We start from the raw sequence: 57,671 nt of genomic DNA on the forward strand, positions 1-57,671 counted from the left end.
CCGCGAGGGTCTCGGCCAGCCGCACCGCCTCGATGACATGCGCGGAGGAGACGATCCGGTCCTCGGCGCGCAGCAGCCCCGCCACCTTGGTCAGCCACCGTTCGACCGGCCGGTCCGGGGCGCTGAACAAGTGGCCGTACCAGCCCGGTGAGTCGATGCCGGCCCCGTACCCGCTGGTCCGGGACAGCCGGCGGTGGGTCCAGGGCACCCAGGTCATGTCCGCCTTGACCTTGGGCAGCCCCTTCAGCAGCGCCCTGTCGGCGGCGACGGTGGTCTTCTGCCGCAGGGCGGGTACGTGCCAGGCTCCGCAGACGACGACCACGCCGTCCTCGAACTCCCGCTGGGCGGCCCGCACCTGGAGCCGCATGCACGCCTCCCGCACCAGGTCCCGGTCGTGTCCCCCGCTGGCGTAGGTCTCCCGCAGCGCGGCCATGGCCTCCTCGAGCGCGGTGAACGGCGCGAGGGCGTCACCCTCTCCCGCGCCCCGGTGCTCCACCACGTCCTCCCACCACCGCTCCGGGTCGTCGTGACCGGCGGCTTCGGCGAGCACTCCGAGCGGGTCGATCCGCAGGTCGGCCGGGCCGGGGGCGGTGTCCACATCCCCTGCCGTCCCGGCCTCCACGGGGCGTTCGTCCTCTGCCGCCGTCTCGTCCTCCTGCCTCCCCCAGGCGAGCGTGTGGGTGGCCGGCAGGTCGATGAAGCGGGCCGGGACGTCGTGCTCCAGGGCCCAGCGGAGGGCGACCCACTCCGGTGAGAAATCGGCCAGCGGCCAGAACGCCGAGCGGCCGGGCTCCTCCACGGCGTGGGCGAGGAGGGCGACCGGCGGCCGCATCTCGTCGTCGGCGGCGAGCGGGATCAGCGCGTCGGCCTCGGGCGGTCCCTCGATCAGCACGACCCGCGGCCGGACCTCCTCCAGTGCCGCCCGCACCGCCCGCGCCGACCCCGGCCCGTGATGCCGCACCCCGAGCAGCACCGGCCCGGCCCCGGCCCCCTGCCCCGCGGCCCTTTCCACACCGGTCACTTCATCCCCCTCCCGTCCCGCACGCCTGATCCGCACCCGCCGGCAACCGCCGTCCCACCGCCCGGGGCCTCCGCCCCGCCTCGCTCACACGCTCACCTCGCGGCAGGCACGGTAGAAGTCCTTCCAGCCGTCGCGTTCGCGGACGACCGTCTCCAGGTACTCCTGCCAGATGACGCGGTCCGCCGCGGGATCGCGGACCACCGCGCCGAGGATGCCCGCGGCGACATCGCCCGGCCGCAGCACGCCGTCGCCGAAATGGGCGGCCAGAGCAAGCCCGTTGGTGACGACGGAGATCGCCTCGGCCGTGGACAGCGTGCCGCTGGGCGACTTCAGCTTCGTCCGGCCGTCGGCCGTGACCCCGTCGCGCAGCTCACGGAAGACCGTGACGACCCGGCGGATCTCGTCGAGCCCGTCGGGCGCGGCCGGCAGGTCGAGGGAGCGGCCGATCTGGTCGACACGCCGCGAGACGATGTCGACCTCCGCCTCGGGGCTCTCGGGCAGCGGCAGCACCACGGTGTTGAAGCGGCGGCGCAGGGCGCTGGACAGGTCGTTGACCCCGCGGTCGCGGTCGTTGGCCGTGGCGATCAGGTTGAAGCCGCGGACCGCCTGCACCTCCTGGCCCAGTTCCGGTATCGGCAGCGTCTTCTCCGACAGGATCGTGATGAGCGTGTCCTGCACGTCGGCGGGGATCCGGGTCAATTCCTCCACGCGGGCCGTCATGCCCTCCGCCATGGCCCGCATGACCGGGCTGGGCACGAGGGCGTCGCGGCTCGGGCCGTGGGCGAGCAGCCGCGCGTAGTTCCAGCCGTAGCGGATGGCCTCCTCCGGGGTGCCGGCGGTGCCCTGCACCAGCAGCGTGGAGTCGCCGCTGACCGCCGCGGCCAGGTGCTCGGACACCCAGGTCTTCGCCGTGCCCGGCACGCCGAGCAGGAGCAGGGCGCGGTCGGTGGCGAGCGTGGTGACGGCGACCTCGACGATGCGGCGCGGTCCGACGTACTTGGGGCTGATCACCGTGCCGTCCGGAAGTGTGCCGCCGAGCAGGTATGTCGCGACGGCCCACGGCGACAGCTTCCAGCGGGCCGGGCGCGGACGGTCGTCCTGGGCGGCCAGCACGGCGAGTTCATGGGCGAAGGCGTCCTCGGCGTGCGGTCGCAACGCCTGGCCCGCGTTGGTCTCCGCCGCTTCGACGGACGTCGGCTCAACGGACACGGTCATGGCAAAGTCCCCCTCCAGCTCGGCCGGTTCGGATCTGGCACCAACGTTGCACCACACCACTGACAATGCGCCCCGACCTGCGGAAACATCCCGCCGGAGCCGCTCGCGGACCCGATTGTCAGTGGTGGGATCTACCTTCGGTGGCATGACTCAGCAGGGGGTGCGCTGGACGGCGGACCAGGTGCTGGCACTCGCACCTGACGCCGCATCACGCAAAGCGGGAAGCAAACTCGGCGCGGCGGGGCCGTGGTCCGAGGCGGGGAGTTCCGACGAGGGGGCGGTGTGGGGGCTGTGCAAGGGCAGCGGAAGCAAGCCGTATCAGACGGTCGTGGACATCGCGGACGCCGCCGGGCCCGCGTACAAGTGCAGTTGTCCGAGCCGCAAGTTCCCGTGCAAGCACGCCCTCGGTCTGCTGCTGCTCTGGGCCGGCGGCGACGCGGCGGTGCCGCCGGGGCAGGCGCCGGAGTGGGCCGGGCAGTGGATGGCGGGACGGCGCAGGCGCGCGGAGGAGAAGAAGGCCCAAGGCGGCTCCGGTGCGCCGTCCGGGTCCGCTGATCCTGAGGCGGCGCGGCGCCGGGCGGAGCGCCGGGCCGAGCGGGTCACGGCGGGCGCGGTGGAGCTGGAGCAGCGACTGACGGATCTGCTGCGCGGCGGCCTGGCGACGGCGGACCAGGCGGGGTACGGCCTCTGGGAGGAGACGGCGGCCCGCATGGTCGACGCCCAGGCCCAGGGCCTGGCAGGCAGAGTGCGGGAGTTGGGCGCGATCCCGTCCACGGGTCCTGGCTGGCCGGTGCGGCTGCTGGAGGAGTGCGCGCTGCTGCATCTCCTGGGCCAGGGCTGGCTGCGCCGCGAGCGGCTCCCGGACGGCCTCGCCGCCACGGTCCGCTCCCGCATCGGCCTCCCGGCCTCCGCGGACGGCCCGCCGCTGCGGGACCGCTGGCTGGTCCTCGCCCAGTACGACACGACGGATGCGCGCCTGACGACCCGCCGGATCTGGTTGCACGGCGCCGACTCGCACCGCACCGTGCTGCTCCTCTCCTACGGAGCCGCAGGCCGCGCCCCGGAGCCGGCGATGCCGGTGGGGCTGGCCCTGGAGGCGGAGGTGTCCGCGTACCCGGGCGCCGCGCAACTGAGGGTGGCCCTGGGCGAGCAGTTCGCCCCGCCCGCACCTACGGCGATACGTCCGCCGGGGATGACGACGTCCCGGGCGGCGGCCCGTTACGGCGACGCCCTGCGCGAGGACCCGTGGCTGGAGTCCGTCCCGGTGACGCTGGACCGGGTCGTTCCGACCCCTGACGGCGACTCCTGGCAGCTGGCGGACGCCGACGAGGACGCGGCCTTGCCGCTCACTCCCGCCGCGCGTTCCCGGCCGGGCCTGTGGCGGCTGGTCGCCCTGTCGGGCGGCGCCCCGGTCAGGGTGTTCGGCGAATGCGGCCACCAGGGCTTCACCCCGCTGACGGCCTGGCCCGAAGGCCCGGGCGAGGCAGTCGCGCTGTGCTGAGCCGACGGCACGGGCACGGGCACGGGCACAGGCACGGACACCGGCACCGACGCCCGTCCCGCCCCCGGTCGTTCGGCCCGGCTCACGTATCCCACGGATCCACGAATCTTTCAGGCATCACGGGACAACCGGTAAGGGCGAGCCTTCAACTACCGGGCGCCCCGCGGAAAGGAAGCTCATGACCAGGACCTCCGCTCCTGTGGACGCGCCCGGCGCGGACGCCTGGGAGGGGCTCGTCACCACCGCGCTGCTGGGCACCGACCGGCGCACCCCGCCGGGCACGGCGCCCGGCCCGGACGCACCGATGGCCCTGCTGGACGCGGCGGCCGTGCAGACCGTGCGGCGGCGGGCCGGTCTGCGCCCGGCGCGGGCGGCCGAGCGGCCGCAGCCGGCTCCGGCGGACACACGTCCGGCCCTGCCGCCGGCGGCCGCCCGCAGGCTCGCGATGCTGCTGGCCGACCGCCCCGGCCCGTCCGGCGGCGGTCGCCGGGGCACCGCGCCGGACCTGATGGAGCTGCTGCCCCAGTGGCTCGCGGCGGCGAACGCCCGCGGTTTCGCACCGCCTCCGCAGGTGCTTCCGGCGTTGCTGGACGCGGCCCGGGGGCGTACCGACCTGCGTCCGGCGGCGCTGGAGTTCGCGGGGCCGCGGGCCCTTTGGCTGGCGCGGCTGAACCCGGACTGGCGGTTCGCCCTGCGCGCGACCCCGGGTGGCGGAGCGGCCCTGCCGCACCTCCAGGACCACGACAGCATCCAGCAGCTGTGGCAGGAGGGCCTGTTCGCCGAACGGGTCGCCCTGCTGTCCGCGCTGCGCTCCCGTGAACCGGCCGCCGCACGGGACCTGCTCGGGGCGACGTGGGAGACGGAACGGGCCGAGGACCGGCTGATGTTCCTCGACTCCCTGCGCGCGGGCCTGGGGCCGGACGACGAGCCGTTCCTGGAGCAGGCCCTGGCCGACCGCAGCCGCAACGTCCGGGCGACGGCGGCGGAACTGCTGTCGGCCCTGCCCGGTTCGGCGCTCGCCGCGCGGATGGCGGTCAGGGCGGAGGCGTGCGTCGCCATCGACCACCTGCGGACCGCGCGGCCCCCAGGGGCCGGCATCGAGGACGAGGGAACCGGGGGAACCACGCGGATCACCCCGACGATCGCCGTCGAGGCGCCGCACGAGTGCGATCCGGGCATGGAGCGCGACGGCGTCGTGGCGAAGGCCCCCGCGGGACGGGGCGAACGGTCCTGGTGGCTCGGTCAGTTGGTGGAGGCGGCACCGCTCGGGACCTGGTCACGGCGGCTCGGCGGGCGGTCGCCCCGGGAGATCGTGGCGCTGCCGGTGGCGGACGGCTGGCAGAGCGAGCTGCACGCGGCGTGGTGCCGGGCGGCGGTGCGTCAGGAGGACGCCGAGTGGGCACGCGCGCTGCTCGGCGAGCCGTCGGCGCCGGAGGCGGGCGGTCCGGGGGCGGTGTCCCTGGCCGAACGCGCCAAGCTCCTCGGCACGCTGGGCGCCGCGGAACGGGCCGAGTGGGTGGCGGGCTTCATAGCCGCGCACGGCCTGTCCGAGGCCTTCCAGCTGCTCGGGGTGTGCGCGGTGCCCTGGGCCGCGCCGCTCGGCGGGGCCGTGGTGGACGCTCTCAACATCGCTCGGGACGCGGGGAGTTATCCATGGAGTTTCAGCGGGGTCATGGGCCTGGCCGAGCGCTGCCTCGACCCGTCCGAGGCCGCCCGGCTCGACGCCCTGCTGGCCGTGCCGGACGAACCGGAGAACGCGTCCCCGGGAGCCGGCGGCTACTGGGCGGAGGCCTTCCAGCGCCTGGTCACGACCCTGCGTCTGCGCGCGGCGATGGCCGAGGAACTGGGAGCGGCCTGAACCCCGCCCGCACATCCGGCGACGGGCGCCCTCCGGCAACCGGCCGCCGCCGAGCGTGCCGGCGACCGGGACGGCCGGGACGACCGCCGGACGCAGCCGTCCCGCCGAGCGGCCTCCACCGGACCGAGGGCGTACCGGCCCCGGCCGGAGCAGACGGCCCGGGCCGGGACGCCGGAGGCCTACGCCCCGGCGGGCTGGCGTGCGTTCGTCCGGACCCAGTCCACGATCGACGCCGTCGTCGCGCCCGGCGTGAAGATCTCCGCGACGCCCTTCTCCTTCAGCAGCGGGATGTCCGCCTCGGGGATGATCCCGCCGCCGAAGACCAGAATGTCCTCCGCCTCCCGCTCCTTGAGCAGGTCGATCACCGCCGCGAAGAGCGTGTTGTGCGCTCCGGAGAGGATGGACAGCCCGATCGCGTCGGCGTCCTCCTGGAGCGCCGTGTCGACGATCTGCTCGGGAGTCTGGTGGAGCCCGGTGTAGATGACCTCCATGCCGGCGTCGCGCAGGGCCCGCGCGATCACCTTGGCCCCGCGATCGTGGCCGTCGAGCCCCGGCTTGGCCACCACCACGCGGATCGGACCGGCTGCCACACCCATCACTGCCTCCATGAAGCGACTACATCCATCCGTATCGACAAGTACCGCACACATCGGGCAAGCCGTACACGCCGCACCGCACGGACACCCCGCCCCGAACCGTCCGGGCAAGTGAACGAACGTTATCTCCAGGATCCCGCAACCGGCAGTTTCGCGGTGGATACCGAGGGGGAAATCACACGATGGGACAAGCGCAAGGGGAGCCGCATCGAGGTTGCCGTACCGCCGCGCCGTCCACCACACACAGCGGCGGTCGGGCACGTCGGCGAAGGCACGCAGGGCAAGCACCGCACGCACAGCACGCAGGGCAGACACGGCGCACCAGCGGGGAGCCTCGTCACCCCACCGATCGGGGACCTCCGTCGTACCTTTGGCGTCACACACGCCACACGCCGTGCTCTGCCCCCGCGGCTCACGCGGCTCACGCCGCTCTTGCGGTCATCACCGGCCGCCTCCGCAGCTGCTTTCCACGAGGGCACACGGGGGGCGAAGCCGTCCTCCCGCGTGCCGACAGGAGGTCGGCCATGAAGGTCACCAGGGCTGCTCTGCCCTTTCTTCCGCTCTGCGAGCGCCTGCTGCCGGGCAGGCTTCCGGGGCTCTCCCTGGCTCTCCTGAAGGCCACCGCCCTGGAGATCGCGATCCTGGCCGGGCACCTCCTCCTCTACCCGTCCGGCATCACCCAGGAACGACGCGCCCCCGTTCCGGCACTCCCCACGGACGGCGCCGCCCAACTCCCCACGGAGGCCAAGCCGCCGGTCGTCCTGCTGCACGGCTTCATCGACAACCGCTCGGTCTTCGTCCTGCTGCGCCGCAGTCTGGCCCAGCACGGCAGGCAGCAGATCGAGTCCCTCAACTACTCGCCACTGACCTGCGACATACGCGCCGCGGCCGAGCTGTTCGGCCGGCACATCGAGGAGATCTGCGAGCGCACCGGGTCCCGTCAGGTCGACGTCGTGGGGCACAGCCTCGGCGGCCTGATAGCGCGTTACTACGTGCAGCGGCTCGGCGGCGACACGCGCGTACGGACTCTTGTCACGCTCGGCACGCCGCACTCGGGAACCCGCGTGATGCCCGTGGCGAACGCGCACCCCATCGTGCGCCAGATGCGCCCCGGCTCACCGGTGCTCGACGAGCTCGCTTTGCCCGCCCCTGGCTGCCGTACGCACTTCGTCAGCTTCTGGAGCGACTTGGACCATGTGATGGACCCGGTGGAGACGGCCTGCATCGACCATCCCGATCTGACGGCGCAGAACGTGCGCGTGACCGGCATCGGCCATCTCGCCCTGCCCGTGCACCCCGCCGTCGCCAGCGGCATACGGCAGGTGCTCGACACGGCCCACCCGGGTGAACCGTCCGCCGAACACACGGGCGGCCTGACGGTGGCCTGAGACTCGTCATACAGCGGGCACACAGCGCCGAAGTACCGATCAACATCGAACAAACATCGAACACAGGGCCAAACCCGTGCCCGCAGTCCGCCAAAACACGGCCGAATGCCCGTTTCCTGCGCACGCGAAACCTGCCGAAGATTGTCGTGCCCGCGTACCGCCGGGTACAGTCGCCGCACTGCTCTGGCAGCCCCTGTTGTCGAGGCGAAAGAGAAGTTGGTGAACGACCGTCACCCGTCGGGGACCATGACCCCGGCTCCGGCTTCCGACGCCGCCTCGGCGCACTACGCGTCGTACGGCACCCAGGAAGCCCAGTACGGCGACCTCACCACGTACGGCGACTACGCCGCCACCGGTTTTGACACCACCGGTACTCACCCCACCGGTACCCACGGCGCCGGTTTCGACGCCTCCGGGCACGCCACCACGAGCTTCGCCACGGACCCCCTCTTCGGCGACATGCCGGGCAGCGGCCACGACACGGGCACCTACGACACCGGTCACTGGCCCACCGGCACGCACGAGAACGTGCACTACGACGCGTACGCGGCCCAGCACCACGCCGCCTACGACACCGGCGTCTACGACACGACGTCCTGGACCGCCGAGCAGCAGCCGATCCCGGCCATTCCGTCACAGGCCCCGTCGCCGGAAGCCACCGGACAGTGGGAAGCCGGCGCCTGGCTCAAGCCGGACCAGTCCGGCAACCCCGCCGACCACACCCAGCAGTGGGAGTGGGGCACGCAGACCTTCGACACGGGTGCCTACGACGCCACGCAGTGGAACTCCGACGGCACCGCCGTACCGGCCCCCGACGCGTACGAACACCCTGCCGAAACCTTTGACCAGCACGAGACCGCGACGTTCGAGCAGGTCGCCTACGACGAATCCGACGGGGCCGGCTACCACGACCCCGCCGCGGACGGCGAGGAGCCGTCCGCCACCGGTGAACTGCCCGTCGTCGCCCCGCTCCTGGACGGTCAGGAGGACGCAGCCCCCGCGCCGTCCTCGCGGGCGGCCTCGCGCGCCGGGTCCCGGTCCCGCCGCCGCACGCCCCCCAGGCGCTCGGCGCTGATGACCATCGCGGTGCCCTCGGCGTGCGTGATGGGTGTCGCCGGGATCGCCGCCGCCTCCGTCGGCAGCTTCGCCGACGACAGTGCCGCGGAGGCGCAGACGACCGCGGCGGACGCACAGCCGGTCAAGCCGGCCGCCGCCAACAACAAGCTGGACACCCAGCTGCAGAGCCTCGCCGCCGGCGCCGACGACTTCGCCGACCGGGCGAGCCGTACACAGGAGCGCATCGACCTCAAGGCCCAGCAGGCGGCCGAGAAGAAGCGGGCGGCGGAGGAGGCGGCCCGCAAGGAGCGGCTGCGCCCCAAGTTCGCCCTGCCGGTCGCGCGGCACGGACTCAGCGCCTACTACGGCCAGTCCGGCATCAACTGGATGTCCCTGCACACGGGCATCGACTTCCCCGTCTCGTACGGCACGACCGTGATGGCCGCGACCGACGGCACCGTCCGCACGCAGTGGAACAGCGCGTACGGCAACATGCTGATCCTGACCGCGAAGGACGGTACGGAGACGTGGTACTGCCACCTCTCCACGTACACGGTCCCCTCGGGTACGACCGTGAAGGCCGGCGATCCGATCGCGCGCTCCGGCAACTCCGGCAACTCCACCGGCCCGCACCTGCACTTCGAGGTGCGCCCGGGCGGCGGCTCGGCGATCGACCCGCTCCCGTGGCTGCGCAGCCACGGCATCGACCCGGCGTGACTCCCGGGCAGCCCCCGCCGGCCTGACCGTCGGGGGCTCACCTCACGCGACTACAGCTTCTCCACCGGCGCGTACCGCAGCAGCAGCCGCTTCGGCTTGGTGTCGCCGAAGTCGATCGTCGCCTCGGCGTTGCCGCCCGTGCCCTTGACCGCGACGACGGTCCCGAGCCCGAACTGGTCGTGCGTGACCCGGTCCCCGACCGCCAGCGACACGACCGGCTTCTCCGATGTGCGGCGCGTGGCGAAACCGGAGGCGCCCGACGCCGACGAGCGGGAGCGGGACGAGGACAGCGAGGCCGCCACCGCCGAGACCGGCCCGGAGGACGCGGGCGCGGTAGCCCCCGTCCGCTTCCACTCCACATGGGTGGCGGGGATCTCCTCCAGGAACCGGGAGGGCGGGTTGTACGAGGGCTGGCCCCAGGCGCTGCGCAGCGTGGACCGCGTCAGATACAGCCGCTCCCGCGCGCGGGTGATGCCGACGTACGCCAGCCGCCGCTCCTCCTCCAGCTCCTTGGACTGGCCGAGGGCGCGCATGTGCGGGAAGACGCCGTCCTCCATGCCGGTCAGGAAGACGACCGGGAACTCCAGGCCCTTGGCGGTGTGCAGGGTCATCAGGGTGATGACGCCGTCGCCGTCCTCCTCATCGGGGATCTGGTCGGAGTCGGCGACCAGCGCGACCTGTTCGAGGAAGTCGGACAGAGTGCCCTGCTCCCCTTCGCCGCGCTCCTGCTCGAACTCCATGGCCACGGCGGCGAGTTCCTGGAGGTTCTCGATCCGGGTCTCGTCCTGCGGGTCGGTGGAGGCCTGGAGCTCGGCGAGGTATCCGGTGCGTTCCAGGACGGCCTCCAGCACCGTGGCCGGTCCGGCGCCGGACTCGACGATGGTGCGGAGGTCCTCCATCAGCGTGTTGAACCGCTTGACGGCGTTGGTGGAACGCGCGGCCATGCCGTACGCCTCGTCGACGCGCTTGAGCGCCTGCGGGAAGCTGATCTTCTCCCGCTGGGACAGGGCGTCGATCATCGCCTCGGCGCGGTCGCCGATGCCCCGCTTGGGGACGTTGAGGATCCGGCGCAGCGGCACCGAGTCCTCGGGGTTGGCCAGCACGCGCAGGTAGGCCAGGACGTCCCGGACCTCCTTGCGCTCGTAGAAGCGGACGCCGCCGACGACCTTGTAGGGCAGGCCGACGCGGATGAAGACCTCTTCGAAGACACGGGACTGGGCGTTGGTGCGGTAGAAGACGGCGACGTCGCCGGCCTTGGCCTCGCCCGCGTCCGTGAGGCGGTCTATCTCGTCGGCGACGAACTGCGCCTCGTCGTGCTCGGTGTCGGCGACGTACCCGGTGATCCGGGCACCGGTGCCCGCGTTGGTCCACAGGTTCTTGGGGCGGCGGGACTCGTTGCGCTCGATGACGGCGTTGGCCGCGCTGAGGATGGTCTGAGTGGAGCGGTAGTTCTGCTCGAGCAGGATCGTCGTCGCGTCCGGGTAGTCCTCCTCGAACTGGAGGATGTTGCGGATCGTCGCGCCGCGGAAGGCGTAGATCGACTGGTCGGCGTCACCCACCACGCACAGTTCGGCGGGCGGGATGTCGTCCGGGCCGGGTGGTACGTCGACGGGGTGCTCGGAGGTGCCGACGAGTTCCCGGACGAGGGCGTACTGGGCGTGGTTGGTGTCCTGGTACTCGTCGACCAGAACGTGCCGGAAGCGGCGGCGGTAGTGCTCGGCGACGTCCGGGAAGGCCCGCAGCAGATTGACCGTCGTCATGATCAGGTCGTCGAAGTCGAGGGCGTTCGCCTCGCGCAGCCGTGACTGGTACATGGCGTAGGCCTGGGCGAGGGTCTTCTCGAAACCGTCGGTGGCCTGGGCGGCGAAGTCCTCCTCGTCGATCAGCTCGTTCTTCAGGTTGCTGATCTTGGCGCTGAAGGACTTCGGCGGGAAGCGCTTGGGGTCGAGGTCCAGGTCGCGGCAGACCAGGGCCATCAGGCGCTTGGAGTCGGCGGCGTCGTAGATCGAGAAGGAGGAGGTGAAGCCGAGCTTCTTGCTCTCCCGCCTCAGGATGCGCACGCACGCGCTGTGGAACGTCATGACCCACATGGCGTTCGCGCGCGGGCCGACGAGCTGCTCGACGCGCTCCTTCATCTCGCCGGCGGCCTTGTTGGTGAAGGTGATCGCGAGGATCTGGCCCGGGTGCACGTCCCGCTCGGCGAGCAGGTGGGCGATGCGGTGCGTGAGCACACGCGTCTTGCCGGAGCCGGCGCCGGCCACGATGAGCAGCGGGGAGCCGGAGTGGACGACGGCGGCGCGCTGGTTGTCGTTCAGCCCTTTCAGGAGCGTGGCGGTGTCCACCACCGGGCGCGGGGCGCCGTCCCGGTAGTAGGCGTCCCGGTCCGGGGGCACGTCGAACTTCCCGCCGAACAGATCGTCCGGAATCGGCTCCGGTACGTGATCGTCCTCGGGCGGCGGCGGGGGCTCGTCCGCGGGGCCCCGCTGGGCCTGGAGGTTCGCCAGGAAGTTGTCGTCAAAGAGGCTGCTCATCGCTCTCCGAGTCTAGGGCGCCCCACTGACAGCCCGCCGCCGCCCTGAGAACATCGCCGCGCGACCGGGCCCCGTCGGCCGACCGGCGGCGCATTGTCGCCCTCCATGACCGCACAGTCACGGGGTGCTACGCCCCCATCAAAAGGGGACGACTCATGACCAAGCCCCCTCGATCATTCACCCTCCGCAACGCTCATGAGTAAGGTCACGAAAATGTATCGGGCATATCACCCATCAACCTTCACAGGGACCACACGAGTTGGCTACGGTGCGACCAGGCCGCATGACCCCCACCGGCGAACGTCGCCGGGCCGCGCGGCCTCCGCCGAGTCCGGTATGCCGCAGCGGCAGCCGGAGCCGGGGACCCAACCGTGAACCTGGGGTGAATCGGCCCGGCTCCCCGTGCGGAGACGGCCGTAGGGCAACCCTTCCGAACCACCCGCCCGAACCCGACAGCTAACCCGGTAGGCGGAACGTGGAAGGAGTCGCCTCCCTTGGCGTCGCACCGCAAGTCGCGTCCTACGGGTACGCGCGTGGCAGGCATACGGACCCCCGCCCTCGCAACGGCGGCCCTCACGTCCGTGGCCCTGCTGTCCCAGTCGGCCAACGCCGCCCCCGAGGCCGACGGCAAGCCCAGCCTGGAGGAAGTCGAGAAGAAGGTCGACGACCTGTACCGCCGGGCCGAGTCGGCCACCGACAAGTACAACGCGGCCAAGGAGAAGACCGCGAAGCAGCGCAAGCGCGTCGACACCCTCCTCGACGACGTGGCCCAGCGCACCCAGAAGCTCAACGAGGCGCGGGAGGAACTGGGTTCTTTCGCCTCCGCCCAGTACCGCACCGGTGCCGCCGCCCCGGACACGGCGACGTTCCTGCTCGCCGACACCCCGCAGGACTACTTCGACCAGACCCAGCTGATGGATCGGATGACGGGCCGTCAGAAGATCGCGGTCGACGACTACGTCACGCAGCAGTCCGAGACGATGAAGAAGCGTCAGGAGGCCACCGAGAGCCTCGAGACGCTCACCGAGTCGCAGGGCGACCTGAAGACGGCCAAGGCCACCGTCCAGCGGAAGCTCGCCGACGCGCGCGAACTGATGTCGAAGCTCACCGCCGAGGAGAAGGCGCGGCTCGCGGCGATCGAGCAGGAGAAACGGGAGGAGGCCGCCCGCAAGGCCGACGAGCTGGCCCGGCAGCAGGCCGCGCGGCAGCAGGCGCAGGACGAGGCCGCCCAGCGGCAGGAGAGCGGCTCGTCCTCGGGGTCGTCGGGTTCCGGCCCGTCCTCCTCGACGGCCCCGGCCGACTCCTCGTACGCCACCAAGGCCGACAAGGCGCTCGCCTTCGCCCGCGCCCAGATCGGCAAGCCGTACGTGTGGGGCGCCGTCGGACCCGGCTCCTACGACTGCTCCGGCCTCACCCAGGCCGCCTGGAAGGCCGCAGGCGTCACCCTGCCGCGCACGACCTACGCCCAGGTGAACGCCGGCACCACGGTCCCGCTCTCCCAGGCCCAACCCGGTGACCTGGTGTTCTTCTACGACGACGTCACGCACGTCGGGATCTACATCGGCAACGGCATGATGATCCACGCCCCGAAGCCCGGCACGTACGTGCGCGAGGAGTCGGTCTACTACGACGGCGAGTCGGCGATCCACAGCGTGGTGCGGCCGGCCTGAGAGGTCCCGTCACGTTTTTGAGGGGCACGCGCGCGTGCCCCTCTCGCAACGCGCGCGGCGCTCTCTAGCATCGGCGCTATGTCCGGTCCCTCCCCGCTTGTCACCTTGGGTGCGATGTACGCGTTGACGACCGGCACCCTGTCGGTCGGTCTCGACTCGGCGGGGTACGGGGTCCTCTCCCGCATCGTCCTCGTCCCGGCCTGCGCAGCCTGGGCCGGGTCGGTCGCGTACGCCGTGCTGCGACTGCCGCGGTCGCGGTGGCGGGAGCAGACGCCGGCCGCACTCACCTTCACGGCGGCGACCGCCCTCATCGGCACCGGCTTCTCCGCGGCCGGATGGCAACGGTCGGCCGCGGCGCTGCTGGCGCTCGCGACGCTGCTGTGGGCGGTGCTGCTCGTCGTGGCGAACCCGGAGCGGCGCGGAACCGTGTTCCTGCGCTGTGCGGCCACCCAGGGGCTCGCCGTACTCGGCGCCACGCTCGCCGCGGCCGAGTCGGCGGCCTGGCTCGCCCACGCGGCCATGGTGCTGTTCTGGCCGGGCCTGGTGCTGTACTGCTTCGCGCTGCTGCGCTTCCAGCCGCGGCAGGTGACCGAGGGGCGGGGGGACCACTGGCTCGCGGCCGGGGCGCTCGCCCTCTCGGCACTGGCCGGGGCGCGGCTGATCACCGCCGACAGCGACCGCCTGTACCTGTGGAACGACGACGACCACGCCGTCCTCAGCAGGGTGACGGTCGCGCTGCTCGTGCTCACCCTGGTCTGCTGCGTGGGCCTGCTCACCGCCGAGCTCGCCTGGCCGCGGCACGGCTACGACGTGACTCGATGGGCGACCGTGTTCACCGCGGTCGTGACGGCGGTGGCCGCCCTGGCCGTCGCCGCCGCCTTCGACGCCCCCTGGCTCGACGCCCTCGGCGAGGTCCTGCTGTGGATGACGGTGGCCGCCTGGCTCGGGTGCACCGCCTGGGCGGTCGCCTCGGCCCGGGCCGGCGCCCGGCGCTCCCGGGTCAGGTCCAGAGCACGGCGATGAAGATGTTCGCCGTGGTCAGCAGTCCGACCAGGCCGAAGAGGCCCTTGTCCACCTTCTCGTCGTCCCGTTTCACGTAGACCAGGCCGAGGATCACGATCAGCAGGGCCAGCTTCACGCCGATCTTGATGTTGTTCACGGACTGGTCGTCGGCCTGGTTGAGGCCGACCAGGATCACACCGGTGACCAGCATCGTCAGCGCGCCGTGCAGCATCGCCGGGGTGAAGCGGGCGGTGCCCTCGCCCATCGCCTTCATCTGGGTGAGGAAGCCGCCCAGGAGCGAGGCGATGCCAATGATGTGGAGGCCGACGAAGAGGTGGATGAGTACGTCCATGAGGCCGGAGCCTAATCAGGGGCTGTGGAGGCACCGACACCGCCCCAGTGATGCATATATCCGCCCTCTAGCACCCGATCAGGGTCACTCGCCCATGATTCGACGCATCGGTCATCACGCTGAGTGAAGTAGACGGGTCCGCGGCGGCGTCACGGTCGCATATGGTCACCGACGGTCCTCTCACGTCACTTCCGCACACCCGCCACCGGCCCGCCACGGTGACGTTTAGCGTCCTCCATCAGGTGCCCGGCTCCCCACCGCCGCCCGGGCCAGGGGCGGCAGTCGGACACCACCGCCGAGAAGTCCGGCGGCGGTCCGCTTCCCCTGTGCGGGCCGTCGCCGGACGCGCAGGCCGCCCGTCCGCTCCCCCGGCGGCCGCACGCACCCACCGGCGGTCGAGGAAAGGACGTGGCCTCCAGGTGGCAGCGCACCGCAAGTCCCGACAGCGCTCGACGGGTGGCAACAAGGCCCGTAAGGCCGCCACGATCGCCCTCGCGGGCGCGGCGACGGCGACGGGCTTCGACGGGACCGGACATGCCGAACCACAGCTCACCCCCGGCCAGGTCAAGGCCAAGGTGGACAAGCTGTACGAGGAGGCGGAGGTCGCCACCGAGAAGTACAACGGCGCGAAGGAGAAGGCCGACGCGGCCGGGCAGCGGCTGAAGGACCTCCAGGACCGGGCGGCGCGCAAGGAGGAGCGGCTCAACTCGGCCCGGGACGCCCTGGGGTCGGTCGCCGCCGCGCAGTACCGCGCCGGCGGCCTCGACCCCGCGGTGCAGCTCGCCCTGTCCGACGATCCCGACCGGTACCTGAGGAACGCCGAGTTCGTCGAGCGGGCCGGAAACCGGCAGAACGCCGCCGTCGCGGGCGTACGCAGGCAGCTCCGGGAGATCGAGCAGCTGCGCGGGGCCGCTCACGTCGAGCTGACCTCCCTGAAGTCGCGGCAGACGGAGCTGAAGCGGCACAAGAAGACGATCACCGGCAAGCTGGGCTCCGCCCGGCAGCTGCTGTCCCGGCTCGGCCCGCAGGAACGTTCCCGGCTGGGCGCATCGCAGGACCGCGCCTCACGCTCGACGGGCGCGCGGGACACCCTGGCGGCCCCCGGCTCCGCCGCGCCCCAGGCGCCCAACTCCCGCTCCGCCGCCGCCGTCTCCTACGCCTACCAGAAGCTCGGCAGCCCGTACGTCTGGGGCGCCACCGGCCCGAACGCCTTCGACTGCTCGGGCCTGGTCCAGGCCGCGTACCGCGCCGCGGGCGTCTCCCTGCCCCGCACCACGTACTCCCAGATCGCCGCCGGGCGGCGCGTCTCCCGCTCCGAACTCCTCCCCGGCGACCTGGTCTTCTTCTACGCCGGCATCAGCCATGTGGGCATCTACGTGGGCAACGGCCGCATGATCCACGCCCCGAACCCCTCCGCGCCGGTACGCGTTGCCCCGCTCGACGAGATGCCGTACGCGGGGGCGACGCGGGTGGTGTGAGGGCCGCGTCAGACCAGCCGGCGAGCCGTCGCCCAGCGGGTCAGCTCGTGCCGGTTGGACAGCTGGAGCTTGCGCAGGACCGCCGAGACGTGCGACTCGACCGTCTTCACGGAGATGTACAGCTGCTTGGCGATCTCCTTGTAGGCGTAGCCGCGCGCGATGAGCCGCAGCACCTCGCGCTCGCGCTGGGTCAGGCGGTCCAGGTCCTCGTCGACGGGCGGCGCGTCCGTGGAGGCGAAGGCGTCCAGGACGAACCCGGCCAGCCGCGGGGAGAAGACCGCGTCGCCCTCCTGGACACGGAAGATCGAGTCCACCAGGTCGGTGCCGGTGATCGTCTTGGTGACGTATCCGCGGGCCCCGCCGCGGATCACGCCGATCACGTCCTCCGCCGCGTCCGACACGGACAGCGCGAGGAAGCGGACCGGCTGCTCGGTGTCGCCCATCAACGGGGCGCAGCGGCGCAGCACTTCGACACCGCCCCCGCCGGGCAGGTGCACGTCGAGGAGGACCACCTCGGGCCGGGTCGCGGTGATGACCGTGACGGCCTGGTCGACGTCCGCGGCCTCGCCGACGACCTCGACACCGGTCTGCTCGGTCTGCCCGATCTCGGCCTGGACCCCCGTACGGAACATGCGGTGGTCGTCCACGAGGACCACGCGCACGTGACGCCCGGGGCCGCCGCCCGACTCCGCGGGGCCGGCTGCCTCCGCCGATCCCGCCGTACCGTTCGCCTCGGTCGGGTCGCTCATGACGTCTTCTCCGCCCTCTCCATCTCCAGCTCGACCTCCGTGCCGCCGTCCGGCACCGCGCGCAGCCGCGCCGTACCGCCGTGGCGCTCCATGCGGCCGATGATCGATTCTCTGACACCCATCCGGTCGGCGGGTATCGAGTCGAGGTCGAAGCCGGGGCCGCGGTCCCGGACGGACACGAAGACCGTCTTCCCCTCGACCTCGGCGAAGACCTGTACGGCGCCGCCCTCGCCACCGTACTTGGCGGCGTTCACCATTGCTTCCCGCGCGGCCTGCATCTGTGCGCCGATTCCTTCGTCGAGCGGGCAGTCGCCCACGACCACGACCTCGATGGGCACGCCGTGCTTGTCCTCCACCTCGGCCGCGTTGCGCCGGACGGCGTCCGCGAGGGTGGTGGGTTCGTCGGCCTCGTCCTTGCCGGTGCCCTCGGGCTTGTAGAGCCAGGTGCGCAGGTCGCGCTCCTGGGCTCGGGCCAGGCGGCGCACCTCGTTCGCGTTCTCCGCGTTGCGCTGGATCAGGGTGAGCGTGTGCAGCACCGAGTCGTGCACATGGGCGGCGACCTCCGCGCGCTCCTGGGCGCGGATGCGCATCAGGCGCTCCTCGGAGAGGTCCTGCGTCATGCGGACGAGATACGGCCCGGCGAGCAGCGTGATGCCGACGAGGACCGCGAGGGCCGCCTGGAGGACGGAGCCGAGGTGGGCCGCGGAACCCTGGAGGACGAAGATGCCGGAGACGCCCGCCGTCACCAGCAGCACCCCGCCCACCGAGCGCAGCAGCGTCACCGTGCGCCGGCGGCGGCCGACCTCGGCCCAGCGGGCCCGGCGCGCGTTGTCCGCCTGCCGCCAGACCAGGGCGACGCCCGCGCCGACGAGCACCATCGGCCACAGGTACGCCCTGGCTCCGCCGCTGAGATTCACATTGCCCACGAAGACCATGGCCACCACGACCATGAGGAGCAGGGCCACGATCTGGCCCTTGTCGGGCCTGCGCGCGACGCGTCTGCGGCGGCCGTCGGGCGAGGTCTCCGCGGCCAGGGGCGACGGCGGCTTCTGCGCCTCGACACCGCCGACGCCGAGCGGGACGAAGAACCAGAACGCGGCGTACAGCAGCGCACCCAGACCGTCGGCCATGAACAGGCCGACGAAGACGAGCCGTACCCAGATCACGGGCAGCCCGAGGTGCCCGGCGAGCCCTCGCGCCACGCCCCCGAGCCAGCGTCCGTCACTGCTGCGGTAGAGCTTGCGCGGCGGCCGCGGTTCTGCGAGTGGCGCTGCTGCGGCTTCCGACATGCCATTGATGGTCACATGTGCGGGAGGCCGGAGCATCAGGGTCGACCCCTAGAGCTCCCTGATCTCCGCGGGCCGCCCCCTCGAACGCTTTTCGAGCCGCCTCTCAGGGCCGATATCAGGGTCCGGCCAGGGTCGTTCCGACTCCCACCGGGGCGCCGCGCCCGTCACCATGGACCCATGACCGATCACGAGCACGCCGCGACGGGTCCGGGACCCGGCTCCGGCCCGCGCCCCGCTGCGGGCGCCGGGCCGCGGGATGCCGCGCCCGCCACGGGCTCCGCACCCGGGCGCGCGGACGCGGGAGGGCAGGGAGGAGCACCCGGCACGGCCGCCCCCGCCGAGGAACCCGTCCCGGCCGGGCCACCCCACGCCTTCCGCCGCGACCGCCGCCACAAGACCCTGGCCGGCGTCTGCGCCGGCCTCGGGCGGCAGTGCGACATGGACCCGGTGATCTTCCGCATCACCCTCGCCGTGCTCTCCGCCACCGGCGGCATCGGCCTTCTCTTCTACGGCTTCGCCTGGCTCTTCGTCCCGTACGACGATGAAGAGGAGGAGAACGAGGTCCGCAAACTGCTCACCGGCCGCGTCGACGGCCAGGCCCTGGCGGCCGTGCTGTTCGCGCTGGTCGGCTGCGGGGTGTTCCTGACCATGCTGAACAACGGCGGGGTGCTGACCTTCGCCGTCGTCCTCTCCCTCCTCCTCGCGGGCGCCGGCTACTGGTCGCGCCAGCGCGGCGCCCCCAGCCCCGACCCCATCGCCGCCCAGGCCGTCGCCGACGCCCCGCCGGAACCCCAGGCGCCGCCGGTGTTCCTCACCGCCCCCTCCTGGTGGCGCGACCCGATCGTCAAGGACGGCACCCACATCGGCGGCACGGGCTATCTGTGGGGCCCCCGCGACGCCCACGACCTGGACGTCGCCGCAGCCGTCGACATCAGCCTCGGCACCCGACCCGGTGCCCGCGAGGACATACGCACCCCGCGCCCCCGGCCGCCCCAGCCGCGCGGGCCGCGCCGGATCGGCGGTTCGGTCTTCCTGCTGGCCCTGCTCGCGGGAGCCCTGGGCACCAGCCGCACGTGGGACGGGCACCCGCTCGGCACCAGCCTGCAGACGGGGCTGTCCTGCGCGCTCGCCGTCCTCGGTCTGGGCATCGCCGTCAGCGCCTTCCTGGGCCGGACCGGCGCCGGCTCGATCTTCCTGGCGATCATCACGGCCGGCCTGCTCGCCGGCGCGGCGGCCCTGCCGAAGGACATCGACACCCACTGGACGCGCACCACCTGGCAGCCCGCCACGGCGGCGGACGTACGGCAGCGCTACGAACTGGGCACGGGCGTCGGCACCCTGGACCTGAGCAGGCTGGACGTGTCCGGCAAGCAGACGGTCACGACACGGGCGGAGGTCGGCATGGGCCGGGTCAAGGTGCTCGTGCCCGAGGGCGTGACCGTGCGGCTGAACGTCGAGGTGGGCGTCGGCGACCTCCAGCTGCCCGGCGACGACCCGAAGGACGTGGACGTGCAGCCGGGCCGTCATCAGCAGATCACCCTCTCCCCCGCCAAGGGCGTCGAGAGGTCCGGCACCATCGACCTGGACCTCCAGGTCGGCATGGGACAGGCGGAGGTGACCCGTGCTTCTTCATGAACCCCAGCCCGGAAAGCTGGTCGCCGGCGCCGTCCTGGTCCTGGCGGGCGTCCTCTACGCCGGTGACGCGGGCGGCGCCTGGCAGACCCCGTGGTTCGTGGCGATCCCCCTCGTCGCGGGCGGCCTGTTCCTCGCGGGCGCGGTGGCGTTCGTGACGGGCCGCGCGCGGCAACGCCGCCAAAGGGGCCGTGCGGGCGCGGACCTGGCGTGACGGTGAGCGGTCTGCTAGCGGTACCCGCCGCTGCGCTGCCGCCGCCGGGACCGCAGCGCGGCGTCGAGGGACAGCAGGGGCGCGCCCGCCAGGATCAGGGGGATCCAGGCCATCAGGTAGGCGAGGTCGTTGCCGTAGTAGTACGGGTCGGAGGCCCAGCTCACGGTCAGCCACAGGCTGAGGGAGATCAGTGCGCCGCCGAGTGCGGCCAGACGGGCGAGCAGTCCGAGCAGGGTGCCGATGCCGACGGCCAGTTCCCCGAAGGCGATGGCGTAGCCGAAACCGGCAGGGCTCTTGAGGGAGAGGTCGACCAGGGCGGGAATGGCGGAGGAGTCGCGTACGGCACTCATCATGTCGCCGATCGACCCGGGACCGGCGTCCTTCATGAAGGCGCTGTCGGTGAGTTTGTCCAGGCCGGCGTAGATGAAGGTGACGCCGAGGAAGATGCGCAGAGGCAGGAGCGCGTAGCGGGTGGCGGTGTCCCGCCAGCCTCCTCCGTCATCGAAACGGGAGGTGTGCGTGTCCGTTCGCATACCGTGAGTCATCGCTGCTAGCCGCCTCTCGCCCGCCGGTGCCGAGACCCCCTCAACAGACCATACGTACGGCAGACGAACCACGCTCAACCCTGCGCGGACGGCTCATGTCGTCGCGCGGCAGTACGGGGTGCCTGAGGGGTTTGTCCCTCACTCCGTCACGTCGACCGCGTACCGATTCGTCTCCACCCCCGCCGCGGTGACCACCTGCACCTCCACCCTCCCCGGTTCCACATCCGCCGGCACCGGGACCGTCAGCAGTGTGTCCGTGGGGTTGCGAAACCCCCCGGGCACCGGCACCAGCGGCACGTGGACATGCACCGCGCCCACGCGCACGACCATCCGGGCCAGCCGGTCGGCGCCCTGCGCGCCCGGCGGCACGAACCCCGCGCCCCGGATCTCGATGTCGTCCCCCGTGCGGATCGGCCCGTCCAGGTCACCCGCCTCCCGGGCCCGGACCACGGAGAGGATGACCGGCCGGCCGCCCTCCGCGTACTTGCCGGCCAGATACGTCGCCGCCGACACCAGCACCACCACCGCCAGGCCCCACGGCAGATCCGGCAGCTGATCCGGCCGCCTGGCCAGCCGTACCGCGGCGAGGACCAGGGCGACAGAGCTGATCACGACGTACTGGATGTCCGCGAAGGTGCCCCGCCCCGCGTCGTCGGTCAGCAGGTCCGCGGCCCGTGGCCGGTCTGCGCGTACCTTCTGCAGCCGTTGCCCCAGCACCCGCAGCCCGACCACCCGCCGCACGAGCACGGCGATCCCGCACACCACGGCGAGCACGGTCACGAGCCCGGCTCCCCGGGCGAGTTCCAGCCCGGAGAGCAGCGCGTCCCGCTCCCCGTTCCGGGAGGCGGCGGCGAGCCGCCCGGCGAGGACGAGGACCGTGTAGGCCACGAAGAGCACCCAGGCCGCGGCGACCGTACGGGACGTGGACAGCCGGTTGTCCTCACCGATCAAGGGCGCCAGCACCCCGCCCTTCGCCCGGTGGAACCACGACGCAGCGGTCAGCGACAGGGCCGTGACCAGCGCCGCGGCCAGTCCGGCCGTACGCGCCGCCGTCCAGCCCGCCCCGACCGCCGTGAGGGCCTGCCCGAGCAGCAACAGCACCACGGCCGCCCCCACCGCGCCCGCCGTGCGCCGCCACAGGCCCGTCAGCCAGGCCTGTCCCTCGGCCCGCCCCCGCTCGGCGACGTGCTCGGCGGTCTGCGCCAGCTCCTCGGAGATCCACTGGCGGGATGCCGACGCGGAGTGGGCCACCGCGGCCGGCAGCCCCTGCCCGGCCGCGAACTCGTCCCGACGGCGCAGGAACGCGGCGACAGCCCGCCGATGCCCCTCGCGCGCCCCGTGCGGGCAGTCCCCGCAGGCGCACCCGCCTCCGTGAACGCCACCGGATCCGCCGGGGTGCCCACCGGTGCAGCCACCGGCGTGACCACCCGAGTACCCCTCGGCATAGGCACCCGCATGCGCACCCGCGTACCCGCCCGCGTCCGCGCCGCCCTGTCCCGCCTCCCGCACCGCCACGCCCGACGCCCGCCTTCCCGCGACCCCACCACCGCCGGCCTTCCGGACCCCGGAAACACCGCTGTGCAACTCCCCTGCGACGACAGCGAATTGTGCCCTACGCCACCCGGTTCGCGTCCGCCCCGTCTGGTCAACACGGGTGAAGTTCGGCGTGCCGTGTTGACCCGGCTGGGAGAATCCCCCTACGGCCGAGATCATCCAGCGTGACGGGACCTGGGCCTTCGACGGCGACACCATCCGGATCACGCCCGGTCCGCACCGCTCCGTGCCGCTGTTGCGGCAGACGTACGGTGAGGTCACCGTGCCGCTCGCGGCGGTCTCGGGCGTCGTCCTGGAACCCGAACGCAGGCGCGGACGGCTGCGGTTGCGGCTGCGCGAGGGCGCCGACCCCCTGCTCCAGGCGACGGGCGGGCGGCTGCCGGACGCGGCGGACCCCTACCGGCTGGCGGTGGACGTCGACCGGACGGGGGTCGCCGAGTACGTCGCCGAGGAGATCCGCCGCGCGCTGGTCCTCGACCGGGTCCCGAAGGAGCCGGCGAAGGCCTACCTGCTGCCCGGCCCGCCGGTTCCGGTGTCGGTGCGCACGTCGGACGGGACGGTCTCCTTCGACGGCACCCGTCCACGCACACCGCGACCGAGACCGACGGGACCGCAGCACATGACGAAGGCAGCGGTGCTCAGGGGCTTGTGAGGGGACTGTCAGCTCAGCAGGCCCGGCTCGCTGCGGCTGACGTCCTCCCACATCGGCTGGTAATTGATCCACGCCACCAGGTCGCCGCCCAGCTGCTCCCGCGTGGCCACCGCCATCCGGTGGTCGATCCGGACCGGCCGCCCGGCCGCCTGCGCCGTGAGCTGCACCTGGCAGGAGCGCTCCATGGACACGAACCACCAGGCCGCCGCGTCCACCGAGTCGCCGACGGTCAGCAGCCCGTGGTTGCGCAGCACGAGCGCCTTGCGGGAGCCGAGCACGCCCGCGATGCGCCGCCCCTCCTCGGCGTCGACGGAGACGCCGGTGTACGTGTCGTAGAGGGCGTGGTCCTCGTAGAAGGCGCAGGACTCCTGGGTGATCGGCTCCAGCAGCTCGCCGAGGGCCGCGAGCGCCCGGCCGTGCACGGAGTGACAGTGGGCGACGGCGACCACGTCGGGCCGGGCGGCGTGGACCTGGGCGTGCACGGTGAAGGCCGCCTGGTTGACGTGGTAGGCGCCCTCGACGACCTGCCCGTCCTGGTTGGCGAGCACGAGGTCGCTCACGGTGACGTGCCGGAAGGGCATCCCGAACGGGTTGACCCAGAAGCAGTCGGTGAACTCCGGGTCGCGGGCGGTGATGTGCCCGGAGACGCCGTCCTCGAAGCCGAGCCGCCCGAAGATCCTCAGGGCGCCCGCGAGCCGTTCCTTGCGGTGCCGGCGCTCGTCCTCGACCGACTCGTGCATCGGCGGCATGGCGAACCGCAGCCGGTCGGTGGGCAGCGGCAGGGGCGGAGTGGGCCCGTGCATAGGTCCTCCAGCGCTGGTTCTTCGTACGGGCGGAAGTTACCGTCCGTGAGGCCGGGAAGAACAGAAGTGATTCGTGAAGATGACACGAGCGCCCCTGTGGGCACCCTGTGCCCATGCGTGTGCCCCCGAGCTCCCCAACCCCACGAATAGCCGACAGAAGATGTCGGATTTCGGCGCGACACTCTCCCCATGACAGCGAACTGGGCGGCTTTCGTCACCGCCGAACCGGATCTGGCCGGCACCGTCGAGAAGCGTTTCGGCTCCTACACCCACCACATCCTCGCCACCCTCCGTAAGGACGGTTCGCCCCGCACCAGCGGCCTGGAGGTGCGGTTCCTGAGCGGAGAGCTGTGGCTCGGCATGATGCCGGACTCGCTCAAGGCCCTCGACCTGCGCCGCGACCCGCGCTTCGCACTCCAGGCGAACCCCGGGGAGGGCACGGGCATGGGCGGCGGCGACGTCCGGATCAGCGGCCGAGCCATCGAGGTCGACGATGTGGAGACCAAGGCCGGATACGTCGAAGAGGTGGAACCGCCGCAGCCGTTCCACCTCTTCCGCACCGAGCTGACGGAGGTCGTGCGGACCTACGTCGAGGCCGAGACGTACCTCGTCGTCCAGATCTGGACGCCCGGCCATCCCCTGCGCACGATCAAACGCACCTAGACGTCATCCCCGGGGCGCCTGGGGTCACTCCCACTCGATCGTGCCCGGCGGCTTCGAGGTCACGTCGAGGACGACCCGGTTGACGTCCTTGACCTCGTTGGTGATCCGCGTGGAGATCCGGGCGAGGACCTCGTACGGCAGGCGCGACCAGTCGGCCGTCATGGCGTCCTCGGACGAGACGGGGCGCAGCACGATGGGGTGGCCGTAGGTCCGGCCGTCGCCCTGGACGCCGACGCTGCGGACGTCGGCGAGCAGGACCACCGGGCACTGCCAGATGTCGCGGTCGAGTCCGGCCGCCGTCAGCTCCTCGCGGGCGATGGCGTCGGCCTCGCGCAGCAGGTCCAGGCGCTCCTTGGTGACCTCGCCCACGATCCGGATGCCGAGGCCCGGGCCGGGGAACGGCTGGCGCTGGACGATCTCCTCCGGCAGGCCGAGCTCCTGGCCGACCATGCGGACCTCGTCCTTGAAAAGCTTGCGCAGCGGCTCGATCAGCTGGAACTCGAGGTCCTCGGGCAGGCCGCCCACGTTGTGGTGGGACTTGATGTTCGCGGTGCCGGTGCCGCCGCCGGACTCGACGACGTCCGGGTAGAGCGTGCCCTGGACCAGGAACTCGACCGCGGGGCCCTCGTCGGCGATGATCTCCGCCTGCGCCTGCTCGAAGACCCGGATGAACTCGCGGCCGATGATCTTCCGCTTCTCCTCGGGGTCGGAGACCCCGGCGAGCGCCTCGAGGAACCGCTCCTCGGCGTCCACGACCTTCAGCTGCACGCCGGTCGCGGCCACGAAGTCCTTCTCGACCTGCTCGGTCTCGCCCTTGCGCATCAGGCCGTGGTCGACGTAGACGCAGGTCAGCTGGGAGCCGATGGCCTTCTGGACGAGGGCGGCGGCGACGGCGGAGTCCACGCCGCCGGACAGGCCGCAGATGGCGCGCTTGTCGCCGACCTGCTCGCGGATGGCGGCGACCTGCTCCTCGATCACGTTGCCCGTGGTCCAGGACGGGGTCAGGCCCGCGCCCCGGTAGAGGAAGTGCTCCAGCACCTGCTGCCCGTGCGTGGAGTGCATCACCTCGGGGTGGTACTGGACGCCGTAGAGCTTCTTCTCGTCGTTCTCGAAGGCGGCGACCGGCACGACGTCCGTGGAGGCCGTGACGGAGAAGCCCTCGGGGGCGGCGGAGCAGGCGTCGCCGTGCGACATCCACACGGCCTGCTCGGCGGGGGTGCCCTCGAAGAGGGTGGAGGACACCTTGGAGACGTGCAGGTCGGTGCGGCCGTACTCGCGGGCGCCGGTGTTGTCGACGGTGCCGCCGAGGGCCTGCGCCATCAGCTGGAAGCCGTAGCACATGCCGAAGACGGGGACACCGGCCTCGAAGAGCTCGCGGTCCAGGCGGGGGGCGCCCTCCTCGTAGACCGACGAGGGGCCGCCCGAGAGGACGATCGCCGCGGGGTTCTTGGCGAGCATCTCCTGGACCGGCATGGTGCTCGGCACGATCTCGCTGTAGACCCGCGCCTCGCGGACGCGACGGGCGATGAGCTGGGCGTACTGCGCGCCGAAGTCGACGACCAGGACGGTGTCGGCGGCGTTGGCAGCGGGAGTCGCTGATGACACGGGGTGCCTTCCGGCGGTGGGGCGGGGGTCTTGTGCCCCCGATTCTACCGGGGGGCCGTGCGGCTGTTTCCGTGTGCCGGGCACCCGCCCCGTCTCAGGATGCGAACCGGCTTGGACGCCTCCGGGACGCGGTGCATACTTGCCCCCATGTTCAAGCACCAGACGTTCGTCTTTACCTATGGCATCCGGCCCGCCGGACGCCATGGTCGTGCTGCTTGAGCTACTGACAAGCGACTTCCCAGGCGCCCCGGGCCGACAAGGCCCGGGGCGTCTGTCGTCGTCCGGGCCCTGTCGCCCCGGGGCAGCCTCCCACCCCGAGGAGCCCCATGACCGCCATCGACGTGACCGGCGCCCGCACCCCCGAGGCCGCCGACGTGATCACCGGAGCGCGCGAGCGGATCGACGCGCTCGACGACCGGATCATCGGCCTGATCCAGGAACGGGTGGCCGTCTCCGCCGTCATCCAGGAGGCGCGGATCGCCTCCGGCGGCCGGCGTGTGAACCTCTCTCGCGAGATGGACGTGCTCGGCCACTACAGGCAGGCGCTGGGCAAGCCGGGCACCGCGCTCGCGATGACCCTGCTGGAGCTGTGCCGCGGCAAGATCTGAAACCGCCCCGCGGCCGGGATCCGTGTTCCCGGGACAGACGTACGCCTCCCTCTCACCCGTACGGCGCGTGACCGCCCCCGCGGCACCTCGTTGGTCCCGGTGTCCGTGCCAGCCAGGGGCGGGCCCGAAGGAACCACGCGTGGCTCACTGGGGCGATGAGACGCACGGATCGTGCCGTGCGTCGTGGGACCTCGCTCCAGGGAAGTGACCGGACGGCAGGGGACAGCAGCCCGGTCACCCAAGAGAACGGTCGGCCCCGGGGACGCCCGGGGCCGACCGGCGGACCTTGCATAAATGCACAAGTCTGGGTCAAACGGTTGCGGGCGCCGCGTTCATCCAGCACGATGCGTACACAGTCCAAGTCCCCCGGCTGACACCCGCATTGCCCCACTGCCAGAGGTACAGACCAGCGGCGCAACCCCCCGGCGCCGCTTCCAGGCACCGGCGCTGCCCTGACGTCGGTGCTGACGAGAAGAAGGGCCCCGCGGCTCCACCCCGCGGGGCCCTTCGCTCTGCTCAGGTGCGGGTCACCGTGCCGCAGTCGTCGCCGTCGCCGTGGTCGATGCCCTTGCTCCGGTCGTACGGGTCCGTCGCCGGGCCGCTCGGGGCAGGGCCGGCGGACGTGCTCGACGGGAACCGCGGATGCAGGTAGCCGTCGTAGACGAAGCAGGAGGAGTTGCCGATCTCCTGGTCGTAGTTCAGCAGGAGCAACCGGCCCGGCGTGACCCGGTACCGGGTGGGGTCGGCGAGTTCGACGTCGAGGACCCGGCGCACGATGGTGCGGGCGACCTCGGTGGGGCCGTCCGCCCGCACGACCGGGTAGACGAAGGTGTAGTCGGCGCGCACGGCGACACCCCCGTGCGACCCCTTCTTGAACGTCATACGTCCACGGGTCTTGATCACGGTGCCGGCCGGCCGCACCTCGTCGGGGTCGAAGCGGCTGAACAGCGTCACCGGGTCGTGCTCCTTGCTCGGGGAGCGCAGGCCGGTGTCGAGGTCGCCGAGGAGCTCGGGCTGCTTGGGGTCGAGCACGGAGAGCGCGGCTCCGGGGCGGGCCCCACGTACCGTCTTCGGGTCGAGGTTGGCCCCCACCAGCAGCCGCTTCGTCAGCTTCAGCGCCTGTTCCACCCGGTCCTCGGAGACCGGGCCGACGGCCTTGGTCTCGGGCAGGACGATGCCGGCCTCGCCGTCGGCCCAGCGCTCGGCCGGGGAACCGGCGAACGGCCGGTCCAGAGTCGGTCTTTCCGGGTCCGATGCCCCCGGCGCGGCGGTGGGTGCCGCCGTCTCGGCGGGCAGCGGCGAGGCCTCGGCGGCCTGAGACTCCCCGGCGCCGAAGGGGTCGCCGGGCAGCAGCGACGGCTTCAGTGCCACCAGCGCAACGGCCACCGCGACGGGCACACCGAGCACGGCCCACAGCTTGCGGCGCCGGGCCGCACGGCCGTTCACCTCTTGCCACGCCGGGCCGGTGCGCCACCCGGGAGGCAGCTCACCCCGGGCGTCCTGCTCACGCAGCCGCTCGCTCACCATGCGCGCCCGGGCGGAGGGCTCCTTCGGGGCGGAGGAACGGATGTCCCGCTCGGTGTCGCGGGTGAACTGCTCCCAGACGTCGTCGGGGATCTCCGATTCCGAGGGCTGGCCGTCGGACGGCTTTTCAGACACGAAGCCAAGATCTAAGCGGGCGGAAAGCGCCTCCACAAGCCTTTACAAGAAGGTCTCGGGTGTGACTCAGCCCACATAAAAATTCTGTGAATGCCAGCACAACCATTCACAGGCTTCACGGATCAAACCTGCGAACCAAGGGCCACTCCCGCGCCCCACACGCGGAGGCCTCCCCCAACGTTCGTACCGCATCCCGCGGTACGCCGGACTTTCCGAGGTCTTCATGAAGCTTCGCCGCGCCATGGCAGCAGCGGCCGCTACGGCGGTCATAGCCCCGGTCGCACTGCTCGCGGCACCGGCCGCGTACGCGACCGACGAGACGACGCCCACTCCGAGCGCGTCGGTGAGCGAGTCCGCTCCCGAGACGTCGCCCTCGCCGTCGGCGACCGAGTCCACCCCCGCCGAGACGACGCCGACTCCGAGCGCGTCCGTGAGCGAGTCCGCTCCCGAGACGTCCAGCTCGCCGAGCCCGTCCGCGAGCGAGTCCTCCCCGGCGCCCACCGCGTCCGAGCCCGAGGAGTCGGAGTCCCCGGACCCCGAGCCCTCGATCTGTGAGGACACCAAGGTCGACGTCAGCATCTCCGGCCTGCCCGGCAAGATCGCGGCGGGCAGCGGCTGGCACAAGTTCTCGCTGAACGTGCTGAACAACTCCGACTCCACCCTGAACGACCTCGACTTCTTCGCCGGGGCCTCCCCCGACAAGAACGGCGAGGAGCTGTTCTCCAGCAAGCAGGTCCAGCTCCAGGCCTGGGACCCCCAGGACAAGATCTGGGTCGACCTCAACGAGGGTGGCTACGCGGTCGGTTACGTCGGCTACACCGACGAGCTGAAGCCCGAGTACGAGGTCAACATCCCGCTGCGTCTCAACGTCAGCAAGTCCGCCCCGGTCGGCTCCGGCTTCTCGCTCGGCGCGACGATCTACGGCGACAACGACGCCGAGTGCACCGGCTTCGGCGACGTGTCGTACAAGTTCCAGATCGTCTCCTCCGGTACGGACACCGGCGGCACCAAGCCGCAGGAAGGCGGCAAGGCGCCCGTCACCGACGAGAAGCCGAGCGGCAACACGCCGGAGGTCACCGGCAGCCTCGCCGAGACCGGCTCCAGCTCCGCGCTGCCGATGATCAGCCTGGTCGGCGGTGCCGCGGTCGTCGCCGGTGCCGGCGCGATCTTCGTCGTCCGTCGCCGCAAGGCCGGCGTGCAGGCGTAAGCCAGGGCGGCCGGCAGGCCGCTGCACCAAGCAGAAGAGGGACCTGCGCTCGGAGGGGGGCGCAGGTCCCTCTTCTGTATCCCGCTGTCTCTCAGTTCTTCGACGGCTTCGGCGGTACCGCCGGCATGCCGAGGAACGGCAGCCGCAGCGCGCCGAACGCCTCCGCCGGAACCGCCGGGGACTTCGGCTCGACCGGCTGGAGACGCTCGTAGGCCGTGCCCTGTTGCGGGCGCGGGTCGGGCTCGCCCTTGTTGGGCCAGTACGACATCGCCCGCTCGGCCTGGGCGGTGATGGTGAGGGAGGGGTTGACGCCCAGGTTCGCGGAGACCGCGGCGCCGTCGACGACCGAGATGCCGGGGTGACCGTAGAGGCGGTGGTACGGGTCGATCACGCCGGACTCGCGGGAGTCGCCGATGGGGCAGCCGCCCAGGAAGTGGGCCGTGAGCGGGGTGCCCATCAGCTCACCCACGTTGGAGCCCGCGAAGCCGTTGATCTCGGCGGCCAGCGCCGACGCGCTCTCGGTCGCGGCCTTGATCTGCTTCGGGTTGGGGGCACCGTGGCCCTGCCGGGCGGTGAGCAGGCCGCGGCCCAGGCCCGACGGTTTCACGTACGTCGTCAGGGAGTTGTCCAGCGACTGCATCACCAGGCCGATGATGGTCCGCTCCGACCAGCGGCGGTTGGACAGCGAACGCAGCACCAGCAAGGGGTGCTTCGCCGCGTGGGCGAGGAAGCCCAGGACCCGTGAGGTGCCCGAGTTCCGCCCGGCGTAGGGGACCTGGAGGATGGACAGGCTGCCCATCGAGTTGGAGCCCTTGCCGTAGCGGACCGGCTCGATGTGGGTGTTCGCGTCCGGGTGGATGGAGGAGGTGATGGCCACGCCCCGCGTGAAGTCGGCCTTGGGTGCGCCGTGCGCCTTGCGGTAGCGCCGGTCGTCGGTCTGGGCGCCGACCAGGGCTTCGGAGTTGGTGCGGGTCAGCTCGCCCAGCCGGTCCGAGAGGTACGGCAGCTGGCCGCCGGCCTTCATGCGGTGCAGCAGGGTCTGCGTGCCGTAGGTGCCGGCGGCGAGGACGACCCGGCGGGCCGTGTAGGTGCGGCCCTTCTTCTTGCCGCGGTCGTCGGTGGGCAGGGTGGCGACCGCGTAGCCGCCGCGCGAGTCGTCGGTGACCGAGACGACCGTCGTCATGGGGTGGACGACCGCTCCTGCCTTCTCGGCGAGGTGCAGGTAGTTCTCGTTGAGGGTGTTCTTCGCGCCGTGGCGGCAGCCGGTCATGCACTCGCCGCACTCCGCGCAGGCCCTGCGGGCCGGGCCGGCCCCGCCGAAGTACGGGTCGGGCACCTCCTGGCCCGGCTTCGCCTTCACCGTGCCGTCGGCGTCCTCGCCGTCGCCGAAGAAGACACCGACCGGCGCCATGTGGAAGGTGTCGCCCACGCCCATCCGCTCGGCGGCAGCCTTCAGATGGACGTCGGACGGTGTCATCGTCGGGTTGAGCCGTACGCCGAGCATGCGCCGGGCCTGGTCGTAGTACGGCGCCAGCTCGTCCTGCCAGTCGGTGATGTCACGCCACTGGGGGTCCTCGAAGAACGGCTTCGGCGGGACGTAGAGGGTGTTGGCGTAGTTGAGGGAGCCGCCGCCGACGCCCGCGCCGGCCAGGACCATGACGTTGCCCAGCAGGTGGATGCGCTGGATGCCGTACATGCCGAGCTTCGGGGCCCAGAGGTAGTTCTTGAGGTCCCAGGAGTTCTTGGGCAGCGTCTCGCGGGTGAAGCGGCGGCCGGCTTCCAGGACGCCTACGCGATAGCCCTTCTCCGTGAGGCGCAGGGCGGTCACCGAACCGCCGAAGCCGGAACCCACGACGATGACGTCGTAGTCGTAAGCGTCCTGTGGCACGTGTTCTCCTCGTTGAGTGTCCGTGCGAGAAGGAGGTCGGTCAGCGGAACCGGAATGCCTTCATCAGGCGGAGACTCCTGCTCATGAACTGGGCGTACTTCTCGTCGTCCATGCCCAGGGACGGGGCCATCGGCAGGACGCGCTGGTGGGCCACCGTCTGGGCCTCGGTGTACTTGAGGATGCCCTCGGAGCCGTGGCGGCGGCCGAGGCCCGAGTCCTTCATGCCGCCCATGGGCGACTGGACGCTGCCGTAGGCGGGGGCGTAGCCCTCGTTGATGTTGACCGTGCCGGTGCGCAGACGGGCGGCGACCTCCTGGCCGCGGCGGCCGTTCTTCGTCCAGACCGAGGAGTTGAGGCCGTACGCCGTGGCGTTGGCGCGCTCGATCACCTCGTCCTCGTCCGTGAAGCGGTAGACCGAGACGACCGGGCCGAAGGTCTCCTCACCGCAGACCGACATGTCCGTGGCGACCCCGTCGAGGATCGTGGGCTCGAAGAAGTACGGGCCGATGTCGGGGCGTGCCACACCGCCCGCGACGACCCTCGCGCCCTTGGCGACGGCCTCCTCCACGTGCCGCGTGACGGTGTCGAGCTGGCGCTCGCCGACCAGGGAGCCCATGTCGGCGCCGTACGCCAGGGACGTGCCGAGGCGCATCGCCTTCGTGCGGGCGGCGAAGCGCTCCAGGAAGGCGTCCGCGATCGACTCGTGGACGTACAGCCGCTCGATGGAGATGCAGAGCTGGCCTGCCGAGGAGAAGCAGGCGCGGACGGCGCCGGCCGCGGCCTTCTCGATGTCGGCGTCCTCCAGCACCAGCATGGCGTTCTTGCCGCCGAGTTCGAGGGAGACGCCGACCAGGCGGGCGGCGGCGCCCTGGGCGACCTCGCGGCCGGTGCGGGTGGAGCCGGTGAAGGAGACGTAGTCGGCGTGCCGGACGACCTCGGGGCCGACGACCGGGCCGTCGCCGAGGACGACCTGGAAGACATCGGCGGGCAGGCCGGACTCGATGAGCAGGTCACGGGCCCACAGGGCGGTCAGGCAGGTCTCCGTGTCCGGCTTCATGACGACCGCGTTGCCCGCGACGAAGGCCGGGAGCGCGTCGCCGACCGACAGCTCCAAGGGGTAGTTCCAGGGGGCGATCTGGCCCACGACTCCGCGCGGGTGGCGCAGTTCGGTGACCTTGGTGAGGGTCGGCATGGCGCCGGCGTGCCGCTTGGGGCGGAGGTAGGCGGGGGCCTTGCGGCCGTAGTGCCGGGCGGCGACCGCGACGGCCTGGACCTCTTCGTGGGCGTGCAGCCGGGCCTTGCCGGTCTCCAGCTGGATGAGGTCGAGCACCTCGGCCTGGCGCTCCAGCACCAGGTCGTGGAAGCGGAGCAGGACGGCGGCGCGCTGCCGTACGGGAGTCCGCGCCCACACGGCCTGGGCGGCGCGGGCCCGTTCGAAGGCCTCCGCCACGTCCTCGGGCGTCGACTCGGGGAGGTCGGCCAGCTTCTCGCCGGTGAACGGCGTGTGGTTGGCGGTCCGGCCGGAGCCGATGACGCCCTTGGTGAGCTGGGCGACCAGCTCGGGCGTGACCACGTCCGCAGCGGTGCGGGCGCCCTCCGGGGCGGGGGCGAGGGGATTCGTGCCGGTCTGTGCCGTGCCGGTCTCTGCCGTCTTCTCGGCGGCCTGCGCGTCCGTCATGACGCGCAGGGTATGCCGCGAGCGAGGCTTTGGGTACCCGTCGGTAATACGGCTTCACCGAGTGCACACACGACGCCAGTGACTGCTGGCAACAAACACGCTGATCAGGACGTTGTGCGGTGACCGGTCGGTGTGATTCAGCCTTTTACGATCCCGAGCCGTGCCTGGGCCCCCTGGAACAACGCGGTGCCCTCTTCCTCCTCCGCTGTGCCCTTGGGCATGTCGACGCGCAGCTCGTACATGCGGTCGTCGGCGGTGCGGATGACCACTCGCATGATCCGCCTGGGGGTCTCGCCCCGGTGGTACGTGGTGTCGGCGAGGGCGGCTTCGTGGCCCTGGACGCTGGAGCGGCTGTACCGCGTCTCTCCGCCGGCGTCATCCGCCTTCCTGGCCTGCTCCATCGGAGAGGCCGGGGCCTCGTCCCAGGAGAGGAGGCGGACCTCGATCGCGCCGGTCCGCTCGTCGCCGTAGAGCGCCGAGCGGGGCTGGTCGGTCACGCCGCCGGTCCGGTCGAGCGGGCGGTAGTGGCGCGGGAGGTGGAGGACGGCCGCCATGTCCGGCTCGGGGTGCGGGGCCCAGGCGTCCGTCGCGTCGGCGGCCTGTTCGGCGCTCTCCGCGCTGCTGGTGTCGGCGAGCTGAGTGACGGCCCCTATGCCACCGGCGAGCAGCGCGCTGAGGAGGGCGAGGGGGCCGGGGCGGAGGAGTGTTTGGCGCTTGGGGGGTGTGGGGTCTTCGTGCGCGAGGGGGGTGGGCGGGGAGGCGGGGGCGGGTTGCGCGGCGGGCGCAGGTGCGGGAGCGGATGCGGCGGCGCGTACAGGGGCGGGCTGTGCGGCGGGGGCGGGAGCGGATGGGGCGCGTACATGGCCGGGCTGTGCGGCAGGTGCGGGAGCGGTTGCGGTGGCAGGGGCCGGGGTGGGCTGTGGTGCGGTCTGGTCGTCGGGCTGCCGTACGCGCTCGGCCGCCTGCGGCGTTTCGGTCGCTGTCGGCCCCGCCACCGCCGTCAGCTCCTTCGCGACCTCCTCGGCGTCCGGACGCTGTCCGGGGTCCGGCACCAGCAGCCGTGCGATCAGCGGCCCCAGCGGCCCTGCCCGTGTCGGTTCGGGCGGCTCGGCGGCGAGGATCGCGGCGAGCGTGGCCTCCGGCGTGGCCCTCAGGAACGGGGACGAGCCCTCGACGGCCGCGTAGAGCAGAGCGCCCAGGGACCACAGGTCGGAGGCGGGCCCGGCGATACGCCCGGACATCCGCTCGGGGGCGACGAACTCCAGGGGGCCTGCGGACTCTCCGCCGGCGGTGAGGGAGTCCTCGCCCTGCCCCTGGGCGATGCCGAAGTCGGTGACGACGACGCGCCGGTCCGGGCCGAGCAGCACATGGGCGGGCTTCACGTCCCGGTGCACGATGCCGACGGAGTGCGCGGCGCGCAGGGCACCGAGGACGGCGAGGCCGATCCGGGCGGCTTCGGGCGCGTCGACCGGGCCGCGCCGGAGCGTCTCGTGCAGGGACTCGCCGGGCACCAACTCCATGACGATCCACGGCAGTCCGTCCAGCGCCTCGGTCGCGTCGAGTTCGTCGGGGCCTTTGGGGCCCGGTCGTTCGTCCCGCCGCTCCGCCTCGACGACCACGTCGTGGATGGTGACGGCGGCGGGATGGTCGACGCGGGCGGCGGCGCGGGCCTCACGGTGGAGCCGGTGTGCGGCCCGCCGGTGGCTCTCGTCCTCCGGGCGGCCCGGCAACCGGGGTTGCCTGACGGCGACTTCACGCTGCGCGAGCTCGTCTCGGGCCCGCCAGACGGAGCCCGTCCCGCCGGAGCCGATGCGCTCGATCAGCCGGTACCGCCCACCGACCAGCCGGCCCCGGGCGTCGTCCGTCCCGCCCCCGTCGTTGCTCATGCCCCATCAGTACCCCGCGGGACGCTTTCTTGTCGACGCGGGGCCTTTCCGGGGGTGTTGGACCGAACGAGATCAGGTCTTGTCGATGTCCAGGTTCGCGATCGCCGCGCTCGCCACCTCGCGTCCGCGATCGGTGAAGTCGCCCTTGCCCGGGTAGCTGACGGTGAGTTTGTACATGTCGCCGGCGGGGGTTCGGTAGTAGAAGATCCGGAGCTCCCGTGGGAGCGGATTCTCGCTGTCGTTGGTCTTGTACTCGACCGTGTTCTCGGCGGCCTTCCTGCCTCTGTAGGAGGACACCTCGGGTTCCGTCTCCTTCGGACCCTCCGCCATGTCCAGTTCGTAGCTGCCGCTCGCCTTGAACCGGGTGTCGTCGTCGTACATCTCGGCGGCCGCGGAGCCCGCGATGTTGCCGCCGGTGTCCTCGGCCTTCTTCTCCAGGGTCAATCCGATCCAGATGCTGCCGCTCCAGTCGGTGTACGTGACCCAGTGGCCCTCGTCGGACTTCCGGTCGGGCACGGTCCGCTGGTACTCGGCGGGGACGGCGAGCGACGCGGCGAGATCCTTGTGCTGCTTGATCTCCCATCCCTCGGGCAGGGGCCCGGCGAACGGGTTCGCGATCACCAGGTACGCCGTCACCGCCGCCGCGACGGCCGCTGCGCCCAGTCCGGTCCAGGCCTTGCGGCCGAGCCGGACGCCCCGGCCGCCGCCCCGGCCGGTGACCTGGACGGCCCGGGTGGGCGGGGCGGCGGGCGGATTCGCGGCCGCCTCCAGCAGGGCCCGCACCTGCGCGGCGCTCGGGCGGCGGGCCGGGTTCTTGTCCAGCAGGCCGTTGATGGCCTCGGCGAGCGGGCCCTGGGCGGAAGCGGGCGGCGCGGGCGTGGCGTTGAGGACGGACTGGAGCGTGGCGGGGGTGTTGCTGCGGCGGAACGGCGAGACACCCTCCGTGGCCGCGTACAGCACGACGCCGAGGGACCACAGGTCGCTGGCCGGGCCCGGGCGCTGCCCCAGCACCCGCTCGGGCGCGATGTACTCGGGTGAGCCGACGAAGCCGCCGGTGTCGGTCAGGCTGGTCTCGCCCTCGATCTGGGCGATGCCGAAGTCGGTGAGGACGACCCGGTCGTACCGGCCGAGCAGCACGTTGTCCGGTTTCACATCACGGTGCAGGATGCCCGCCGCGTGCGCGGCCTCCAGCGCGCCGAGCACCTCCAGCCCGATCCGGGCGGCCTCCCGCGCCGGCAGGGTGCCCTCCTGGAGGGCGTCGCCCAGTGACCGGCCCCGGACCAGCTCCATCACGATCCAGGGCTGGTCCGCCACGACCGCGACGTCGTGCACGTCGACCACCGCCGGGTGGTCGAGCCGGGCCGCGGCCCGTGCCTCGCGGCGCATTCGCTCGAAGGCGTTGACGCGTTCGCGTTCGGGAAGATGCTCCGGGACGCGGGGCTCCTTGACGGCGACCTCCCGGTCCACCGTCTCGTCCTTGGCCCGCCACACCGTGCCCATGCCACCGTGCCCGAGCCTGGCCAGCAGCCGATAGCGCCCGGCGATGAGCCGCCCGGCACCGGGACCCTCCGGCGCCGGGGCCGACTGGCCGGACGCGCCGAGCCCGCCGGACTGGGACGGCACGACCCGGGTGGGTGACGCGGCCGGCGTCGCGTAGGGATTGCCCGCTGTCAGCGTCTGCTGGTTCGGTGGTTGCAGGAGAAAACTCGTCGGCTCGTCGGCCCCGGATCGGGCCCCCCCGTTGTCGCTCATGGGTTCATCCATATCGCGCCAACTGCTCGCGTATCCACAAAGGACGCGAGCCGGTCACAGACCCGTGACCTCGAGGCAGGGCTTATATCCCCTTCATGGCGCTGTGCGCGGAACCCGCCCGGCTACGGGGTGGGCGTGGGCGTGGGCCTACTCGGGGAGGCCGGCCGGGTCGTCGGCGTCGTCGTCGACTCCGAACTGGTCGGCGTGGGACCGCCGTCCCCGTTGCCCCCCTCCCTCAGCAGCGCCGCCGCGGACACCCCTGCCCCCGCCATCGCGGCAACCAGCAGGGCGGCGATGAGCACGCGGCGCGTGGGCTGCCGGAAGAACGGTTCGTCCGGACGGCCCGGGCCGTCCGCCGGAGGCGGGGTCGGTGCCGGACGGACGGGCTCCCGCGGTCGTCCGCGCGGCACGTCCCCCACCGTCGGCGCGTACCCGGGCGGCGGCGACAGCGGTGTGCGGCCCGTGTCGCGGAAGGCCCGGAGCATCCGCTCCGCCCGGTCCGCGTCCAGCCGCCGGTCCGGATCGCGTTCCAGCAGGCCGTGCACGACGGGCAGGAGCGGCCCGGCCTGCGCGGGGGGCTGGATATCGCCCACGACGACCGCGTGCAGGATGCCGCCCAGCGAGTCGCGGTGGAAGGGCGACTCCCCGCTGAGGGCCGTGCACAGCAGCGCGCCCAGCGACCACAGGTCGGACTCCGGCCCGGTCCTGGCCCCGGACATCCGCTCGGGCGCGGTGTACTCGGGCGAGCCGAGGAAGGCCCCGTTCTCGGTGAGCGTGGGGGCGCCCGCGACCTGGGCGATGCCGAAGTCGGTGAGGACGACCCGGTCGGTGCCGGTCTCCAGCAGCACGTTGTCCGGCTTGAGGTCACGGTGCAGCACCCCGGCCGCGTGCGCGGCGCGCAGCGCGCCGAGCAGGGCGATGCCGATGCGGGCGGCCTCGGCGGCGTCGACCGGGCCATGGCGGGCGAGCCGGTCGGCGAGCGAGCCGCCCTCGATCAACTCCATGACGATGTAGGGGCGTTCGTCGTCCTCGACGACATCATGGACGACGATGATGTGCGGGTGGCTCAGCTGGGCGACGGCCCGGGCCTCGCGCAGCGTACGGTCCCGCTGCCGGCGCGCCTCCGCCGGGGAGAGCGTCTCGTCGTAGGGGAGCTCCTTGACGGCCACGCCCCGGCCGAGCAGTTGGTCGGTCGCCCGCCAGACCACGCCCATGCCGCCACGACCGAGCCTCGTCTCCAGGCGGTAACGCCCCGCGATCACACGGAAGTCGGCCCCCTCGGTCCCCATGCGCCCATCATGCCCCAGACGGCGTCCGCGCCCTCGAAATCCGGTCGCCGCCCGACGCCCGGCAGTGCTTCGGGCTGCCGTGGTGCAGAAGTACGCCTCGTCCGGGTACCGGTGGCAGTGGCAGCGACCGGTGCTTCTACCGCGGTTGTCGCCAGCCTTGCAGGACCCACTTGAACTGCTTGCTCGTCGTCGCCCAGTCCTTCTCCGGTGAGGACATGTAGATCGCGTACTCGACGCCGTCCCGCGAGAAGTACGTCTCCTCGATGGCGTGGCGCGGCCCGGCGACGTAGGGCGGGTCCTTGGCCAGCGCCGTCCAGGTGTACTCCCACAGCGAGCCCTTGCAGTCCCGGTAGGTGTTCTCCGCCATGGTCACCCGCTGGTAGTCGACCAACCTCTGGACCTGCTGCTCGAGGTCCTCCTGGTGGGATTTGGCGTCGGCGAAGTCCGGTGACTCGTCGATGGCGATGCGGACGAAGTGGCGGCCGCCGTCCGGCGTGTAGTCGATCTGCTTGAGCTCGCCCTGCGGGCCGAAGGGCCTGCGCTTCCAGCCCTTGGGCAGGTGGAGGCTGAACCCGGCGGGGTCGTCGTAGCGGACCCAGTCGGCCGGAACCGGTCCCCCGAGCTGCCGCGTGCTCGTGGAAGTCGGCGAGCCGGACCCGCCGCCCTGCGACGACCGGTTCTCGTTCCACTGCTGGAGCACCACGGCCGTTCCCCCGCCGATGATGGCGGCGAGCGCGACGACGAGGGCGAGGGTGCGCAGCCGGCGGCGCTTGCCCGAGCCGGTCGGGCGCGGGCCCGTCGCCATCGGGCCGACCGCGGTGGGGCCCGTGGGGCCGTAGGGCGGAGTGCCGGCCGTGGACGCCCCGGTGGCGGGGGTGCCGGCCAGCGGCGGGAGCGGCGTCCCGGTGTGCGACCCCGAACCGGAGCCGACCTGACCCGTGCCGACCTGACCCGTGCCGACCTGACCCGTGCCGACCGGGCCGGTGCCGCCGTGGCCCGTACCCCCCGAGCCGGTGCCCATCGGGCCGGTACCGGAGCCACCCGTGGTGACCGTCCCCGTGCCCGTACCGCTGCGGGCGCCCCGGTACGGCGAGGTCCCCCCGTACTGCGTCGGCACATACGCCTGTGCCCCGCTCGGCCGCCGCCCCTCCGCCGCCTCGGCGAGCATCTGCTCGGCCTCGGACACGTCGGGCCGGGCGCCCGGATCCTTGCGCAGCAGGGCGGTGATGACGGGTGCGAGCGGTCCGGCGTGCCGGAGCTCGGCGGCCTCCTCCTCGACCACGGCCTGCATGGTGGTCAGCGGTGTGGTGCGGCGGAACGGCGACCGGCCCTCCGCCGCCGTGTAGAGCGTCGCGCCGAGCGCCCACAGGTCGGAGGACGGCCCGGGGTCATGGCCGCGTACGCGCTCGGGCGCCAGGTAGTCGACCGAGCCGACGACCTCTCCGGTCCGGGTGATGGTCGTGTCGCCCTCGATCTGGGCGATGCCGAAGTCGGTGAGCAGCACGCGTCCGTCGCGGGCGAGGAGGACGTTGCCCGGCTTGATGTCGCGGTGCAGGACGCCGGCGGTGTGCGCGGCGCGCAGAGCCCGCAGCACCCAGAGGCCGATGCGCGCCGCCTCGCGCGGTTCGACGCGGCCCTCCTCCTTGACCGCGTCGGCCAGGGAGCGGCCCTCGACCAGTTCCATCACGATCCAGGGGCGGCCGTCGTGCTCCAGTACGTCGTGCACCGTGACGACAGCGGAGTGGTTGATGCGCGCCGCGGCCCGTGCCTCCGCCCGGGTGCGCGCCAGCAGGATCGCCTGCTCGCTCTCGGAGACGTAGAGGGCGGCCGTCAACTCCTTGATGGCGACCGACCGGTGCAGCACCTCGTCATGTGCACGCCAGACCCGGCCCATGCCGCCACTGCCGATGGATTCGGTCAGCCGGTAGCGGCCCGCGACGAGCAGGCCCTGCATCTGATTCACGTTGCCCCGCAATGGTCTTGACAGGGTCAGCGTAAGGAACCGCCCTCACCCAGGGAACAAGCGGGGTACCACGGTGACCGCACTGTGACGGTTGTGCCTGTCGGGACGGGAGGCAACCAGAGATTGAACTGCGGTGTACAGGCGGCGCGCCGGTCTCTCAGCCCGTGGCCTTGTACGTCGCCGCCGCCTGCTCGTACAGCCGCGTCACCTCGTCCCGTTCGGACTCCGGGCCGCGCACCTGGACCACGTGGTAGCGCCCGTCGACCAGCATCGCGAGGTTGCGGACGTACAGATCGCCCCCGTCGCCGCCGGTCCAGGTGAACTGCCCCTCGGCCATGGTCCGACCGCCCACCTCGATCCTCTTCAGCCCGGTGGAGGTGGCCCAGCTGGAGTCGCGGTACGGCTGCAACTCGCGTTCCTTCTCCCGCTGGTAGGCCATCGGATCGCTGCCGTACTCCGACGCGCTGTCCCGGCCCGCCACGACGATCAGCTCGAAGTCGCCCTTGGAGTAGACGACCTGGCCACTGCCGTTGCGTGGGGCGCGGTCCCAGCCCTTGGCCACGGCGACCTGGAAGCCCGCCGAGTCCTTGCGCAGGGTGAAGCCGTCGGCGACGTCCGGGCCGGTGGTCTGCGTCTCGGTGGTGCCGGCCGACGACGAGGGGCTCTTCTCCGGCTCGGGCGAGGTCTGCTCGGGCCGGGGCTCGCTGCTGGCGTCCGGCTCGGGTGCCTGGCTGACCTCACCGGCGGCACCCGTGCGATCCGCGCCGTCCGCGCCCTCGGTCCCCGACTTGGGCATGAAGAGCATGGCGTAGGCGATCGCCGCGGCCATCGCGAGCAGGACCAGCACGAGCAGGGTGAGGCCGAGCCTGCGCGGCGAACCGGACTCCTTCCTGGCCCGCTTGTGCCGCCCGTGGTGCGCGGGCAGCCCGGCCTTCCGCCTGCGCACGAGCTCCCCCCGGCGCCGCACGACGGGCAGCCGGCCGGCGTCCACGGGCGGCGCCGGGACGACATGCACCCCGGCCTCCGGCTCGGGGGCCGAACGCACCAGCGAGCGCAGCCAGCCGCGCAGTTCTTCGAAGTCCGGGCGCTCGGTGGGGTCCTGCCGCAGCAGCGACTCCACCACCGGCCGCAGCGGCCCGCACTCCTCGGCGTACGCGGGCGGCTCCGCGCACACCATCTGCACCAGCTCGGCCGTCGCCTCCTCCGGGTAGGGCGCATGCCCCTGAACGGCCCTGAAGAGCAGCGCGCCGAGCGCCCACAGGTCGGTCGCGGGGCCGATCGGCGCGGCCAACTGCCAGTTCTCGTGCACCGGTCCGGCCTGCTCCGGCGCCCAGCGCTCGGTCACGGGCCCGACCACGGCCATCCGCGCCTGCCGCGCCCGCTCGGCGGCCAGCGCCGTCGCCGGACCGCGCCGCGGGGCGGGGGTGTCGGCGACCAGGTCGTCCCACCGCGTGGGCTCGCCGGGGGCAGCGGTGTCCGGGACCGGCGGGAGAGCCGCCTGCTCCCGGCCCTGAGCCGGCCCGCCGCCGGTCGTACCGCGGGGCGTCGCACCATGCCACCCGGTCGTCCGCGGACCGCCGCCCACGCCGTAGGGGTCGGCGATCCGTCCGGGCGGCTGGGCCCCGGGGGCGGTGCCCTGCCCGGGGATGTACGGCGGCTGCGCCGATCCGCTGCTGTACGGCGCGGCCCCGCCGTCCGGGGCGGGCCGGGCTCCGGGCAGCGCCGCCCGCTCGCCCTGCTGTGCCTCTTGCACCCGGGCCGCTGCCCGGGCACCGGCCCGGTAGGCCGCGATCGCCCCGGCACGCGCCGCCCGCGGGTCCCCGCTCTCCTCCACCGGCCTGCGCGCCGGCACCACCGATCCACCGCCCGCGGTGTCACCCCCGGCCGAGGGCAGTCCCCTGGCCTCCCGGGCCTCTATGGCAGCACGCCGCGCGGCCTCGGGATCACCCGCGCCACCGATCCCGCCGGCCGGCCCGGGACCCCCCGGACCACCGACGCCATTGACCGGCGCGGCGCCGCCGCCCTCCTGCCCCGGCCGCTGCCCGGGCTCTGCGAAGGCCGGTTCCGGGACCGGGTCGTACCCGCACAGCGCCTCCTCCGCCGCGCCCACCGCCAGCCCGGTCAGCATCACCCGGCCGTCGTCGCAGACGAGCACCGTCCGCGCGGTGATGTTCCGGTGCACCCAGCCGTGCGCATGCAGCACCCGCAGGGCCATCAACACGTCGGAGGCGACCTCGGCCGCCCGGTACGGCGTCAGCGGCTTCTCGGCGAGCAGCGCCGCCAGCGGACGGGCGGCCACCAGCTCACTGACGATCCAGAGCGAACCGCCCTCGGCGAACACGTCGAAGACCTGGTCGAGTCGCGGATGGTCGGGAATGGCCGCCGCGGACTGCGCCGCCTCGACGGCGCGCCGCACCACGGGATCCGTGGGCCGCCGCACGCCCGGACGCGCACCGGCACGCGCCCCGGGCCGCCGCACGCCACCGTCCCGTGCCGTGAAACCGTCGGGCAGCCCCTCCGCGTCGAGGACCTCCGCCTCGACCACCTCCGGCAACGGCACCTGCCGGACCAGGACTTCCTGTCCGCTGTAGGTGTCGAAGGCGCGGGTCTCGGTGAGTTCGTACTCGTCGGACGGCGGCAGCGGCAGGCGGTAGCGGTCGGCGAGAACCCGGCCCGCATAGTCGTCCACGTTGCCTCCCCCGGCAGCCCGATCGGTCACATCCGTTCGCCCCACGGGCCGTTTCGGCTGCGCACGGTCCGCAAACATTTACGATACGTGCCGCAGGCAACCCGCAATGCGGGGATGCCCAGATCTCACTCCCCAAACCCGGGGCGCCTCATGCTCAGGACTTGGGTTCGAAGGTCTTCGTGAGCGTGCGCCACGTCTCCTTGCGCAACTCGCCGTCCCAGCCTGCCGCCTTGGCCGTGTACATCAGTGCGTACCCCTGCCGGTCGTCGACCACGAAACCCCGGTCGATGGTCCGGTACCTGGTGCCGCCGTCCGTGTAGGTGAACTCCCAGTCGGCGGTGTACCAGTCGCGGTAGTCCACCTTCTCTATACGGATCTTCTTGTACTGCGCGCGCTGCATGTAGCGCTCCTGGTTCTTCCAGTCCGCCACCGGGTCGCCCTTGGGCGTGGACGTCCAGGCGATGAGCAGCTTCTGCCCGTCGGGCCCGGTGAAGCGGTCGCCCGCCGCACCCGTGGACTGGTACTTCCAGCCCTTCGGCAGACCGATCGAGTACCCCTGGTTCCCCTGGTGAGTCGACTCCGCCGCGCTGCCCTTCCCGCCGCCGGCGCCGCCCTCGTCCGACGAACCGCTCGCCCGGCCGCTCGGCGTGCCGTTCGAGGCGGGCGCGGACGGGACGGGGGTCTCCGCACCGTCCGTGCGCGTGCCGTCGCTCTTGTCGCCCTTGGTGTCGGAGCTGCTCGACGCGGTGGCGACGGTCTTCCCGCCGCCCTCGCCGGAGGCCCCCTTCGAGCCCTTGTCGTCACCGCTGAACGCGAGGGCGAGCACGGTGCCGATCACGGCGAGCACCACGACCACCGCGATGATCAACAGGGTGCGCCGCGGCACCACGTCGGTGAGCGGCGCCCGGGGCACGGGCCTCGGCGGCAGGTCCGGCGGCGGCACGACGGGCCATCCCGAACTCCGTCCCACGGAGGCCGTCTTCGCCTCCGGTCCACTCCGCTCACCGGCGACGGCCGCGCCGGAACCCGACTGTGCCACGGACGCACCCGCTGCCCCGGTCCGGTCCGCACCGCTGTCCGACTCGGAGGAGGCCTTGTCCGCCGCCCCGGAAGAAGCCGTACCGGCCCCGGACTTGGCAGAGGCGGCGGCCGAGCCCGCAGCGGCCTTGCGCACGGAACGCAGCGCCCCGCGCAACCGCTCCCCGGCCTCCTCGCCCCGCTTGCTCCCGGCCCCCGCCGAACCGCCCTTGCCCGAGGACCTGTCCGGCTGCGCCGGCAGCGGCACGACCTTCGTCGCGTCCATCGGCTCCGGCTCGGCCTTCTCCGGCGCGCGCAGGACCGAGTTCAGCATCGCCCGGGCACCGGCGTCGTCGAGCCGCTGCGCGGGGTCCTTGGTGAGCAGTCCGTGGATGACGTCCTTCAGCGGACCCGCGTTCTTCGGCTCCTCCAGCGGCTCGGTCATCACGGCCGTGAGAGTCGCTATGGCCGACCCCTTGTCGTACGGCGGCGCGCCCTCCACCGCCGCGTACAGCAGCCCGCCGAGCGACCACAGGTCGGCCGCCGGGCCCGGCTTGTGCCCGCGCGCCCGCTCCGGGGAGATGTAGGAGGGCGCACCGACGAGCATGCCGGTCGAGGTGATGGACGGATCGCCCTCGACCTGGGCGATGCCGAAGTCGGTGAGCACGACCCGGCCGTCCTCGGCGATCAGCACGTTCGACGGCTTCACGTCACGGTGAAGGATGCCCTCGCGGTGGGCGGACCGCAGCACGTCGAGGACGGCGAGCCCCACCTCGGCGGCGCGCTTCGGTTCGAGGAGGCCGTCCTCCCGGATGACCTCGGCGAGCGACTTGCCCTCGACGAGCTCCATCACGATCCAGGGCCGGTCGTCCTCCTGGACTACGTCGAAGACCGTCACGGCGCTGTTGTTGCGGATCCGCGCGATCGCCTTGGCCTCGCGCAGCGTCCGCGTGATCAGCCGCCGCTTCTCCTCCTCGTCGATGTTCGACGGGAACCGCAGCTCCTTGACGGCGACCGTCCGCCCGAGGGTCTCGTCCTCGGCCCGCCACACCGTGCCCATGCCCCCGCGGCCGAGCACCTTGCCCAGTCGGTACCGCCCCGCGAGGAGACGCTCCCGGTTGTCCTGACGAGTGTCCTGACGAGATGTGCCCGCCCGCTCCGCCTCCGACATGCGTCCCCTCATACAACCCGCCCTGACAGAGGCTCCATTGTCTCTCACCCGACAAGTGCCCGGCGCCCAGGGGCCCCCTGGCGGACGCCCGCGGCCCCGCCTGCCGGGAACCCAGGTGCGGCACGTCCCTCGGGGCCTTGCATGATGGGCCCTCACCAGGGAGGAGCCCGCATGCCGCCGATTCGGACATTGCTGACCCTGTCGGTGGCCGCCGTCCTCCTCGGCCTGCCCCCGGCCGACTCCTCGGCTCTCTCGATGCCGCCCAGCGACGCGGTGCTGCCGTTGCTGGTGACACAGGGCAAAGCCCCGGCCGCGGCCCTGCTGGCCCGGGAGGGAACCACCACCCGCTACGCCGCCGCCGGTTCGGGAATAGCCCGGTCGGACCATTTCCGCGCCGGCAGCATCACGAAGACGTTCATCGCGACGGTCGTGCTGCAACTGGCCGCCGAGCACCGGCTGTCGCTGTCCGACACGGTGGAGCAGCACCTGCCGGGCCTGGTGCGGGGAGCCGGCAACGACGGCCGCGCGCTGACCCTGCGCTCCCTGCTCACCCACACCAGCGGCCTGCACGACTTCACCGCGGACACCGACGGAACCGCACCCGTCACACCCCGTCAGGCCCTGAGCCTCGCTCTCACCCACCCTCCGGCCGAACGCGGCCGCTTCTCCTACTCGAACACCAACTACGTCCTGCTCGGCCTGGTCGTCCAGCAGGTCACCGGCCACTCGTACGCCACGGAGGCCGAGCGCCGCATCATCACCCCCCTGCGCCTGACGGGCACCTCCTTCCCCGGATCCCGCTCCTCACTGCCCTCTCCGCACGGCCGCGCCTACACCGCCGACGGAACCGACGTCACCGAACTCGACCCGCGGGTGGCCGGCGCCGCGGGCGAACTGGTGACCACACTCGCCGACCTGGACCGCTTCTACGCGGCCCTGCTCGGCGGCCGGCTGCTGCCCCCGCGCTGGCTGCGCGAGATGCTCGACACCCGTGCCGCACACGGCGCGTACGGCATGGGCCTGCTTCCCGAGAGACTTCCGTGCGGCACCACGGTGTGGGGGCACAACGGGCACATATCCGGCAGCTACGTGCGCACCGCAGCCACCGTCGACGGCCGGCGTGTCCTCACCTTCCGCGTGAACACGGACGCGATCGCAGACCCCGGTCTCGAACCCGCGGTGCTCGCCGCCGAGTTCTGCCCCCGCACCTCGTAGAACGACCCGGTTCCGAACAGAGATCCCACTTCCCGCCACTCGTTCGAGTGATGTCCGGCGGGACCCGGCAGAACCCGGCAGAACCCGGCAGGACCCGGCAGGATCACAACGGCACGATGTCCGGAGCCCCCAGCCGCGCCGCGTCCGCCGTCAGGTCGTCCGGCTGCCGCTGCGACTCCCGCTCGGCCTCCACCCGCTTCTGGTAGTGCTCGACCTCGCGCTCGATCTGGTCCTTGTCCCAGCCGAGGACGGGCGCCATCAGCCCGGCGGCGTCGCGAGCGCTGCGGGCGCCCCGGTCGAAGGTCTCGATCGAGATGCGCGTACGCCGGGTGAGCACGTCGTCCAGGTGCCGCGCCCCCTCGTGCGAGGCGGCGTAGACGATCTCGGCGCGCAGATAGTCGTCGGCCGCGACCAGGGGTTCGCCCAGCGACGGGTCCTCGGCGATGAGCTCGAGAAGCTCCTCGGTCATCGCCCCGTAGCGGTTCAGCAGGTGCTCGACCCGCACCACGTGCAGTCCGGTCCGGGCGGCGATCCGGGCCCGCGCGTTCCACAGCGCCCGGTAGCCCTCGGCGCCCAGCAGCGGCACGTCCTCGGTGACGCACTCGGCGACGCGCATGTCGAGCCCGTGCACCGCCGCGTCCACCGCGTCCTTGGCCATGACCCGGTATGTCGTGTACTTGCCGCCCGCCACGACGACCAGCCCGGGCACCGGATGCGCCACGGTGTGCTCGCGCGACAGCTTGCTGGTGGCGTCCGACTCGCCCGCGAGCAGCGGCCGCAGGCCCGCGTACACGCCTTGGACGTCGTCCCTGGTGAGCGGTACCGCGAGCACCGAGTTCACATGTTCCAGCAGGTAGTCGATGTCCGCGCTGGACGCGGCCGGGTGGGCCTTGTCGAGGTCCCAGTCGGTGTCCGTGGTGCCGACGATCCAGTGCCGGCCCCAGGGGATGACGAACAGCACGGACTTCTCCGTGCGCAGGATCAGCCCGGTCGTGGAGTGGATCCGGTCGCGCGGCACGACCAGGTGGATGCCTTTGGACGCCCGGACGTGGAACTGGCCGCGCTCCCCGACCATCGCCTGGGTGTCGTCCGTCCACACGCCGGTCGCGTTGACGACCTGCTTGGCGCGGATCTCGTACTCGCCGCCCGCCTCGACGTCCTGCACCCGCGCGCCGACGACCCGCTCGCCCTCACGCAGGAAGCCCGTCACCCGCGCGCGGTTGGCGGCCTTCGCGCCGTACGCCGCCGCCGTGCGCACCAGGGTCGCCACGTACCGGGCGTCGTCCATCTGCGCGTCGTAGTACTGCAGCGCGCCGACCAGCGCGTTCTTCTTCAAGCAGGGGGCCACGCGCAGGGCGTGAGAGCGCGTCAGATGGCGGTGCATGGGCAGGCCCCGGCCGTGACCACGGGCCATGGACATGGCGTCGTACATCGCGACGCCCGAACCCGCGTACAGCCGCTCCCAGCCCTTGTGCTGCAACGGGTACAGGAACGGCACGGGCTTCACCAGATGCGGGGCGAGCCGCTCCAGCAGCAGGCCGCGCTCCTTCAGGGCCTCGCGGACGAGCGCGAAGTCGAGCATCTCCAGATAGCGCAGGCCGCCGTGGATGAGCTTGCTGGACCGGCTGGAGGTGCCGGACGCCCAGTCACGCGCCTCGACCAGACCTGTGGACAAACCCCGGGTCACGGCGTCGAGCGCGGTGCCCGCACCGACCACGCCTGCACCCACGACCAGCACATCCAGCTCGCGCTCGGCCATGGCTGCGAGTGACTCGGCGCGCTGCGCCGGTCCGAGTATCGCTGTCCTCACCGCTGCCTCCCGCTCATCGGTCGCGCCGGCCGCACCCGTCGGGTGAGGCCCCGTCCGTATCCCCCTGCCCAAATTCTGACCGGGTTGCCCGACTTCAGCCACCACGGGCCCGCAGCCTGTGGACAACGCTCACGGAACACTCACCGAAACTCGGCCAGGCAATCCCGCATATCGGTCATATTTACTCCTAGTCTGACATTGCGCTCGCCCGTCCTGTCCACAGGGCTTGCGTACCTGTCCCACTTCGGCTATCGGGAAGGACGGCCACGCCATGCCCGCAGATCTCGCCGTCATCGGACTCGGCCCGTACGGCCTGCCCCTGGCCCAGGCCGCCGTCGCCGCCGGCGTCCCCACCATCGGCTACCGGACCGGACCCGAGGCGGGCTCGCTCAGCCCCGCCGAACTGCGCCGGATGCTCTCGGGGGGCTTCCGGCCGACCACCGACCCGGCCGAGCTGGGCCGGGTGCGCACGGCGGTCATCTGCGCGCCGACCCCGCGGGGAGCGGACGGCGGGCTCGACCTGAGCCAGCTGGAGGCAGCCGCCCGCACCCTGGCCGCCCGTCTGCGCCCCCACACCACTGTGATCCTGGAGTCACCTGTGTACCCAGGGGCGACAGAGGAATTCCTGCGTCCGCTCCTCGAAGAGGGCTCCGGCCTGCGCGCGGGCCGCGACTTCCACCTCGCGTACTCCCCCAGCCGCGTCGACCCCGGCAATCGCGACGTCACCCCCGCCACCACCCCCAAGGTCATCGGCGGCCTCACCCCGGCCTGCACCGAGTCGGCCGCCGCGTTCTACGGACGGCTGACCGACAAGGTGGTACGCGCGCGTGGACCCCGCGAGGCGGAGACCGTGCAGCTGCTGGAGACCAACTACCGGCACGTGAACATCGCCCTCGTCAACGAGATGGCCGTCCTCTGCAACGACCTGGGCGTCGACCTCTGGGACGTCGTCCGCTGCGCGGAGACCAAGCCGTTCGGCTTCCAGGCCTTCCGCCCCGGCCCCGGCGTCGGCGGCCACTCCGTCCCCCAGGACATGGCCAACGGCGGCGGCCGCGGCCTGCGCATGGTGGAACTGGCCCAAGAGGTCAACAGCCGCATGCCCGGCTACGTCGTCCAGCGCGCCGCCACGCTCCTCAACGAACACGGCAAGTCGGCCCGCGGCGCCCGCGTGCTCCTCCTCGGCGTCACCTACAAGCCCGACCTCGCCGACCTCCAGGGCACCCCGGCGCAGGAGATCGCCCTGCGCCTGCTGGAACTGGGTGCCTCGGTCAGCTACCACGACCCCCACGTCCCCACCTGGAGCGTCCTCGACCGCCCCATTCCCCGCGCCGACTCCCTCTACGAGGCGGCCGCCGACGCGGACCTGACCATCCTGCTCCAGCAGCACCGCACGTACGACCTCCAAGGCTTGTCGGTGAAGGCACAGCTGCTGCTGGACACGCGGGGGGCGGCGCCTACGGGGGCGGCGCATCGGTTGTGAAGGGGGCGCGGGGTGCGTGAACCCTGGGGACTGCCTCCGGCACTGCACCGTCCGAAGACGGAGTCGGTCCCAGCGGGTGGGCTTGCCGCCCCCCATCGGCAACACGCGCCCGTCAACGTCACTCGGGCATGCAGAAGGGCCCAGCCACTCCCCCGAGTGACCAGGCCCTACTCAGTGTCGGAACGGCCTACCGCCGGTGCTGCGAGTCCGCCACCGTGACCTCGACCCGCTGGAATTCCTTGAGCTCGCTGTAGCCCGTCGTGGACATGGCGCGGCGCAGCGCGCCGAAGAGGTTCATCGAGCCGTCCGGCGTGTGGGACGGGCCCGTGAGGATCTCCTCCAGGGTGCCGACCGTGCCGAGGGCGACCTTCTTGCCGCGCGGCAGCTCCTCGTTCACGGCCTCCATGCCCCAGTGGTGCCCCTTGCCCGGCCCGTCGGTGGCACGGGCCAGCGGGGAGCCCATCATGACCGCGTCCGCGCCGCAGGCGATCGCCTTGGGCAGGTCGCCGGACCAGCCGACACCACCGTCCGCGATCACGTGCACGTACCGGCCGCCCGACTCGTCCATGTAGTCACGGCGCGCCGCGGCCACGTCGGCGACCGCCGTCGCCATGGGGACCTGGATGCCCAGAACGTTGCGCGTGGTGTGCGCGGCGCCGCCGCCGAAACCGACCAGCACACCGGCCGCGCCGGTGCGCATCAGGTGCAGGGCCGCCGTGTACGTGGCGCAGCCGCCGACGATCACGGGGACGTCCAGCTCGTAGATGAACTGCTTCAGGTTCAGCGGCTCGTGCGCACCGGAGACGTGCTCCGCGGAGACCGTCGTGCCGCGGATGACGAAGATGTCCACGCCCGCGTCCACGACGGCCTTGGAGAACTGGGCGGTGCGCTGCGGGGAGAGCGCGGCGGCGGTGACGACGCCGGAGTCGCGCACCTCCTTGATCCGCTGCCCGATCAGCTCCTCCTTGATGGGAGCCGCGTAGATCTCCTGCAGACGGCGGGTCGCGGTCTCCGAGTCCAGCTCGGCGATCTCGTCGAGCAGCGGCTGCGGGTCCTCGTAGCGGGTCCACAGGCCCTCGAGGTTCAGCACGCCGAGGCCGCCGAGCTCACCGATGCGGATCGCGGTGGCCGGGGAGACGACCGAGTCCATGGGGGCGGCCAGGAAGGGCAGCTCGAAGCGGTAGGCGTCGATCTGCCAGGCGATCGAGACCTCCTTCGGGTCCCGCGTACGGCGGCTGGGGACGACGGCGATGTCGTCGAAGGCGTACGCCCGGCGGCCGCGCTTGCCGCGCCCGATCTCGATCTCAGTCACGTCTGTGGCCTTTCCCTGATGCGTTGCAGCGTCTTCCAGTATCGCCGACGGGCACGGCGAGGGCGGCCCCGGATGCTCCGGAGCCGCCCTGGAAGGCCGGGCCGCTACTTGTTGCGGCTGTAGTTCGGCGCCTCGACCGTCATCTGGATGTCGTGCGGGTGGCTCTCCTTGAGGCCGGCCGACGTGATGCGGACGAAACGGCCCTTGGTCTCCATCTCCTCGATGGAGGCGGCGCCCACGTAACCCATCGTCTGGCGCAGACCGCCGACGAGCTGATGCAGGACGTTGGCCAGCGGACCGCGGTAGGGCACCTGGCCCTCGATGCCCTCGGGCACGAGCTTGTCGTCGGAGCCGACCTCGGCCTGGAAGTAGCGGTCCTTGGAGTACGACTTGCCCTGGCCGCGGGACTGCATCGCACCGAGCGAGCCCATGCCGCGGTACGACTTGAACTGCTTGCCGTTGATGAACTGCAGCTCGCCCGGGGACTCCTCACAACCGGCGAGGAGGCTGCCCAGCATCACGGTGTCGGCGCCGGCGGCCAGGGCCTTGCCGATGTCGCCGGAGTACTGCAGGCCGCCGTCGCCGATCAGCGGGATGCCCGCCGGACGGGCCGCGAGGGACGCCTCGTAGATGGCGGTGACCTGCGGAACGCCGATACCGGCGACCACGCGGGTGGTGCAGATGGAGCCGGGGCCCACGCCCACCTTGATGCCGTCGACACCGGCGTCGATCAGCGCCTGGGCGCCGTCACGGGTGGCGACGTTGCCGCCGATCACGTCGACGCCGACGCTCGACTTGATCTTCGCCATCCAGCTGAGCGCGTTGCTGTTGTGGCCGTGCGAGGTGTCGACGACCAGGAAGTCCACACCGGCCCCGGCGAGCGCCTGCGCGCGCTCCAGGGCCTCGGGGCTGGCGCCCACGGCCGCGCCGACGAGCAGCCGGCCCTCGGCGTCCTTCGCCGCGTTCGGGTACTGCTCGGCCTTGACGAAGTCCTTGACCGTGATGAGGCCCTTGAGGACACCCGCGTCGTCGACCAGCGGGAGCTTCTCGATCTTGTGGCGGCGCAGCAGTTCCATGGCGTCGGCGCCGGAGATGCCGACCTTGCCGGTGACCAGCGGCATCGGCGTCATGACCTCGCGCACCTGGCGCGTGCGGTCGGTCTCGAAGGCCATGTCGCGGTTGGTGACGATGCCGAGCAGCTTCTTGTTGCCGTCGGTGACCGGGACGCCGCTGATGCGGAACTTGGCGCACAGGGCGTCGGCCTCGGCCAGCGTCGCGTCGGGGTGCACCGTGATCGGGTCGGTGACCATGCCGGACTCGGACCGCTTGACGAGGTCGACCTGGTTGACCTGGTCCTCGATGGAGAGGTTGCGGTGCAGGACGCCGACGCCCCCCTGGCGGGCCATCGCGATGGCCATACGGGACTCGGTCACCTTGTCCATCGCCGCGGAGAGCAGCGGGATGTTCACCCGGACGTTGCGGGAGATGCGGGACGAGGTGTCGACCGCGTTGGGGAGCACCTCGGATGCACCCGGCAGCAGCAGCACGTCGTCGTAGGTCAGCCCGAGTGTCGCGAATTTACCGGGCACTCCGTCGACGTTGGCAGTCATGACACCTTCCCCAAATGGCCTTGATCGGTGCGGATGTCCATGCTAACGGGAAGCGCGGCTGTCTCATTCCACGGTTCCGTCCGGCTCCGGGCTCCGTATGTTCGTACGAAAGCGGCGCACCGCCTGTTCAACAGAGGGGTTGTTGAAGCAGGGCTACTGCTCGGCCAGCGCCCGCAGCCGGCTCAGCGCCCTGTGCTGGGCCACCCGGACCGCACCGGGTGACATTCCCAACATCTGGCCGGTCTCCTCGGCCGTCAGTCCCACCGCGATCCGCAGCAGCAACAGCTCCCGCTGGTTCTCGGGGAGGTTGGCCAGGAGTTTCTTGGCCCATTCCGCGTCGCTGCTGAGCAGGGCGCGCTCCTCCGGACCGAGGGAGTCGTCCGGGCGCTCGGGCATCTCGTCGGAGGGGACGGCCGTCGAGCCGGGGTGGCGCATCGCCGCGCGCTGGAGGTCGGCGACCTTGTGCGCGGCGATGGCGAAGACGAACGCCTCGAAGGGGCGCCCGGTGTCCCGGTAGCGGGGCAGTGCGAGGAGCACCGCCACGCAGACCTCCTGGGCGAGGTCCTCCACGAAGTGCCGGGCGTCGCCCGGGAGGCGGGACAGTCGGGTGCGGCAGTAGCGCAGCGCCAAGGGGTGGACATGGGCGAGCAGGTCGTGCGTGGCCTGCTCGTCCCCGTCGACGGCGCGGTGGACGAGCGCACCGATCGCGCCCTGGGCATGGGCCGCCTCGTCGTCGCGCATCGGTCCATGGTGCCTTGCGGCCACCGGGTCCGTGGCACCGCGCCCGTTGTTGTGCACCGAAGCGTTATGAGCAGGTGCGCCGGCACTCATCCCCTGCGCCCTCCCCTTCCGCTCGACCGACTCGTCCCCGAGGAACTCCACACCCTCAAGGATGCGGCATCCGCGGCGAAACGAGCAGCGGGCACCCGGCGGACCCCCGGTCCACCCCCGCTCACCTGGCGTTCCGCGCCCTCACCACGACCGCTGCCGCCTGCCGTTCGGACCATCCCGGGGTCATGCGTTCCCGCGTGCGCCCTCCCGAGCTCTCGGCCGCGCCCGGGCAGGGACGGGGGCATCCGCGTGCCCCCGCTCATCGGCGCTGACACGATGTCGGCAGATTCCTGCGACCCGATCCGGACGACAGGTCCTAGCGCACCAGACCCCACCGGAAGCCGAGCGCCACGGCGTGGGCCCGGTCCGAGGCGCCGAGCTTCTTGAACAGGCGCCGGGCGTGGGTCTTGACGGTGTCCTCGGAGAGGAACAGCTCGCGGCCGATCTCCGCGTTCGAGCGGCCGTGGCTCATGCCTTCGAGGACCTGGATCTCACGCGCCGTGAGCGTGGGCGCGGCGCCCATCTCGGCCGAGCGCAGCCGGCGCGGGGCGAGCCGCCAGGTCGGGTCGGCCAGGGCCTGGGTCACCGTCGCGCGCAGTTCCGCGCGGGACGCGTCCTTGTGCAGATAGCCGCGGGCACCGGCGGCGACCGCGAGGGCCACGCCGTCCAGGTCCTCGGCGACGGTGAGCATGATGATGCGCGCACCGGGGTCGGCGGACAGCAGCCGCCGGACCGTCTCGACGCCGCCCAGTCCGGGCATGCGCACGTCCATCAGAATCAGGTCCGAGCGGTCGGCCCCCCAGCGGCGGAGGACTTCCTCGCCGTTGGCCGCCGTCGTCACGCGCTCTACGCCGGGCACGGTCGCGACCGCACGACGGAGCGCCTCTCGGGCAAGCGGGGAGTCGTCGCAGACGAGGACGGAAGTCATGACCGCCCTCCGCAGCTGATGCACGTCACCTTGAGCCTCCAGGCTGGTACGAAATCGTCACCTGTGCGGTCGACCGTCTCGGACGCCTGCCCGAGCGCTTGTTCCTTCAACCGCCTCGCACTCTCAACGACGGTCACTCGAAAGAGTTACGGGGGCGGCTGCCATCTTCGGCACTCTACGTGAGGGGGCGGACACGGTGCAGACATGCACAACGGACCCTCGAACTTTCATCACAACCTATGCCCCATTCAGACCCATTTCTTCCGCTTTGCCAGTGTCTGGAGCTAGATTCGCAATGAGTCATATTTTCATCTCCTTAGATCGTAGTTGTACGGTCGTAGACACCGGATCCGCCCAGAACGGCTACAAGGGGTCACGTAATGGCAGATTTCTCCCGCCTTCCCGGACCGAACGCGGACCTGTGGGACTGGCAGCTGCTGGCTGCCTGTCGCGGGGTGGACAGCTCGCTCTTCTTCCATCCGGAGGGCGAGCGCGGTGCGGCGCGGAGTGCTCGTGAGAACTCGGCCAAAGAGGTCTGCATGAGGTGCCCGGTACGTGCCGAGTGCGCCGCCCACGCCTTGGCGGTGCGTGAGCCGTACGGCGTGTGGGGCGGGCTGACCGAGGACGAGCGCGAAGAGCTGATGGGGCGGGCGCGCAACCGGCTGGTGTCGGCATCGGCATCGGCACCGGGCGGGCACTCCGCCCCCAACAGCTGAAGGAACGTTTCTGCGAACAGGCACGCGCACGCGTGCCGTTGCTTTTTGACGCGGGTGGGCCGTCGCTAGCGGCGGGCGGCCCGGGCCAGCTGGTCGAGCGTCGCCGCCACGGCCGGGACCTGCGCGAGGTCGGGCAGCGTGAGCGCGACGATCTCCCGCCGCACCGCCGGTTCGAGCCGCACGGTGCGCACCCCCCGGGGCCGTACCGACTCGACGGCCAGCTGCGGCAGCACGGCCACGCCCAATCCGGCGCCGACGAGGCCGACGACGGCCGGGTAGTCGTCGGTGGCGAAGTCGATGCGCGGAGTGAAGCCGGCCGCCGCGCACACCTCGACCAACTGTCCGCGGCAGCGGGGGCAGCCCGCGATCCACGGCTCCTCGGTGAGCTCGCCGATGGCGACGGACGCCGCGCCGGCGAGCCGGTGCCGCTCCGGCACGAGCGCGACGAGCCGGTCCGACAGCAGCGGCCGTACGACGAGGTCGTCCCATTCCTCGGCGCCCGCCGCCCCCTCGTAGCGGAAGGCGAGTGCCACGTCGCAGTCGCCCTCGCGCAGCAGACCGACGGACGCGGGCGGTTCGGCCTCCTCCAGGGAGACGCGAGTGCCGGGGTGCGCCTCGCGCAGGGCGGCGAGGGCCGTGGGGACGAGCGTGGAAGAGCCGCTGGGGAAGGAGACGAGCCGGACCCGGCCCGCGCGCAGCCCGGCGATGGCGGCGACCTCCTCCTCCGCGGCCGTGAGCCCGGCGAGGATCCCGGCGGCGTGCCGCACCAGGGCCTCACCGGCCTGGGTCAGCCGCATCTCCCGTCCGGTGCGGATCAGCAGCGGCGTGCCGACGGAGGTTTCCAGGGCCTTCATCTGCTGGCTGACGGCGGGCTGGGTGCAGCCCAGTGCACGGCCCGCGGCGGAGAAGGAGCCGGTGGTCGCGACGGCGCGCAGGACGCGGAGATGACGTGCTTCGATCACCCTTCCAGGATAAGCGACCCTTTGATGCCGCTGCCGATAATGTGTCGACGCTTTGGGGACTGGTCGCTTACCGTGCGGGCATGAGGCTTCTGTCAGTGAATCTGGGCCGTGCCGAGGCCGTGCCGTACACGGACAACCCCGAGGGCGTGACCGGGATCGACAAGCGGCCGGTGGACGGGCCGGTGCGGGTGTCCGCGCCCGGGCCCAAGGGCATCGGCGGGAGCGGGCTGGCCGGGGACGCGGTGTGCAAGCTGGAGCACCACGGCGGCGACGACCAGGCGGTGTACGCCATGGCCCGCGAGGACATGGACGAGTGGGAGCGCGAGCTGGGCCGGACCCTGGCCGACGGCGCGTTCGGCGAGAACCTCACGACCCGGGGTCTGGACGTGTCCGGTGCTCTGATCGGCGAGCGCTGGCGCATCGGACCCGAGGTGGTGCTGGAGATCACCTCGGGGCGGATCCCGTGCCGTACGTTCCAGGGCCACATGGAGGAGAAGGGCTGGGTGAAGCGGTTCACGCAGCGGGGCGCGCCGGGGGCGTATCTGCGGGTGATCGTGCCCGGGGAGATCCGGGCGGGCGATGCCGTCGAGATCGTGCACCGGCCCGACCACGACGTGACCGTGGCCCTGCAGTTCCGGGCGGTGACGACCGAGCGGACGCTGCTGCCGCGCCTGCTGGCCGCGGGAGAGGCGCTGCACCCGGAGTTGCTGAGGACGGCACGGGAGTACGAGGAGAAGTACGGGGCCTGACGGCCGCTCACCACGCCCGTCTCCACCGACCCTTCACCACGGACGGCCCTACGGGGAAGCGGATGCACCCGGTCCAGGTCACTAACCTTGGGCCATGACAACGGCTCTGATTACGGGATCGACGGCAGGCATCGGGGCCGCGTTCGCGCGGCGACTGGCGGCCGACGGGCACAACCTGGTGCTGGTGGCCCGGGACACCAAGCGGCTTCGGGAGCAGGCGACCGAGCTGCACGACCGGCACGGCATCGAGGCCGAGGTGCTGACGGCCGACCTGGCGGAGGACAAGGGCATCGAGGCGGTGGCCGGCCGCCTCGGCGACCGCAAGAACCCCGTCGACCTGCTGATCAACAACGCCGGGTTCGGCAACAAGGGCCGCTATCTCGACGTCTCCATGGCGGACGAGCTGCGGATGCTGAAGGTGCACTGCGAGGCGGTGCTGCGGCTGACGTCGGCGGCGGCCGAGGCCATGCGCGAGCGCGGCCGCGGCGGCGTCGTGAACGTCGCGTCGGTGGCCGCCTTCGTCCCCCGGGGCACCTACGGCGCCTCGAAGGCCTGGGTCGTGCAGTTCACCCAGGGCGCGGCGCGCGACCTGGCCGGCAGCGGCGTACGGCTGATGGCGCTCTGCCCGGGGTTCGTGCGCACCGAGTTCCACGACCGGGCCGGGATGGGCACGGACAACATCCCGGGCTGGATGTGGCTCGACGCGGACAAGCTGGTGGCGGCGGCGCTGCAGGATCTGGCGCGCGGCAAGACGGTGTCCGTTCCGGACCCGCGCTACAAGGCGCTGATGGGCGCGGCGAAGCTGGTGCCGCGGGGCATGCTGGGGGCGGTGTCGTCCAGGACGGGCCGGAAGTACGGACCGCAGTAGGCGCACCGGCCGGCTCCTGTCCCCCTGGTGGGCCCCCTTGGAGCCGGGAGGCATCCGGGCTTTCCCCTTGGGACAATGAAGCTGTTCAGCCGGACCCAGGGGGGCCGGAGGCGAGGCCATGACCTTCGTACAGCTCATCGAATGCAGGACCAGCCGGCTCGACGAGATGAACCGGCTGATGGACCGGTGGGTCGAGCAGACCAAGGGGAAGCGGACCGCGTCGCACAGTGTGGTGGCGAAGGACCGGGCCGACGCCTCGCACATCGTCGAGATCGTGGAGTTCCCGTCGTAC

General features: G+C 72.2%; 44 protein-coding genes, 1 pseudogene and 1 riboswitch (2 of these 46 running past the window's edge). Of the genes and pseudogenes, 19 read left to right on the top strand and 26 right to left on the bottom strand.

From position 1 onward, the window contains the following. Together ACIRDU_RS16785 and ACIRDU_RS16790 are read right to left on the bottom strand one after the other, a co-directional pair. Nucleotides 1-1,021, bottom strand: the start of a protein-coding gene (locus tag ACIRDU_RS16785) for a DUF5682 family protein (RefSeq protein ID WP_403579799.1). The gene continues 1,376 nt to the left of window position 1, outside the view; the window shows 1,021 of its 2,397 coding nt (coding positions 1-1,021); its start codon is at nucleotides 1,019-1,021; its stop codon lies beyond the left edge, outside the window. 84 nt (nucleotides 1,022-1,105) lie between these two features. Continuing rightward, the gene (locus ACIRDU_RS16790) at nucleotides 1,106-2,236 is read right to left on the bottom strand and encodes an AAA family ATPase (RefSeq protein WP_403579801.1); all 1,131 of its coding nucleotides are present in this window, start codon (nucleotides 2,234-2,236) and stop codon (nucleotides 1,106-1,108) included. Nucleotides 2,237-2,381: 145 nt separating this feature from the next. On the opposite strand from ACIRDU_RS16790, the gene ACIRDU_RS16795 reads away from it, so the two are divergent. Next, on the top strand, nucleotides 2,382-3,737 hold the full coding sequence (locus ACIRDU_RS16795; RefSeq protein WP_403579804.1) for an SWIM zinc finger family protein: 1,356 nt from the start codon (nucleotides 2,382-2,384) through the stop codon (nucleotides 3,735-3,737). 178 nt (nucleotides 3,738-3,915) lie between these two features. After that, nucleotides 3,916-5,595, top strand: a complete 1,680-nt coding sequence (locus tag ACIRDU_RS16800) for a DUF5691 domain-containing protein (protein ID WP_403579807.1) — start codon at nucleotides 3,916-3,918, stop codon at nucleotides 5,593-5,595. A gap of 179 nt (nucleotides 5,596-5,774) precedes the next feature. On the opposite strand, the gene ACIRDU_RS16805 is transcribed toward ACIRDU_RS16800, so the two are convergent. Next, nucleotides 5,775-6,191: a cobalamin B12-binding domain-containing protein gene (locus ACIRDU_RS16805; protein ID WP_403579809.1), complete on the bottom strand. Its 417-nt coding sequence runs from the start codon at nucleotides 6,189-6,191 to the stop codon at nucleotides 5,775-5,777. 524 nt (nucleotides 6,192-6,715) lie between these two features. Here ACIRDU_RS16805 and ACIRDU_RS16810 point away from each other — a divergent pair. Further along, a complete protein-coding gene (locus tag ACIRDU_RS16810; protein ID WP_403579812.1) occupies nucleotides 6,716-7,579 on the top strand; it encodes an esterase/lipase family protein in 864 nt (287 codons plus the stop codon). Nucleotides 7,580-7,798: 219 nt separating this feature from the next. Then, the gene (locus ACIRDU_RS16815; protein ID WP_403579814.1) at nucleotides 7,799-9,352 is read left to right on the top strand and encodes a M23 family metallopeptidase; all 1,554 of its coding nucleotides are present in this window, start codon (nucleotides 7,799-7,801) and stop codon (nucleotides 9,350-9,352) included. A 50-nt stretch (nucleotides 9,353-9,402) separates the two neighbouring features. Here ACIRDU_RS16815 and pcrA read toward each other — a convergent pair whose 3' ends face one another. Beyond that, the gene (gene pcrA / locus ACIRDU_RS16820) at nucleotides 9,403-11,883 is read right to left on the bottom strand and encodes a DNA helicase PcrA (RefSeq protein ID WP_403579817.1); all 2,481 of its coding nucleotides are present in this window, start codon (nucleotides 11,881-11,883) and stop codon (nucleotides 9,403-9,405) included. A 313-nt stretch (nucleotides 11,884-12,196) separates the two neighbouring features. Next, nucleotides 12,197-12,370: riboswitch (cyclic di-AMP (ydaO/yuaA leader) on the top strand. Nucleotides 12,371-12,377: 7 nt separating this feature from the next. Here pcrA and ACIRDU_RS16825 point away from each other — a divergent pair. Beyond that, nucleotides 12,378-13,553 carry an NlpC/P60 family protein gene (locus ACIRDU_RS16825; protein WP_403579820.1) on the top strand — a complete coding sequence of 392 codons (1,176 nt, stop codon included), beginning with the start codon at nucleotides 12,378-12,380 and terminating at the stop codon, nucleotides 13,551-13,553. A gap of 78 nt (nucleotides 13,554-13,631) precedes the next feature. Continuing rightward, on the top strand, nucleotides 13,632-14,576 hold the full coding sequence (locus tag ACIRDU_RS16830; protein ID WP_403579823.1) for a hypothetical protein: 945 nt from the start codon (nucleotides 13,632-13,634) through the stop codon (nucleotides 14,574-14,576). Here ACIRDU_RS16830 and ACIRDU_RS16835 read toward each other — a convergent pair. Beyond that, on the bottom strand, nucleotides 14,554-14,907 hold the full coding sequence (locus ACIRDU_RS16835) for a hypothetical protein (protein WP_142160453.1): 354 nt from the start codon (nucleotides 14,905-14,907) through the stop codon (nucleotides 14,554-14,556). The two genes, ACIRDU_RS16830 and ACIRDU_RS16835, sit on opposite strands and share 23 nt — an antisense overlap. A gap of 419 nt (nucleotides 14,908-15,326) precedes the next feature. On the opposite strand from ACIRDU_RS16835, the gene ACIRDU_RS16840 reads away from it, so the two are divergent. Then, the gene (locus ACIRDU_RS16840) at nucleotides 15,327-16,385 is read left to right on the top strand and encodes an NlpC/P60 family protein (protein WP_403579826.1); all 1,059 of its coding nucleotides are present in this window, start codon (nucleotides 15,327-15,329) and stop codon (nucleotides 16,383-16,385) included. Nucleotides 16,386-16,393: 8 nt separating this feature from the next. On the opposite strand, the gene ACIRDU_RS16845 is transcribed toward ACIRDU_RS16840, so the two are convergent. Both ACIRDU_RS16845 and ACIRDU_RS16850 read right to left on the bottom strand, forming a co-directional pair. Next, nucleotides 16,394-17,134 (bottom strand): LuxR C-terminal-related transcriptional regulator, encoded by a 741-nt coding sequence (locus tag ACIRDU_RS16845; RefSeq protein ID WP_403579829.1) that lies wholly within the window; start codon nucleotides 17,132-17,134, stop codon nucleotides 16,394-16,396. Further along, on the bottom strand, nucleotides 17,131-18,423 hold the full coding sequence (locus ACIRDU_RS16850) for a PspC domain-containing protein (RefSeq protein ID WP_403579832.1): 1,293 nt from the start codon (nucleotides 18,421-18,423) through the stop codon (nucleotides 17,131-17,133). The genes ACIRDU_RS16845 and ACIRDU_RS16850 overlap by 4 nt, the downstream gene beginning before the upstream one ends. 177 nt (nucleotides 18,424-18,600) lie before the next feature. Between ACIRDU_RS16850 and ACIRDU_RS16855 the strand changes: the two genes are divergently transcribed. Further along, entirely contained in the window at nucleotides 18,601-20,058 is a 1,458-nt protein-coding gene (locus ACIRDU_RS16855) for a PspC domain-containing protein (protein WP_403579834.1), read from the top strand. Then, nucleotides 20,045-20,269, top strand: coding sequence for a hypothetical protein (locus tag ACIRDU_RS16860; protein WP_403579837.1), 225 nt, complete (start codon nucleotides 20,045-20,047; stop codon nucleotides 20,267-20,269). The genes ACIRDU_RS16855 and ACIRDU_RS16860 overlap by 14 nt, the downstream gene beginning before the upstream one ends. A gap of 14 nt (nucleotides 20,270-20,283) precedes the next feature. Here ACIRDU_RS16860 and ACIRDU_RS16865 read toward each other — a convergent pair whose 3' ends face one another. Together ACIRDU_RS16865 and ACIRDU_RS16870 are read right to left on the bottom strand one after the other, a co-directional pair. Next, entirely contained in the window at nucleotides 20,284-20,814 is a 531-nt protein-coding gene (locus ACIRDU_RS16865; RefSeq protein WP_403579840.1) for a DoxX family membrane protein, read from the bottom strand. A gap of 138 nt (nucleotides 20,815-20,952) precedes the next feature. After that, nucleotides 20,953-22,329: a hypothetical protein gene (locus ACIRDU_RS16870; RefSeq protein WP_403579842.1), complete on the bottom strand. Its 1,377-nt coding sequence runs from the start codon at nucleotides 22,327-22,329 to the stop codon at nucleotides 20,953-20,955. 193 nt (nucleotides 22,330-22,522) lie between these two features. Here ACIRDU_RS16870 and ACIRDU_RS16875 point away from each other — a divergent pair. Beyond that, nucleotides 22,523-22,954 (top strand): annotated as a pseudogene (locus ACIRDU_RS16875) (DUF4429 domain-containing protein); the annotation flags it as partial. A 74-nt stretch (nucleotides 22,955-23,028) separates the two neighbouring features. Here the strand turns inward: ACIRDU_RS16875 and ACIRDU_RS16880 are convergent. Continuing rightward, complete coding sequence (locus ACIRDU_RS16880; protein ID WP_403579844.1) at nucleotides 23,029-23,823, bottom strand: class II aldolase/adducin family protein; 795 nt, start codon at nucleotides 23,821-23,823, stop codon at nucleotides 23,029-23,031. A gap of 189 nt (nucleotides 23,824-24,012) precedes the next feature. Between ACIRDU_RS16880 and ACIRDU_RS16885 the strand changes: the two genes are divergently transcribed. Continuing rightward, entirely contained in the window at nucleotides 24,013-24,486 is a 474-nt protein-coding gene (locus ACIRDU_RS16885) for a pyridoxamine 5'-phosphate oxidase family protein (protein WP_403579847.1), read from the top strand. A gap of 24 nt (nucleotides 24,487-24,510) precedes the next feature. Here the strand turns inward: ACIRDU_RS16885 and guaA are convergent, their stop codons facing one another. Continuing rightward, entirely contained in the window at nucleotides 24,511-26,091 is a 1,581-nt protein-coding gene (guaA, locus tag ACIRDU_RS16890) for a glutamine-hydrolyzing GMP synthase (protein WP_403579850.1), read from the bottom strand. 326 nt (nucleotides 26,092-26,417) lie between these two features. Here guaA and ACIRDU_RS16895 point away from each other — a divergent pair, with 326 nt between their 5' ends. After that, nucleotides 26,418-26,699 carry a chorismate mutase gene (locus ACIRDU_RS16895; protein ID WP_403579853.1) on the top strand — a complete coding sequence of 94 codons (282 nt, stop codon included), beginning with the start codon at nucleotides 26,418-26,420 and terminating at the stop codon, nucleotides 26,697-26,699. A gap of 516 nt (nucleotides 26,700-27,215) precedes the next feature. Here the strand turns inward: ACIRDU_RS16895 and ACIRDU_RS16900 are convergent. After that, on the bottom strand, nucleotides 27,216-28,358 hold the full coding sequence (locus ACIRDU_RS16900; protein ID WP_403579856.1) for a hypothetical protein: 1,143 nt from the start codon (nucleotides 28,356-28,358) through the stop codon (nucleotides 27,216-27,218). A gap of 223 nt (nucleotides 28,359-28,581) precedes the next feature. On the opposite strand from ACIRDU_RS16900, the gene ACIRDU_RS16905 reads away from it, so the two are divergent. Beyond that, nucleotides 28,582-29,565 (top strand): LAETG motif-containing sortase-dependent surface protein, encoded by a 984-nt coding sequence (locus tag ACIRDU_RS16905; protein ID WP_403579858.1) that lies wholly within the window; start codon nucleotides 28,582-28,584, stop codon nucleotides 29,563-29,565. A 91-nt stretch (nucleotides 29,566-29,656) separates the two neighbouring features. Here ACIRDU_RS16905 and ACIRDU_RS16910 read toward each other — a convergent pair whose 3' ends face one another. The 8 genes from ACIRDU_RS16910 to ACIRDU_RS16945 form a co-directional block, all read right to left on the bottom strand. Then, on the bottom strand, nucleotides 29,657-31,453 hold the full coding sequence (locus ACIRDU_RS16910) for a GMC family oxidoreductase N-terminal domain-containing protein (RefSeq protein ID WP_403579861.1): 1,797 nt from the start codon (nucleotides 31,451-31,453) through the stop codon (nucleotides 29,657-29,659). A gap of 40 nt (nucleotides 31,454-31,493) precedes the next feature. Next, the gene (locus ACIRDU_RS16915; protein WP_403579864.1) at nucleotides 31,494-33,131 is read right to left on the bottom strand and encodes a succinic semialdehyde dehydrogenase; all 1,638 of its coding nucleotides are present in this window, start codon (nucleotides 33,129-33,131) and stop codon (nucleotides 31,494-31,496) included. 137 nt (nucleotides 33,132-33,268) lie between these two features. Further along, nucleotides 33,269-35,017 carry a serine/threonine-protein kinase gene (locus ACIRDU_RS16920; protein ID WP_403579866.1) on the bottom strand — a complete coding sequence of 583 codons (1,749 nt, stop codon included), beginning with the start codon at nucleotides 35,015-35,017 and terminating at the stop codon, nucleotides 33,269-33,271. Between the two features lie 72 nt (nucleotides 35,018-35,089). Then, nucleotides 35,090-36,769, bottom strand: a complete 1,680-nt coding sequence (locus ACIRDU_RS16925) for a serine/threonine-protein kinase (protein WP_403579869.1) — start codon at nucleotides 36,767-36,769, stop codon at nucleotides 35,090-35,092. 122 nt (nucleotides 36,770-36,891) lie between these two features. Continuing rightward, nucleotides 36,892-38,058, bottom strand: coding sequence for a serine/threonine-protein kinase (locus ACIRDU_RS16930; RefSeq protein WP_403579872.1), 1,167 nt, complete (start codon nucleotides 38,056-38,058; stop codon nucleotides 36,892-36,894). 136 nt (nucleotides 38,059-38,194) lie between these two features. Then, entirely contained in the window at nucleotides 38,195-40,012 is a 1,818-nt protein-coding gene (locus ACIRDU_RS16935) for a protein kinase (protein WP_403579875.1), read from the bottom strand. Nucleotides 40,013-40,178: 166 nt separating this feature from the next. Next, nucleotides 40,179-42,710: a protein kinase gene (locus ACIRDU_RS16940; protein ID WP_403579878.1), complete on the bottom strand. Its 2,532-nt coding sequence runs from the start codon at nucleotides 42,708-42,710 to the stop codon at nucleotides 40,179-40,181. 154 nt (nucleotides 42,711-42,864) lie between these two features. Next, nucleotides 42,865-44,898 carry a serine/threonine-protein kinase gene (locus ACIRDU_RS16945; RefSeq protein WP_403579881.1) on the bottom strand — a complete coding sequence of 678 codons (2,034 nt, stop codon included), beginning with the start codon at nucleotides 44,896-44,898 and terminating at the stop codon, nucleotides 42,865-42,867. A 171-nt stretch (nucleotides 44,899-45,069) separates the two neighbouring features. Here ACIRDU_RS16945 and ACIRDU_RS16950 point away from each other — a divergent pair, with 171 nt between their 5' ends. Next, complete coding sequence (locus tag ACIRDU_RS16950; RefSeq protein WP_403579883.1) at nucleotides 45,070-46,113, top strand: serine hydrolase domain-containing protein; 1,044 nt, start codon at nucleotides 45,070-45,072, stop codon at nucleotides 46,111-46,113. 103 nt (nucleotides 46,114-46,216) lie between these two features. On the opposite strand, the gene ACIRDU_RS16955 is transcribed toward ACIRDU_RS16950, so the two are convergent. Beyond that, the gene (locus ACIRDU_RS16955) at nucleotides 46,217-47,923 is read right to left on the bottom strand and encodes a glycerol-3-phosphate dehydrogenase/oxidase (RefSeq protein WP_403579886.1); all 1,707 of its coding nucleotides are present in this window, start codon (nucleotides 47,921-47,923) and stop codon (nucleotides 46,217-46,219) included. Between the two features lie 271 nt (nucleotides 47,924-48,194). On the opposite strand from ACIRDU_RS16955, the gene ACIRDU_RS16960 reads away from it, so the two are divergent. Next, a complete protein-coding gene (locus tag ACIRDU_RS16960) occupies nucleotides 48,195-49,403 on the top strand; it encodes a nucleotide sugar dehydrogenase (protein WP_403579889.1) in 1,209 nt (402 codons plus the stop codon). 187 nt (nucleotides 49,404-49,590) lie between these two features. Here ACIRDU_RS16960 and ACIRDU_RS16965 read toward each other — a convergent pair whose 3' ends face one another. The 4 genes from ACIRDU_RS16965 to ACIRDU_RS16980 form a co-directional block, all read right to left on the bottom strand. Then, nucleotides 49,591-50,715: a GuaB3 family IMP dehydrogenase-related protein gene (locus ACIRDU_RS16965; RefSeq protein ID WP_402615225.1), complete on the bottom strand. Its 1,125-nt coding sequence runs from the start codon at nucleotides 50,713-50,715 to the stop codon at nucleotides 49,591-49,593. A gap of 104 nt (nucleotides 50,716-50,819) precedes the next feature. Then, nucleotides 50,820-52,325, bottom strand: coding sequence for an IMP dehydrogenase (gene guaB / locus ACIRDU_RS16970; protein ID WP_388247467.1), 1,506 nt, complete (start codon nucleotides 52,323-52,325; stop codon nucleotides 50,820-50,822). A 153-nt stretch (nucleotides 52,326-52,478) separates the two neighbouring features. Next, nucleotides 52,479-53,066, bottom strand: coding sequence for a sigma-70 family RNA polymerase sigma factor (locus ACIRDU_RS16975; RefSeq protein ID WP_033311556.1), 588 nt, complete (start codon nucleotides 53,064-53,066; stop codon nucleotides 52,479-52,481). A gap of 406 nt (nucleotides 53,067-53,472) precedes the next feature. Further along, nucleotides 53,473-54,084, bottom strand: a complete 612-nt coding sequence (locus ACIRDU_RS16980) for a response regulator transcription factor (RefSeq protein WP_003948568.1) — start codon at nucleotides 54,082-54,084, stop codon at nucleotides 53,473-53,475. A 380-nt stretch (nucleotides 54,085-54,464) separates the two neighbouring features. Between ACIRDU_RS16980 and ACIRDU_RS16985 the strand changes: the two genes are divergently transcribed. Next, nucleotides 54,465-54,800: a WhiB family transcriptional regulator gene (locus ACIRDU_RS16985; protein WP_403579894.1), complete on the top strand. Its 336-nt coding sequence runs from the start codon at nucleotides 54,465-54,467 to the stop codon at nucleotides 54,798-54,800. A gap of 65 nt (nucleotides 54,801-54,865) precedes the next feature. Here the strand turns inward: ACIRDU_RS16985 and ACIRDU_RS16990 are convergent, their stop codons facing one another. Beyond that, nucleotides 54,866-55,762: a LysR family transcriptional regulator gene (locus ACIRDU_RS16990; protein WP_403579897.1), complete on the bottom strand. Its 897-nt coding sequence runs from the start codon at nucleotides 55,760-55,762 to the stop codon at nucleotides 54,866-54,868. Nucleotides 55,763-55,842: 80 nt separating this feature from the next. Between ACIRDU_RS16990 and ACIRDU_RS16995 the strand changes: the two genes are divergently transcribed. The 3 genes from ACIRDU_RS16995 to ACIRDU_RS17005 form a co-directional block, all read left to right on the top strand. After that, nucleotides 55,843-56,511, top strand: a complete 669-nt coding sequence (locus tag ACIRDU_RS16995) for an MOSC domain-containing protein (RefSeq protein WP_403579900.1) — start codon at nucleotides 55,843-55,845, stop codon at nucleotides 56,509-56,511. Between the two features lie 94 nt (nucleotides 56,512-56,605). Further along, complete coding sequence (locus ACIRDU_RS17000; protein ID WP_403579903.1) at nucleotides 56,606-57,379, top strand: SDR family NAD(P)-dependent oxidoreductase; 774 nt, start codon at nucleotides 56,606-56,608, stop codon at nucleotides 57,377-57,379. Between the two features lie 118 nt (nucleotides 57,380-57,497). Next, a protein-coding gene (locus ACIRDU_RS17005) for an ester cyclase (protein ID WP_403579906.1) crosses the window boundary here: on the top strand, nucleotides 57,498-57,671 show its 5' portion. 534 nt of this gene lie beyond the right edge of the window; 174 of the gene's 708 nt are visible here — the first part of the coding sequence; its start codon is at nucleotides 57,498-57,500; the stop codon falls past the right edge of the window.

The sequence above is a fragment of the Streptomyces sp. NPDC093598 genome (assembly GCF_044764825.1).
Taxonomy (GTDB): Bacteria; Actinomycetota; Actinomycetes; order Streptomycetales; family Streptomycetaceae; genus Streptomyces.

Excerpts from the sequence above, each read along its gene's own strand:
- pcrA (WP_403579817.1), bottom strand. The coding sequence starts at position 11,883 with ATGAGCAGCCTCTTTGACGACAACTTCCTGGCGAACCTCCAGGCCCAG.
- ACIRDU_RS16920 (WP_403579866.1), bottom strand. The coding sequence starts at position 35,017 with ATGAGCAACGACGGGGGCGGGACGGACGACGCCCGGGGCCGGCTGGTC.
- ACIRDU_RS16925 (WP_403579869.1), bottom strand. The coding sequence starts at position 36,769 with ATGAGCGACAACGGGGGGGCCCGATCCGGGGCCGACGAGCCGACGAGT.
- ACIRDU_RS16905 (WP_403579858.1), top strand. The coding sequence starts at position 28,582 with ATGAAGCTTCGCCGCGCCATGGCAGCAGCGGCCGCTACGGCGGTCATA.
- ACIRDU_RS16935 (WP_403579875.1), bottom strand. The coding sequence starts at position 40,012 with ATGCAGGGCCTGCTCGTCGCGGGCCGCTACCGGCTGACCGAATCCATC.
- ACIRDU_RS16830 (WP_403579823.1), top strand. The coding sequence starts at position 13,632 with ATGTCCGGTCCCTCCCCGCTTGTCACCTTGGGTGCGATGTACGCGTTG.
- ACIRDU_RS16945 (WP_403579881.1), bottom strand. The coding sequence starts at position 44,898 with ATGTCGGAGGCGGAGCGGGCGGGCACATCTCGTCAGGACACTCGTCAG.
- ACIRDU_RS16880 (WP_403579844.1), bottom strand. The coding sequence starts at position 23,823 with ATGCACGGGCCCACTCCGCCCCTGCCGCTGCCCACCGACCGGCTGCGG.
- ACIRDU_RS16835 (WP_142160453.1), bottom strand. The coding sequence starts at position 14,907 with ATGGACGTACTCATCCACCTCTTCGTCGGCCTCCACATCATTGGCATC.
- ACIRDU_RS16895 (WP_403579853.1), top strand. The coding sequence starts at position 26,418 with ATGACCGCCATCGACGTGACCGGCGCCCGCACCCCCGAGGCCGCCGAC.
- ACIRDU_RS16845 (WP_403579829.1), bottom strand. The coding sequence starts at position 17,134 with ATGAGCGACCCGACCGAGGCGAACGGTACGGCGGGATCGGCGGAGGCA.
- ACIRDU_RS16950 (WP_403579883.1), top strand. The coding sequence starts at position 45,070 with ATGCCGCCGATTCGGACATTGCTGACCCTGTCGGTGGCCGCCGTCCTC.
- guaB (WP_388247467.1), bottom strand. The coding sequence starts at position 52,325 with ATGACTGCCAACGTCGACGGAGTGCCCGGTAAATTCGCGACACTCGGG.
- ACIRDU_RS16960 (WP_403579889.1), top strand. The coding sequence starts at position 48,195 with ATGCCCGCAGATCTCGCCGTCATCGGACTCGGCCCGTACGGCCTGCCC.
- ACIRDU_RS16975 (WP_033311556.1), bottom strand. The coding sequence starts at position 53,066 with ATGCGCGACGACGAGGCGGCCCATGCCCAGGGCGCGATCGGTGCGCTC.
- ACIRDU_RS16795 (WP_403579804.1), top strand. The coding sequence starts at position 2,382 with ATGACTCAGCAGGGGGTGCGCTGGACGGCGGACCAGGTGCTGGCACTC.
- ACIRDU_RS16980 (WP_003948568.1), bottom strand. The coding sequence starts at position 54,084 with ATGACTTCCGTCCTCGTCTGCGACGACTCCCCGCTTGCCCGAGAGGCG.
- ACIRDU_RS16865 (WP_403579840.1), bottom strand. The coding sequence starts at position 20,814 with ATGACTCACGGTATGCGAACGGACACGCACACCTCCCGTTTCGATGAC.
- ACIRDU_RS16930 (WP_403579872.1), bottom strand. The coding sequence starts at position 38,058 with ATGGGGACCGAGGGGGCCGACTTCCGTGTGATCGCGGGGCGTTACCGC.
- ACIRDU_RS16995 (WP_403579900.1), top strand. The coding sequence starts at position 55,843 with ATGAGGCTTCTGTCAGTGAATCTGGGCCGTGCCGAGGCCGTGCCGTAC.
- ACIRDU_RS16850 (WP_403579832.1), bottom strand. The coding sequence starts at position 18,423 with ATGTCGGAAGCCGCAGCAGCGCCACTCGCAGAACCGCGGCCGCCGCGC.
- ACIRDU_RS17000 (WP_403579903.1), top strand. The coding sequence starts at position 56,606 with ATGACAACGGCTCTGATTACGGGATCGACGGCAGGCATCGGGGCCGCG.
- ACIRDU_RS16810 (WP_403579812.1), top strand. The coding sequence starts at position 6,716 with ATGAAGGTCACCAGGGCTGCTCTGCCCTTTCTTCCGCTCTGCGAGCGC.
- ACIRDU_RS16805 (WP_403579809.1), bottom strand. The coding sequence starts at position 6,191 with ATGGGTGTGGCAGCCGGTCCGATCCGCGTGGTGGTGGCCAAGCCGGGG.
- ACIRDU_RS16915 (WP_403579864.1), bottom strand. The coding sequence starts at position 33,131 with ATGACGGACGCGCAGGCCGCCGAGAAGACGGCAGAGACCGGCACGGCA.
- ACIRDU_RS16800 (WP_403579807.1), top strand. The coding sequence starts at position 3,916 with ATGACCAGGACCTCCGCTCCTGTGGACGCGCCCGGCGCGGACGCCTGG.
- ACIRDU_RS16855 (WP_403579834.1), top strand. The coding sequence starts at position 18,601 with ATGACCGATCACGAGCACGCCGCGACGGGTCCGGGACCCGGCTCCGGC.
- ACIRDU_RS16790 (WP_403579801.1), bottom strand. The coding sequence starts at position 2,236 with ATGACCGTGTCCGTTGAGCCGACGTCCGTCGAAGCGGCGGAGACCAAC.
- ACIRDU_RS16885 (WP_403579847.1), top strand. The coding sequence starts at position 24,013 with ATGACAGCGAACTGGGCGGCTTTCGTCACCGCCGAACCGGATCTGGCC.
- ACIRDU_RS16985 (WP_403579894.1), top strand. The coding sequence starts at position 54,465 with ATGGCAGATTTCTCCCGCCTTCCCGGACCGAACGCGGACCTGTGGGAC.